This is a genomic window from Streptomyces sp. NPDC002564, from assembly GCF_042889645.1.
Taxonomy (GTDB): Bacteria; Actinomycetota; Actinomycetes; order Streptomycetales; family Streptomycetaceae; genus Streptomyces.
This window is the reverse complement of record NZ_JBIARE010000002.1, coordinates 421,635-475,645: the sequence shown is the minus strand read 5'-3', so window position 1 is coordinate 475,645 and position 54,011 is coordinate 421,635. Positions and strand designations below refer to the sequence as shown.

The window sequence follows — 54,011 nt, the reverse complement described above, 5'->3', positions numbered from 1 at the left end:
ATGGTCAAGGGCGCGGCCGTGGGCTCCATGCCCGTCGGCGGCGTGGAGACCGGGACCGGCTCCACCCAGGGCATCGAGTCACCGGGCCTGATCGCGGGAGGGGCGGCCGCGCTGCTCGCCGCGGGCGGCCTGTTCGCCGTACGCCGCCAGGGCAGCGGCCGCCGCTCGACACCGGCGGACGGCTGACCGGACCACGGGCCGGTCGTCCGGCCTGAAAGGCCGACGGCGTCCCGCACCGGGCGGGCGCGCGGCACACGACACGCGGGGAGGCGAGGCTGATCATGAGGATGCCGGGGCGGGCCGGGAAGACCGGGCGGAGTGCGACGGCGCGCGGGGCCCGGCGGTGGCGGCTCGGCCTGGCCGCGGCGGCCTTCGCCCTGCTCGCCGTCGGCACGGCACTGCTGGTGGCGGGGCTGGGCCGGCAGGAGCCCGCCCCGCCGGGTCCGCCGCGCGGCGACGACACCTCCGGGACGGCATCCGGCCGCCCCGGGACGGCCGGGAAGGAGTCGCCGGCGCGGGGCGGTCCGGACGGACGCGACCTCCCCGCGCCGCTCGCGGCATCGGATCCGGTGCGGGTGGCCATCCCCTCGCTCGACGTGTCGTCCTCGCTGGAACGGCTCGGCCTGGACGCGCGCAAGGAGATGGAGACACCGCGCGACCCGGCCAAGGCGGGCTGGTACCGCCCCGGTCCCGCCCCCGGCGCCAAGGGCCCCGCCGTCATCGCAGGACACGTCACCTGGAACGGCACCCGCGCGGTCTTCTTCGACCTCGCCAAGCTGAAGAAGGGCGACACCGTCGTCGTGGACCGCAAGGACGGGGTCTCCGCGACGTTCACCGTCGACCGGGTGGCGCAGTACCCCAAGGACAAGTTCCCCACGGTCGACGTCTACCGGAACCTCGACCATGCCGGTCTGCGCCTGATCACCTGCGGCGGCGACTACTCGGCGGCGGACCGGCGGTACTCCGACAACGTCGTCGTCTACGCGACCCTCACCAAGACCCGTACCTGAGCACCGGCGCCACCCCCCATACCCCCGCCGACGGATCCCGTTGGCCTTCGGCCCCGTTTGTCCTCTGGTTCCGGCGCGCGGATGCGGGCACCATCTCCTTGCTCCACCCGCATCCGGCATCCCCTGCGGCCCAGCCGTCCCGTCGTCAGCACGGTCACCAGCAGGAAGGAACCACACCATGCGCATCCGCTCTGCGCTCACCGCGTTCGCGCTCGCCTCCGGGGCCCTCGTCGCACCCGGCTTCGGTGTCCTCACCTCGGCCTCCGACGCCTTCGCCGCCACGAAGATCAGTCATGCCACCGCGACCTCGATGTTCCGTACCGCGGGGGTCACCTGGACGTCGTCCGGCGGCTGCTCGAACCGCAACAACCCGACCTGTACGTCCTTCGACCAGCTCAACCTCGCTACCGCGCAGGGCGCCCAGACGCTCAAGCGCGCCAGCGGCTGCGCCCTCAACATCACCGGCGGCACCGAGACCGGGCACGCGAGCGGGACGTACTCGCACTGGAACGGGTACAAGCTCGACTTCGGCAAGACCTCGTGCGTCACCAACTACGTGAAGAACACGTTCACCTACATCGGCCCGCGCGGCGACGGCGCCGCGCAGTACAAGTCCGGCTCCGGCAACATCTACGCCGACGAGGGCAACCACTGGGACGTCCTGTACTACAACTGCGGCGGTTGCTGACCCGGCTGCGGCCGGGGTGCGGGGGCCGGGCCGGGATCGGCCGGCCCGGCCCCCGACGCCTCACGCGTGGACCGGCCGCGACGCCGTGCGCGTGCGGTGGGCCAGCCGGGCCGTGCGCGTGGCGACGTCGACCGTGTAGGCCTCGACGGTCATCGCGCGCTGCGACACCTTCAGCACCATGAAGCCGTGGTCGGAGAAGTTCTGCCAGGTCGACGGATGGTCGAAGTGGGCCTTGCCGTCACCGGACTTGGCGGCCGCGCCGCACACGATCTGGCGGGTGCCGCGGGTGCGCGCCGTGGGCTCCAGGATCTGCAGCGTGTGGTCGTGTCCGGAGAGGATCACGTCGGCGCGCCCGCACACCACCTCCTCGTACAGCTCCTTGAGGTGGATGCCGCTGGTGTAGTTGCCGATCACGAAGCCGTCGTACGAACCGGCGCTGCCATGCTTGCCGTTGTTCAGGTACGGGTGGTGGCCGAGCACGATCTTCCAGCGGGCCCGCGAGGCGGCGAGCGACCGGTCCAGCCAGGCCCGCTGGTCGCGCATGTAGGGGCCGTTCCACCGGTAGTGCGGGTCCGTCTGGACCACGTACGAGGAGACGGGGTTGGTGTCGAGGGCGAAGAACTCCACCAGCGGGTCGGCGCCGGGGGCGTCCGTGGCGGGCAGTGCGACGTTGTAGTAGCGGCTCGGCATGTACCAGCGCGGGGAGCCCTGCGCGTAGCCGACCTCGCGGTCACCGCGCGAGGGGTCGCCGCCGCTGCCCGGGATGAGGCCCGAGCAGTCGTGGTTGCCGAGGACCATCAACCACGGCAGGTCCACACCGGAGTTGGGGTCCTCGAACTTGGTGCGGAACTCCGAGTCGTCGGCGGACTCGGGGCCGTTCTCGTAGATGTTGTCGCCGAGGCCGACCGCGAGGCCGACGCCCTCGGCGCGGCACACCTCGCGGGCCGCGGCGGCCACCGCGTGCTGTGCCTCCTCGCCCGTGCCGGCGTCGCCGGTCAGAAGCACCGCGTACTCCCCCGCCCGGTTCGGGGCGGCCGGCAGCGGGAACTTGCCGGTGCGGGCGGCAGCGGCCGCGGGGGTCTGCGCCCCGCCGAGGGCGGTCAGCGCCGCCGCTCCCGCCACCACGCCGCCGAGCACGGTCCGGCGTCGCGGCGCCCGCATCTGGCTGACCCGCTCCCCCACCGGCCCCTCGGCGAGGGCCGGATCGGCCCGCAGCCACTGATCCTCGGTGAGGTCCGCACGCGGTGGTATCAACTCGTCATCGCACATGGAGGGTTTCTCCCACATGAGCGCGTGTGGATGGTGGGGAACCGATGAACTCCTGGTGGACGAATGGACACGGCTCGCGGGCCGGGAGCGCGTCGGCCCCGCCCCCGCGGCGGGGCCGGCGCAGGTCAGGCCGCCTCCACGACGTCCACCGCATCCGCGGGCTCCGTCCCCTTGGCGAACTGCGTGCGGTAGAGCTCCGCGTACCGCCCGTGCAGGTCGAGCAGTGCGTCGTGCGTGCCGCGCTCCACGATCCGGCCGGCCTCGACGACGAGGATCTGGTCGGCGGAGCGCACCGTGGAGAGCCGGTGGGCGATCACCACGGCGGTGCGGCCTTCGAGTGCCTCGGCGAGGGCCTCCTGGACCGCGGCCTCGGACGTGTTGTCGAGGTGCGCCGTCGCCTCGTCGAGGATGACGACCCGCTGTCCCGCGAGGAGCAGCCGGGCGATGGTCATGCGCTGTCGTTCGCCGCCGGAGAGGCGGTAGCCGCGCTCGCCGACGACGGTGTCGAGGCCGTCGGGCAGGGAGTGGACGAGCTCTTCGAGGCGGGCGCGGCGCAGCACGTCCCACAGCTCGTCCTCGCCCGCCCCGGGCTTGGCGAGGAGCAGGTTGGCGCGGACGGACTCGTGGAAGAGGTGGCCGTCCTGGGTGACCATGCCGAGGGTGGCCCGCAGGGATGCGGCCGACAGGTCCCGGACGTCGACGCCGCCGATCCGCACGGCGCCCCCGTCGGTGTCGTAGAGGCGGGGCAGGAGCTGCGCGATGGTCGACTTGCCCGCGCCGGAGGAGCCGACGAGCGCGATGGTCTGGCCCGGTTCGGCGCGGAAGGACAGGCCGTGCAGGACCTCCTCGCCGCCGCGGGTGTCGAGCGAGGCGACCTCTTCGAGCGAGGCGAGGGAGACCTTGTCGGCGGACGGGTAGCCGAAACGCACGTCGTCGAACTCGATGGCGACGGGCCCCTCGGGCACCGGCACCGGCTCGTCCTTCTCCTCGATGAGCGGCTTGAGGTCGAGGACCTCGAAGACCCGCTCGAAGCTGACGAGTGCGCTCATGACCTCGACCCGCGCGCCGGCCAGCGAGGTCAGGGGCGCATAGAGCCGGGTGAGCAGCAGGGCCAGCGCGACGACGGCGCCCGCCTCCAGGGTGCCCTCGAGGGCGAAGTAGCCGCCGAGGCCGTAGACGAGCGCGAGGGCGAGGGCCGACACGAGGGTGAGCGCGGTGATGAAGGCGGACTGTGCCATGGCGGTACGGACGCCGATGTCCCGCACCCGGTGGGCGCGCGCGGCGAACTCCGCGGACTCGTCGCCGGGCCGGCCGAAGAGCTTGATGAGGGTGGCGCCGGGGGCGGAGAAGCGCTCGGTCATTCGCGTCCCCATGGCCGCGTTGTGGTGTGCCGCCTCGCGCTGGAGCCTGGCCATCCGGGAGCCCATCCGGCGGGCGGGGATGACGAAGACCGGCAGCAGGACGAGGGCGAGCAGGGTGATCTGCCAGGACAGCGTCAGCATGACGACGAGGGTGAGCAGCAGCGTGACCACGTTGCCGACGACGCCGGAGAGGGTGTTGCTGAACGCGCGCTGCGCGCCCACCACGTCGTTGTTGAGCCTGCTGACCAGGGCGCCCGTGCGGGTGCGGGTGAAGAAGGCGACGGGCATCCGCTGGACGTGGTCGAAGACGGCGGTCCGCAGGTCGAGGATGAGTCCTTCGCCGAGGTTCGCCGACAGCCAGCGGGCGACGAGTCCGAGGCCCGCCTCGGCCAGGGCGATGGCGGCGATCAGAAGGGCGTAACGGACGACGGTCGAGGAGTCGGCGCCCGATACGATGGCGCTGACCACCTTGCCCGCGAGGACGGGGGTCGCCACCGCGAGCAGCGCGGTCAGGACGCTCAGCAGCACGAACTGCCAGATGCGTCGGCGGTGGGGCCGCGCGAAGGCGCCGATGCGGCGCAACGTCGCGCGGGCGAATGGTCGCTGGTCCTGCTGGGCGTGCATGACGCTGTACATCTGCGTCCAGGCCGTGGTTTCCATGCTCATACGGGAGACGTTAGAACCTCAACTAAACTTGAGGTCAAGCCTCGGCCGGTTCTTTCACCCGATGCGGGCCGGGGTGCGCCCCTCTTCTCGGGAAAGAGGGCGCGGTGGCCCGCGCGGCTGCTAGCCGAGTTCGAGCGAGGTGACGCCGAAGACCCGGTGCTCGGCGTAGTCCCTGGTGGGGCCGGTGTACATGCGGGCCGTGTCGAAGGTGGGCTTCATGCCGCGGGCCTCGGCCAGGGCGACGGCCTCGCCGTTCGTCTCGGGCACGTCCATCGCGACGGGCGTGCCGTCCGCGTCGGCGGCCAGCGCGTCCAGGAGCGCCTCGGCGTCGGCGCGGGTGTCCGCGAAGAGCGGGCCGACGCGCAGGGCGTCGTGGCCGGGGCGGATCACGCCGTACCCGGTGAGGCGGCCGTCGACGATGCGGGCGAGGGCCCGGTGTCCCGGGGCGGCGAGCCAGGACTCCAGGAAGCGTGGCCGGTCGGCGGGCAGGCAGGCCCCGTCGTACGCCATGAGGGCCCGCAGCCCCGCGGCCTCGACGGGGCGCACGTGCCGGTCGGGCACGTCGAGCGCGGGCAGCACGCCGATGTAGCGCAGGGTGCCGTGCCGCCACGCGAAGCCGGAGCGGCGGTAGTTGTCCTGCTGGGCGGGCACCCCGTCCAGGCCGACGGTCCTGCTCCCGGCGTGGGCGAGGCCGGCCTGCCAGGTGGCGAGGCCGAAGCCCCGGCCCCGCTGGTCGGGGCGGACGAGGTAACAGCCGAGGAAGGCGTACGCGTCCCCGTAGGTGACCACGGAGACCGCGGAGACCGGTTCGCCGTCGAGGCGTCCGAGGAAGAACCCGTCGGGGTCCTGCGCGAAGAAGGCGGGGGCGTCGCCGAGGCCGGGGTTCCAGCCTTCCCGCGCCGCCCAGTCCGTCACCACGCGCCAGTCGTCGGGCGTCGCCCGTGAGACCACGAGCCGCCCGGGGGCCGAATCCGTCATCGATGATGCACCCTTCTCGATCCGACACGGTGCGCCGTGAGGAGCCGCACCGGGTGCATCCTGCCCGACCGGGCGTCAGCCGATGCCCGCCACGTGGCGGTCCCGTGCGGCGCCGAGTCCGGCGACCACCTGCGGGACCAGCAGCACGAGCAGGAGTACGAGCGGCACCGTCCAGCTGTGCGAGAGGTCGTGGACGGCGCCCAGGAGGGTGGGTCCGGTGGCCGCGAGGATGTAGCCGAAACACTGGGACATGCTGGACAGTTGTGCGGCGTGCCGGACGTCGGGCGCGCGCTGCACGACGAACAGGAGCGCGAGGCTGATGGCCGCGCCCTGGCCGAGGCCGAGCAGTGTCATCCACAGGTAGGCGCCGCCGACGGGCGCGAGCAGCATGCCGCCGAAGCCGAGCGCGCAGAGCACCGCGCCGAGCGCGGCGAGGGTGCCGGAGCGCAGCCGCCGGCCGACGATCACCGGGGCGAGGAAGGAGCCCGCGATGCCCAGCAGCGAGGAGAAGGAGAGCATCCAGCCCGCGTCGCCCGGGGCCATGCCCGCGTCCTGGAAGACGGTCGGCAGCCAGGCGGCCGCCGCGTAGTAGTTGAGGGACTGCAGACCCATGTACGCGGTGACCTGCCAGGCGAGCGGGGAGCGCCACAGGCCGCGTACGGGGTGCGCGGCCTGGCGTGCGGCGGCGGCGCCCACCCGGGTGCGGGAGCGGGTCTGCGGCAGCCACACGAGCAGCGCGACGACCGCGAGGGCGCCCCAACAGGCCAGGGTGGTGCGCCAGTTCATGCCGCTGGCCTGCTGGACGGGCAGGGTGACGCCGGCCGCGAGGGCGGCGCCGCCGAACAGCGACATCGAGTACAGGCCGGTCATGAGTCCGGCCTTCGCCGGGAAGTCCCGCTTGATGAGGCCGGGCAGCAGGACGTTGGCGACGGCTATGCCCGCGCCGATGACGACGGTGCCCGCGAACAGGGCGACGACCGAGTCGAGCAGGCGCAGGGCCGTGCCCGCGCAGATCAGCACCATGGTGGCGAGCAGCACGCGCTCCATGCCCAGGCGGCGCCCGAGGCGCGGGGCGACGGGCGCGAGCAGGCCGAAGCAGAGCAGCGGGAGCGCGGTGAGCAGGCTCGTCGCCGCGGCCGACATGCCGCTGTCGTCGCGGATGGTGTCGGCGAGCGGGGAGACGGCGACGAGGGCGGGGCGCAGGTTGAGGGCGAGCAGGACGACGCCGAGGGCGAGGTAGAGCGCGCGGCGCCCGTTCACCGCGGCGGCGCCGGGGGCCGGCGCGCCGGGCGGGGCCGTGGGGGTGCTGTCGTGCGGGGCCCCGGCGGTGACCGGTGCTGCCTCACTCATGTGCTGCTCCTGGGGGGTGGTGCGGTGGGTCGGGTGGCGGGGTGGGCCGGGTGGCGGGGTGGGTCGGGTGGTGCGGTGGGTCAGGTGGTGCGGTGGGTCAGATGGTGCGGTGGGTCAGGTGGTGCGGTGGGTCAGGTGGTGCTGCCGGTGTCGGGCTCGTCCAGCGGCTGTTCGCGCAGGGCGGCCATGCCCTCGGCGAGGTGGGCGAGCACCGCGGCCTCGGCGGCCTCGGCGTCGCGGGCCTCGATGGCGTCGACGATCGCCTCGTGGCCTTCGAGCTGGTGGCGTACGGAGTCCGGGACGGGGGCGCCGATGACGGATTGCACCGTGGTGCGCAGGGCGTCGCTGAGGTGTCCGTACAGCTCGGCGAGCACGCCGTTGTGCGCCGCGTCGGCGACGGTGCGGTGGAAGGCCATGTCGGCGTCGACGAACGCGGCCGTGTTGCCGCTCTCCCAGGCCAGGGTCCGCTCGGCGAGGGCGGCCCGCAGCGTGGCGAGGTCCTCGTCGGTGCGGCGCTCGGCGGCGTACCGGGCCGCGTCGCGCTCCAGGGAGGCGCGGACCTCGTACGCCTCCAGGACGCCCGCCCTGCGGAGCCTGCGCTGGACGGCCGCGCCGAAGTCGCTGCTCGCCCGCACGTAGGTGCCGTCGCCCTGGCGGGGTTCGAGCATGCCGGTGTGGACGAGGGCGCGGACGGCCTCGCGCACGGTGTTGCGGCCGACGGCGAGCTGTTCCACCAGGAGCGGTTCGGCCGGGATCTTCTCGCCGACCCGCCATTCGCCGTCGGTGATGAGGCTCTCCATCTGGGCGATGACGAGGTCGACGAGGTTGGTGCGGGCGGCACTGCGCAGCGGCATGGGACGGGCACCTTCTTCTCTCGGTCGCGTCCGCAGGGGAGCTCCGGGACGCCATACATGGGAACATCCCATGTTTCTCAGGCATGGGAACATCCCATGTTTCTCAGGCATGGGAACATCCCATGTTTCCGGCTGTCAAACGATGCCGCCGTCAGGCGGGCTCCCGGGATTTCGTCGGGGATTTCGCACGGATTCCGTGACGGCGCAAACAGGCCGCAAGACTTGCACTAATCTTGCGTGTATGACGCGACGACTTGCTCAGGTGGCACGGAAGGTCGGGGTCAGCGAGGCCACGGTCAGCCGAGTGCTCAACAACAAACCCGGCGTTTCCGAGGCGACCCGCCAGTCCGTGCTCTCCGCCCTCGACGTGCTGGGATACGAACGGCCGACCCAGCTGCGCGGCGAGCGGGCCCGGCTCGTCGGCCTGGTCCTGCCCGAACTGCAGAACCCGATCTTCCCCGCCTTCGCCGAGGTCATCGGAGGGGCCCTCGCCCAGCAGGGCCTGACCCCGGTCCTGTGCACCCAGACCAAGGGCGGCGTCTCCGAGGCCGACTACGTGGAGCTGCTGCTCCAGCAACAGGTCTCCGGCGTGGTGTTCGCCGGCGGTCTGTACGCGCAGGCGGACGCGGAGCACGAGCACTACAAGCGCCTCGCCGCGCGCAAGATCCCGGTGGTGCTGGTCAACGCGGCGATCGAGCGGCTCGGTTTCCCCGCCGTGTCCTGCGACGACGCGGTCGCGGTCGAGCAGGCCTGGCGGCACCTCTCCTCGCTGGGTCACCGCCGCATCGGCCTGGTGCTCGGCCCCGCCGACCACATGCCCTCGCAGCGCAAGCTCGCCGCGGCCCGCGCGCTGGCCCACCAGTTCGGCGAGGAGCTGCCCGACGCGCACGTGGCGCGGGCGATGTTCTCCCTGGAGGGCGGGCAGGCGGCGGCCTCCCGGCTGCTCGACGACGGTGTCACCGGTGTCGTCTGCGCCAGCGACCCGCTCGCCCTCGGCGCGGTGCGGGCCGCGCGCCGCCGCGGCCTCGCCGTGCCGGACGACGTGTCGGTGGTCGGCTTCGACGACTCGGCGTTCATGAACTGCACCGAGCCGCCCCTGACCACCGTGCGCCAGCCCATCGAGGCGATGGGCCGGGCCGCCGTCGAACTGCTCACGCTGCAGATCGCGGGCAGCGCGGCACCCACCGAGGAGCTGCTGTTCGAGCCGGAGCTGGTGGTGCGCGGGTCGACGGGACAGGCCCCCCGGGAGTGACCGCCGGCTGATCGCCGACCCCTGACCCCCGACTGTCCATTTCTTTCATTTTTCGCGCGACATATTGCGGACTTCTGTGGGCGGTGCTTGAGTAAGCGCCGCCCACCGTGCGTGCCGTCACTCCGTCCGTGAAGGGGTCCCCGATGAGAAGCTCTCGCAGCTCCCGGACCGCAGTCACTCTTGTCTCCACACTCGCTCTCGCCCTGACCACCCTCACGGCCTGCGGCACCAGCAGCAGCGACGGGGGTGGCTCCGACGACAGCGGCGGAACCTCCGCCGACGCCGCCGCGCCGCTGGACCCGAAGACGAAGGTGACGCTCACCATCGACTGCATGCCGCCGGCCGCCGAGAAGGCCGAGCTCAAGCAGTGGAAAGAGGACGTCAAGGCGTTCAACGCGAAGTACCCGAACGTCACGATCCAGGGGAAGCAGACCGACCCCTGCCTGGAGCCGCCCCGCTTCACCGCGATGCTCAAGGCGAAGTCCCAGCCCGACGTCTTCTACACGTACTTCACGGACCTCCAGCAGGTCCTCGACAACAACGGCGCGCAGGACATCAGCGCCTACGTCAACGACAAGAGCGTCCCGGCGCTCGGCGACATGGACCCGAACGTCCTCGGCGTCCTGAAGAAGGACGACAAGCTCTACGGCCTGCCCTACAGCAACTACACGATGGGCCTGCTCATCAACCGCAAGCTGTTCAAGCGCGCGGGCCTCGACCCGAACTCGCCGCCGACCACCTGGAAGGAGGTCCGCGCCGCCGCCAAGAAGATCGCCGCCCTCGGCGACGGGGTCGCGGGCTTCGGCGAGTACAGCGCGGGCAACAACGGCGGCTGGCACTTCACCGCCGCCACCTACGGCCTCGGCGGCGACATCGTCGACGGCGGCGGCACCAAGGCCGCGTTCAACAACGCCACCGGCCGCCAGATCGTCGACAACCTCAAGGCCATGCGCTGGGACGACGACAGCATGGGCAAGACGCAGCTGCTCAAGTGGGGCGACCTGCAGAAGCAGATGGCCGCCGACAAGCTCGGGATGTTCCTCGCCGCGCCCGACGACATCACGTACATGGTGCAGAACCTCGGCGCCAAGTACGGGGACTTCGGGATGGGCCCGATGCCCGGCCAGAAGGCCACGCTCTTCGGCGGCAACGACTACATGATCAAGAAGGGCAGTTCGCCCGACAAGATCAAGGCGGCCATCGCCTGGATCAACTTCAAGTTCCTCACCCCGGGCAAGGGCCAGTTCGACTGGGCCCGCACCAAGCAGGACGGCCTCCCGGTCGGCCTGCCGCAGCCCAACTTCTGGACCGGCGAAACGAAGTCCACCGACGACAAGGCGCGCTCCGCGAGCTCGACGATGCCGGTGGCGAACTTCAAGGCCTTCACCGACCACCCGGTCAGGGGCAAGGCCGAGCCGCCGAAGGCCCAGGAGATCTACAAGGTCCTCGACACCCTGATGTCGGCCGTCCTCACCAACCGTGACGCCGACCCCGACAAGCTCCTGAAGACCGCCGAGCAGCAGGTCGACCAGGTGCTGGCCAACCAGTGAAGGGCGACAGGCAGGCGTCGGTGAAGCGGCAGTTCACCGCGCACGGGTTCCTCATCGGCGCCGTCCTGTGCTTCGCGTTCTTCTCCTGGTACCCGATGGCCAGGGAGTTCGTCCTGGCCTTCCAGAAGACCAAGGACGGCGAGACGGTCTGGGCCGGCTGGTCGAACCTGACGTACATCTTCAACGACCCGGCGTTCTGGCAGGCCTGGCGCAACACCTTCGTCTTCACCGGCCTCGCGCTCGTCCTCGGCTTCCTCGTGCCGTTCGTCGTCGCCCTGGTCCTCAACGAGTTCCGGCACGGCCGGGGCTACCTGCGGCTGCTCGTCTACCTCCCCGTGATGCTGCCGCCGGTCGCCTCGGTGCTCCTCTTCAAGTACTTCTACGACCCGGGTCACGGCCTCTTCAACCGCCTCCTGGGGGCGGTCGGACTGCCCGCGCAGCAGTGGCTGCAGGACACCGACACCGCGATGCTCTCCGTGGTCATCGCCGCCACCTGGATGAACATGGGCGGCGCGACCCTGATCTACCTGGCCGCGCTGCAGGGCATCCCCGGCGAGCTGTACGAGGCGGCCGAGCTGGACGGAGCGGGCGTGTTCCGCAAGATCTGGCACGTCACCGTCCCGCAGACCCGCCTCGTCCTCTCCCTGATGCTGCTCATGCAGATCATCGCCACCATGCAGGTCTTCGTGGAGCCCTTCCTGCTGACCGGCGGCGCGGGCCCCGAGGGCGCGACCCTCACGGTCGTCCAGCTGATCTACCAGTACGCGTTCACCTTCAACAACTACGGCAGCGCGGCGGCGCTCGGCCTGGTCCTGCTCGTACTGCTCGCCGGGTTCTCGGCGGCGTACGCGCGACTGAGCCGGGCCGGCAGCGAGGACTGAGCGGGGCGGCCATGACGACGAGAACCCTGATATCACCGGCCCAACTGGCCCGACCGCGCGGCAAGTTCCTCTACTGGACGGTGTTCGCCGTCGTCCTGGTCGGCTTCACGCTGATCTTCGTGGGGCCGCTCTACTGGATGGTGACCAGCGGCCTGAAGTCCCCGCAGGAGTTCACCCGGACACCGCCCACCCTCGTCCCCGACAGCGTCCACCCGCAGAACTACGCGGACGCCTGGGGCGTGATGGACCTCGCCCGGCTGCTCCTCAACACCCTGTACTACGCGTTCGGCGCCCTCGCCTTCCAGCTGGTACTGGACGTCGCGGCCGCCTACTCGCTCTCCAAGCTCCGTCCCGTGCTCGGCAAGGCGATCCTCGGCGCGATGCTCGTCACGCTGATGATCCCGGCGACCGTGCTCGTCGTACCGCAGTACCTGACGGTGCTCGACGTGCCGATCGTGGAGCGCAACCTCGTCAACTCGCCCTGGGCGATCTGGCTCCCGTCCGTCACCAACGCCTTCAACATCTTCCTGCTGAAGCGGTTCTTCGACTCCATCCCGCGCGAGCTGCTCGACGCCGCCGCCATCGACGGCGCCTCGCCGCTGCGCACGCTGCGGTCGGTGGTCCTGCCGATCTCCCGGCCGATCCTCGGTGTGGTGTCGATCTTCGCGGTGGTCGCGGTCTGGAAGGACTTCCTCTGGCCGATGCTCACCCTGCCGGACCCGACCAAGCAGACCGTCAACGTCGGCATCTACTCACTGGCCGCCAGCGTCTCGGAGAACTGGCTGCTCGCCGCGCTCGCCATCGCCTCGCTGCCCACGCTGGTCATCTTCCTGATCTTCCAGCGGAACATCATGAGCGGCCTCACCGCAGGCAGCCTCAAGGGCTGACCCGCCGCCGCACGCACCGCCCCTCCCAAGAACCCCCTCCTCCCGCACCCGTTCTCCGGAAAGGACCGTCACGTGGCAGTCACCCCTGCGCCCGACGCCGACTGGTGGCGCTCGGCCGTCATCTACCAGGTGTACGTACGCAGCTTCGCGGACGGCGACGGCGACGGCACCGGCGACCTCGCGGGCGTCCGCGCCAGGCTCCCCTACCTCGCCGGCCTCGGCGTCGACGCCCTCTGGTTCACCCCCTGGTACCTCTCCCCGCTGGTCGACGGGGGCTACGACGTCGCCGACTACCGCACGGTCGACCCGGCGTTCGGCACGGTCGCCGAGGCCGAGAAACTGATCGCCGAGGCCAGGGAGCACGGCCTGCGCACGATCATCGACATCGTCCCCAACCACGTGTCCGACCAGCACGCGTGGTTCCGGGCGGCCCTCGCCGCGGGCCCCGGCAGCCCCGAGCGCGAGCTGTTCCACTTCCGCCCCGGGCGCGGCCCGCACGGCGAACTGGCGCCGAACGACTGGCCCTCGCAGTTCTCCCCCACCGCCTCCACCTGGACCCGCGTCCCGGACGGCGAGTGGTACCTCCACCTGTTCGCCCCCGAGCAGCCCGACCTCAACTGGGCGCACCCGGCGGTCCGCCGCGAGCACGAGGACGTGCTGCGCTACTGGTTCGAGCGGGGCGTGGCGGGCGTCCGGATCGACTCGGCCGCACTCCTCGCCAAGGACCCCGCGCTGCCCGACTTCACCGAGGGCGTCGACCCGCACCCGTTCGTCGACCGCGACGAGCTCCACGACATCTACCGCAGCTGGCGGGCGGTCGCCGACGAGTACGACGGGGTGTTCGTCGGCGAGGTCTGGCTCCCCGACGCCGAACGCTTCGCCCGTTACCTGCGCCCTGACGAACTGCACACCGCCTTCAACTTCGCCTTCCTGTCCTGCCCGTGGGAGTCGGCCGCGCTGCGGGCCTCCATCGAGAGCACGCTCGCCGAGCACGCCCCGGTCGGCGCCCCGGCCACCTGGGTGCTGTGCAACCACGACGTGACGCGCACGGTCACCCGCTACGGCCGCGAGGACACCGGCTTCGACTTCGCGACGAAGGAGTTCGGCACCCCCAGCGATCCGGCGCTCGGCACCCGCCGGGCCCGCGCCGCCGCCCTCCTCAGCCTCGCCCTGCCCGGCGCGGCCTACCTCTACCAGGGCGAGGAGCTGGGCCTGCCCGAGGCCGACGTCCCCCGCGACCGCCTCCAGGACCCCATGCACTTCCGCTCCGGAGGCACCGACCCCGGCCGGGACGGCTGCCGCATACCGCTGCCCTGGACCGCGGCCGAACCGTACGCGGGCTTCGGCTCGCACGCCGAGCCGTGGCTGCCGCAGCCCGCGGGCTGGGCCGCGCACGCCGCCGACGTGCAGGCCGCGGACCCGGCGTCGATGCTGACGCTCTACCACACGGCGCTGCGGCTGCGCCGGACCGGACCCGGTTTCGGCGACGGACCGCTCACCTGGCTGCCCGCCGCCGACGGGGTGCTCGCGTTCGTCCGCGAACCGGACCTGGCCTGCGTCGTCAACCTCGCCGCCGAACCCTGTGAACTCCCGTCCCACACACGCCTCCTGCTGGCCAGCGGCCCCTTGGACGACCGGGGCCGTCTCCCGCAGGACACGGCGGTCTGGCTGCGCGTCTGACGACGCGGGCCGACCCCGCCCCCCCCACCCACGAGGAAGGTGCACCAACACCATGGCCTTACACGACAGGAGCACACCAAGACGCACGCGTACGTGGCTCGCGGCCGTCGCCGCCGCGGGCCTGGTCCCCGCCCTGATCGGCGCGACCGGCACCACCGCCCAGGCCGCCCCCGCCGCGGCCCCCCGGCTCGCCGCGGGCGCGACCCTCCCCTTCACCTCCGTCGAGGCGGAGAGCGCCACCGGCAACGGCACGACGATCGGCCCCGACTACACCCAGGGCACCCTCGCCTCGGAGGCCTCGGGCCGCCGGGCGGTACGCCTCTCCGCGGGCCAGAGCGTCGAATTCACCGTCCCCCGGGCGGTGAACGCTCTCAATGTCGCCTACAGCGTCCCGGACGGCCAGTCGGGCTCGATGGCCGTGTACGTCAACGGGCAGAAGCTCGACAGGACGCTGCCCGTCACCTCGAAGTACAGCCATGTCGACACGCCCTGGATCGCGGGCTCCAAGACCCACCACCTCTTCGACAACGCCCGGCTGCGCCTCGGCCGTGACCTCGCCTCCGGCGACAAGGTGAAGCTGGAGGCCACGGGAACCCAGGTCACCGTCGACGTCGCCGACTTCGAGCAGGTGGCGGCGGCCGCGACCAAGCCGGCCGGCGCGGTCTCGGTCACCGACAAGGGCGCCGACCCGACCGGTCAGGGCGATTCGACCCAGGCCTTCCGCGAGGCCATCGCGGCGGCCAGGGGCGGCACGGTCTGGATCCCGCCGGGCGAGTTCAAGCTCGGCCAGTCGCTGAACAACGTCGGCGACGTCACGATCCGCGGAGCGGGCAACTGGCATTCGGTGGTGCGCAGTTCCCGCTTCATCGACCAGTCGTCCGCGCCCGGCGGCAAGGTCGGCCTGCAGGACTTCGCGGTGCTCGGCGAGGTCACCGAGCGGGTCGACGGCAATCCCGACAACTTCGTCAACGGCTCCCTCGGACCGAACTCCAAGGTCTCCGGGATGTGGCTGCAGCACCTCAAGGTCGGCCTCTGGCTGACGGGCAACAACGACAACCTCGTCGTCGAGAACAACCGCATCCTCGACATGACCGCCGACGGCCTCAACCTCAACGGCACGGCCAAGGGAGTCGACGTCCGCAACAACTTCCTGCGCAATACGGGCGACGACGCGCTCGCGATGTGGGCGCTCAACGCCACCAACAGCGACTCGACCTTCGCGGGCAACACCATCTCGCAGCCCAACCTGGCCAACGGCATCGCGATCTACGGCGGCCGGGACATCACCGTCAAGGACAACCTGATCCTCGACACCAACGCGCTGGGCAGCGGAATCGCCATCTCCAACCAGAAGTTCCTCGACCCCTTCTTCCCCTTGGCGGGCACGATCACGGTGTCCGGGAACACGCTCGTGCGCACCGGCGCCATGAACCCCAACTGGCAGCACCCGATGGGCGCCCTGCGGGTCGACGCGTACGACAGCGCCATCGAGGCCACGGTGAACATCACCGGCACGACGATCACCGACAGCCCGTGGAGCGCCTACGAGTTCGTGTCGGGCGGCGGCACCGGCAAGGCGGTGAAGAACGTGACCGTCGACGGCTCCACGGTCGACAAGGTCGGCACCGTCGTCGTCCAGGCGGAGACGCCCGGCGCGGTCAGGATGTCCGGCGTCAAGGCCACCGGCGTCGGCGCGACCGGCGTCTACAACTGCCCCTACCCGGCGGGCTCCGGCACCTTCACGCTCACCGACGGCGGCGGCAACTCCGGCTGGTCCGGCACGTGGGGCGACTGCTCGACGTGGCCGAAGCCCGGCGGCGGCAACCCGGACCCCGACCCGGGCCGCAACCTCGCCCAGGGCCGGCCCGCCACCGCGACCGGTTCGGTCGACGTCTACACGCCCGGCAAGGCGGTCGACGGTGACGCGGGGACGTACTGGGAGTCCACGAACCACGCGTTCCCGCAGTCGATCACGGTCGACCTCGGCAAGGCGGAGGCCGTCCGCAGGCTCGTCCTGAAGCTGCCGCCGTCCGCCGCCTGGGGCGCGCGGAGTCAGACGCTGACCGTGCAGGGCAGCACCGACGGCGGCACCTACCGCACGCTGGCGGACGCGAAGGCGTACCGCTTCGACCCGGCGAGCGGCAACAAGGTGAGCATCGACCTGCCCGCCGCCACCGGCCAGGTCCGTCATCTGCGCCTCCAGGTCACCGCCAACACCGGCTGGCCGGCCGGGCAGTTCAGCGAGATCGAGGCCTACCTCTCCTGAAGTGGCGGGGCCGGCCTCTCCTGACGTGGCGAGGCCGGCCTCTCCCGAGGTGGCGAGACCGGCCTCTCCTCGGACCCGGGGAGCCCGCCGAAGTCCGGGGGGGGTGCCGCGACAGCGGTCCGGATGCTGGACAGCGACCAGGTTTTACCATCCGAACTTGGTCTAGACCTTGACAGGTTCAGACCATTTTCGCTTGAGTCGCGACACCCCCATGGCGGCGTGGCCCCCCTGTCACCGCGCCGCCGCCTAAGGAGAGTTGGCATGATCAGACGCATCACCGGCTTCGCGGCGGCGCTCGCCGCCCTCGGGGCGATGATCGTCCTCGGCCCGGCCGCCACCTCGGCGTCCGCGGCCGAGTGCGCCGCGCCGTGGAACTCCTCGTCCGTCTACACGGGCGGCAAGTCCGCCTCGTACGGCGGCCACAACTGGACCGCCAAGTGGTGGACCCAGAACGAGACCCCGGGCCGCTCGGACGTCTGGGCGGACCAGGGCACCTGCGGCGGCGGGACCGATCCCGGCAACCCCGACCCGTCCGGCTTCGTCGTCAGCGAGGCGCAGTTCAACCAGATGTTCCCGAGCCGGAACTCCTTCTACACGTACAAGGGCCTGACCGACGCCCTCAAGTCCTACCCGGCCTTCGCGAAGACCGGCAGCGACACCGTCAAGCGCCAGGAGGCGGCGGCGTTCCTCGCCAACGTCAGCCACGAGACCGGTGGTCTGGTGCACGTGGTGGAGCAGAACCAGGCGAACTACCCGCACTACTGTGACCGGAACCAGCCCTACGGCTGTCCCGCCGGCCAGGCCGCGTACTACGGCCGCGGGCCGATCCAGCTCAGCTGGAACTTCAACTACAAGGCCGCGGGCGACGCGCTCGGCATCGACCTGCTCAACAACCCCTACCTGGTCGAGCAGAACCCGGCCATCGCCTGGCAGACGGGCCTGTGGTACTGGAACACGCAGAACGGCCCCGGCACCATGACGCCGCACAACGCCATCGTCAACGGCGCCGGGTTCGGCGAGACCATCCGCGCCATCAACGGCACCCTGGAGTGCAACGGCGGCAACCCCGCCCAGGTCCAGAGCCGTATCGACAAGTACAAGGCGTTCACCCAGATCCTGGGCACCACGCCCGGTTCGAACCTGAGCTGCTGACACCCCGGCCGCGCGGCCTTCCCCGCGCGGCCCTGCCCGCCGGGCGGATCCGTGTCCACGGGTCCGCCCGGCTCCACGTCCGGGGATCAGGCCACGGCGAGCAACCGGGCCGCACCGGCCCGGGCCTGCCGGGCCGCTTCCGGGGACCCGGAGATCGCCGCGGTCGTCATGGCTCCCTCGGCGAGCAGGACGAGCGGGCCGACCATCTCCCGGGGCGCCCCCGCGTCCGCCACCAGCGCCGCCAGATAGGCGCCGAAGGCCGCCTTGTGCGCCCGGACGGCGGCGGCGACCCCGGCGTCGACCGCGCCGAGCTCACCGAAGGAGTTGACGAAGGCGCAGCCGCGGAAGTCCGGTTCGGTGAACCACGCGTACAGCCAGTCGTAGACCGCGAGGACGCGCGCCTCGCCGTCGGCCCCGCTGCCGTCCACGAAGGCGGCGAGACGCTCGCGCCAGCGCCGGTCGCGGCGTTCCAGACAGGCCCTGACCAGCTCCGACTTGGACGGGAAGGTGCCGTAGAGCCGCTTGAGCGAGACGCCGGACGCGGCACGGACCTGGTCCATGCCGACGGCCTGGATGCCGCGCTCGTAGAAGAGCGCCTCGGCGGCGTCGAGAAGCCTGGCCTCGGCCTCGGCGTGCTCCATGGTGACTCCTGTCGGGCGCCCGGTCGATCAGGACCGCACACAGCAGAGAACGTACGTTCTCCACACGCTACCGCAGTCCTCGGCCGCCCCGCACCGTTGCGCGAGAACGAGCGTTCTCCTACGGTGGCGTCCGAGCCGAGAACGACCGTTCTCGGGATGGTCGGCACGCCGCGCCCAGGAGACCCCATGACCACCGCACCCCGTCCCCCGCTCCCGCCCTTCACCCGGGAGAGCGCGATCGAGAAGGTCCGCCTGGCCGAGGACGGCTGGAACAGCCGGGACCCCGAGCGGGTGGCCCTCGCCTACAGCGCGGACACCCGCTGGCGCAACCGCGCGGAGTTCGTCACCGGACGTGCGGCCGTCGTCGGCTTCCTGGCCCGCAAGTGGGCCCGCGAGCTCGACTACCGGCTCGTCAAGGAACTGTGGGCCCACGACGGCCACCGCATCGCGGTGCGGTTCGCCTACGAGTGGCACGACGACTCCGGCCACTGGTACCGCTCGTACGGCAACGAGAACTGGGAGTTCGACGACGACGGCCTGATGCGCGTCCGGCACGCCTGCATCAACGACCTGCCCATCGCGGAGTCCGCCCGCCTCCACCACTGGCCGCTCGGCCGCCGCCCCGACGACCACCCCGGCCTCACCGAGCTCGGCCTCTGAGCGCCCCGCATTCCAGGTGTCGCCCCGGCCCGCCCGGGCACCCGGTCGGCGACAGCGGCCGGCTCCCCGCATGCCCCGCGGAGCGGGTCGGCCTACGGTGGAGATCCCGGGGACGCACCGCGCGGGGCCACGGCGCTCCGCGCCCGACCGGAGGCACCACATGACCCTTGCCGCAAGCGGAACCTCGTCACTGTTGCTGATCATCGGCGTGGTGATCGTCGTCGTGCTGCTCTTCCTCTTCTGGTACGGCAGGCGGCAGGTCGCCCGGCGCCCCGCTCCGCCCCAGGAACCCCAGCCGCGCGCCGACTCCTGGGAGGACCCGGACCACCGCCCTCCCGAGTCCCGCTAGGCACGGCATCCGAGGAAGGACACGCATGCCCATCGCCACGGTCGATCCGGCCACCGGTGAGACCATCGAGACCTTCGAGCCGCTCCCGTCCGACCAGGTACGACAGCGCCTCGCGACCGCCGGGGCGGCGCACGAGCGCTACCGCGCCACCGGTTTCGCCGAGCGCGCCCGGCTCCTGAACCGCGCCGCCGACCTGCTGGAGCAGGACACCGCGGACATCGCCCGCACCATGACCACGGAGATGGGCAAGCCCGTGAAGGCGGCCAGGGCCGAGGCCGCGAAGTGCGTCAAGGCCATGCGCTGGTACGCGGAGCGCGCCGAGGGCCTGCTCGCGGACGAGCACCCCGACGCGGCGGACGTCGAGGATTCGGGTGCCTCGCGCGCGGTCGTGCGCTACCGGCCGCTCGGCGTGGTGCTGGCCGTGATGCCGTGGAACTTCCCGCTGTGGCAGGTGATCCGGTTCGCCGCGCCCGCGCTCATGGCGGGCAACGTCGCCCTGCTCAAGCACGCGTCGAACGTCCCGCGGACGGCCCTGTACCTCCAGGACCTCTTCGCCCGCGCGGGCTACCCCGACGGCTGCTTCCAGACGCTCCTGATCGGCTCGGACGCGGTCGAGGACGTCCTGCGCGACCGGCGGGTGGCCGCGGCGACCCTGACCGGCAGCGAGCCCGCCGGGCGCTCGGTCGCCTCCACCGCGGGCGACGAGATCAAGAAGACCGTGCTGGAACTGGGCGGCAGCGACCCCTACCTCGTGCTGGCGAGCGCCGACGTGGAGCGGGCCGCGGCGACCGCGGTGACCGCCCGGGTGCAGAACAACGGCCAGTCCTGCATCGCCGCGAAGCGTTTCCTCGTGCACACCGACGTGTACGACGCCTTCCGGGACCGGTTCGTCGCCGGGATGCGGGAGTTGACGGTCGGCGACCCGATGGACGAGGACACCGACGTAGGCCCCCTCTCGACCGAGCAGGGCCGCGCCGACCTGGAGGAGCTCGTGGAGGACGCGCTGGGCAGGGGCGCCACCGCGCTCTGCGGCGGCACACGCCCCAAGGAGCAGGAACGAGGCTGGTTCTACGCCCCGACCGTCCTCGCGGACATCACCCCGCAGATGCGGATCCACCGCGAGGAGGCCTTCGGCCCGGTGGCCACCCTCTACCGGGTCGCGGACCTCGACGAGGCCCTGGAGATCGCCAACGACACCCCGTTCGGCCTGAGTTCCAACGTGTGGACGCGGGACGACGCCGAGATGACGCGGTGCGTGCGCGACCTGCAGGCGGGCGGCGTGTTCTTCAACGGCATGACCGCCTCGCACCCGGGCCTGCCCTTCGGCGGCGTCAAGCGGTCCGGCTACGGGCGGGAGCTCTCGGGGCACGGCATCCGCGAGTTCTGCAACGCCACGACGGTCTGGTACGGGGCCGGGGGCTGACGGTCCCGCGCCGCGGTCACCGCACCCCGCTGGTCACCCCGCCGGCACCGGGCCCGTCGGTCACGCCGTCAGGACCGAGTCGTCCTCGGTCCTGGCGCCGGGCAGCCGGTAGCCGGCCGCGATGACGGCGGCGTCGATGTCACTGGTGCCGGTGGCCACGCACAGGCCGTACACGACGTTCTCGTACTCCTGCCGGCTCTCCGCGCCGCCCTGGTCGGCGCGGAGCACGGCCAGGGCCTTGTAGCGCTGCAGCAGGTCTTCCAGCACGGCGGGGTGGGCCAGCAGCACGGTGAGCTCCCTCAAGGGTCGGATGCGGTGGTCACTCGCGTCCCGTCTGCCCCCGTGCCGCGCCTCCAATCAGGCGCGTGCGTGGCCTCGCGGCCTGCGCTTGTCGGCCGGCCGCCGCGTGGGCAGACGTGTGCTGTGGACGCATCGAGCCGCAGGTCCGAGGACGTGCCCGCGCCGGCTGCCCGGAACGACGGCCGCCGCGAGACGGAGACCGAGCGCGCCGACCGCCGCTGGAACGAGCTCATCCAGGAAGTCCAGGGTGGCGCAGACCGGCGTGCAGATCCTCTTCGGTTTCCTCCTGACGGTCGTCTTCGCCCGGCCTGCGGCTTGATCCTGCGTCCGGCCACGATGCGGTGGAAGGACACCGGTGCGATCAGGGCGCCGGTCGCCGTCGAGCCGAGGACCACCGTGACGACGTAGATCGTCCGGTCCGTGCCGCCCAGATCCGTGAAGCGCGGGTCGCCTGGTACCTCGTGTGCTGGTTCGCGCTGCCCGCGTGGGCGCGCCACCGGCGCACGACGGCGGACTGAAGCGGTCAGCCGTCCTCGGGCGGCGCCCCGCGGTCGGCTCCGGTCAGGCGCAGGTGCACCTCGACCTCCTGGTCGCCGGACGCGGTGCCCGCGCCCGAGACGACGAACGCCGACTCCAGTACCGCACGCACGTGGTTCACCTGGACCGGGCCGCCCTGCAGGTCCGCGGTGACCGGGCCCGCGAGCAGGACGCCGGGAACGGACTGCGGGCGGTGATCGGCGAGGAAGGCACCGGTCCAGACCGCGGGGCTGTCCTCGTCGGTCTGACGGGGCGCGTCGGATCCGCGGTCGGACGGGAAGTGGGCGCGCAGGACGCCGAAGACGGTGTCCGCGTCGGCGGCCGAGCACTCTCCGAGGACCACGTGCACGAGGTCGGGGGACGAGGGGTGCGGGGCGTGGGAGTCCGGCTCCTGTGTGTCGTTCACGCGCGTGCCGTTCCTTTCATGTTCTTCGCTGATGCGTTCGCTTGTCCGCTTGTTCGCGGTGGCGGCGTTCTGCTTCCCCGTGCGGGCCGCTCTCACGCGGTGGCCGGGTCAGAGATCGCGCAGGGCGGGCAGGAGCTTCTTCTCCGCCCACTCGATGAAGGGGCGCTGCTGCTCGCCGCCCACCTGGACGAGGGCGATCTCCGTGAAGCCCGCCTCGGCATAGGGGCGTACGGCCTCCACGAAGTCGTCGACGTCGTCGCCGCACGGGATCTGCTCGGCCATGTCCTGCGGGGTGACGTACTGGGTGGCTCCGGCGAACGCGGCGGGGCCCGGCAGCTCCGCGTTGACCGGCCAGCCGCCCACCGACCAGCGGAACTGGTCGTGGGCGCGGGCGACCGCCGCGTCCTTGTCCGGGTCGTAGCAGACCGGCAGCTGGCCGACACGGGGCTTGCCGCGGCCGCCGTGCCGTTCGAAGGACGCGATCAGGTCGCTCTTGGGCTCGGTCGCGATGACGAGGTCGGCGAGCCGTCCGGCCACGCCGCAGGACCGCTCGCCGGAGACCGCGATGCCGATGGGCGGCAGTTCGTCGGGCAGGTCCCAGAGCCGGGCGTTCGCCACGTCGAAGTGCGTGCCCTCATGGTTGACGTTCTCGCCGGTGAACAGCGCGCGGATGATCCCCACGGCCTCCTCCAGCATGTCGAGCCGGACCCGCGCGGACGGCCAGCCGCCGCCGACGACGTGCTCGTTGAGGTTCTCCCCCGAGCCGAGCCCCAGCCGGAAGCGCCCTTCGGAGAGCTGCTGCATCGTCGCGGCCTTCTGCGCCACCACAGCCGGGTGGTAGCGGGTCGTCGGGCACGTCACGTACGTCATGAGCGGGATCCGCGACGTGGCCTGCGCCGCCGCGCCGAGCACACTCCAGGCGTACGGGGAATGGCCCTGGGAGTCGAGCCACGGAAAATAGTGGTCGGAGGTGACGGAGAAGTCGAACCCCGCCCGCTCCGCCGCGACGAGGTCGTCGACGAGCGCCCGCGGCCCGGCCTGCTCCGTCATCATCGTGTAGCCGATTTGCACCATAAATCATCGGTTTGCCGAACTGCTGTTCCTGAAACATTCCCGGTACACCGGGGCGCGGCACGGCTGCGGACGGAGCACCGGGGTATCGGGGAACCACCATCGTGCCGGGGGACCCCGGTCACGGACAGAGAGGCGGCTTCTTTGCGCACCGTAGGAGTGGAGGAGGAACTCCTCCTGGTCGACCGCGAGAGCGGCGAGCCACGGGCCCTGTCCTCGGCGGTCCTGGCCCGGGCTGCCAGGGAGACCGCGGAGAACCCGGCGGCCGAGCGGCACGCCGACGACTACCGCGAGCCGGCGGACGAGACCTTCGAGAAGGAACTCCACGGCCAGCAGCTCGAATTCGCCACGCAGCCGCGGGAGAGCATGGACAGCCTCACCGAGGAGGTCGTGCGCTGGCGCGCGGACGCGGCGCGGCACGCCGGTGACGTGGGCGCCGCCGTCGCCGCCCTCGCCACCTCTCCCCTGCCGGTGAGCCCGGCGGTCAACACGGGCAGCCGCTACCAGTGGATGGAGGAGCAGTTCGGACTGACCACGCAGGAGCAGCTGACCTGCGGCTGCCATGTGCACGTGTCGGTGGAGTCGGACGAGGAGGGCGTGGCGGTCCTCGACCGGATGCGGCCGTGGCTGCCGGTCCTGGTCGCGCTGAGCGCCAACTCGCCGTTCTGGCAGGGCAGCGACAGTCTCTACAGCAGCTACCGCAGCCGGGTGTGGGGCCGCTGGCCGATGGCGGGCCCCACCGAGATCTTCGGCTCCGCCGCACGGTACGAGGAGCAGGTCGACGCCCTGGTGGCCACCGGGGTGCTGCGCGACCGGGGGATGATCTACTTCGACGCCCGGCTCTCCCACCGCTACCCGACCGTCGAGATCCGGGTGGCGGACGTCTGCCTGGAGGCCGCGTCGACGGTGCTGGTCGCGGCCCTCGCCCGGGGACTCGTGGAGACGGCCGCGCGCGAGTGGCGGGCGGGCGTGGCGCCGCCGGAGCACGGCATCGGGCTGCTGCGGTTCGCCTCGTGGCGGGCCGCCCGCTCCGGCCTGGAGGACTGCCTGCTGCACCCGGTCACGATGCGCCCGGAGCCCAGCCACGAGGTGCTGGGCGCGCTGCTCGACCACGTGCGGGACGCACTGGAGGACAGCGGCGACCTCGCGTTGGTGCAGGGCGGCGTGAAGGACCTGCTGAAGCACGGCAACGGCGCCGAGGTGCAGCGGGACCTGCTGCGCCGCACCGGGAGCCTGCGCGAGGTCGTCGCGGAGTGCGTGCGCCGCACGCAGGCGGTGTGAGCCCTCCGGGGGATCCGGCGCCCGGGACACCTCATGACGGCGCGGGCACGGCCTCGGGGTGGGGGTAGGGGCTGAGCATGGTGTCGAAGTAGCCCTCGGGAGAGTCCTCCAGGAACGTCGGCAGGTTGTCCAGGAAGGCCCGCAGCGGCGGCGTCGCGTTGTGCCGGTCCAGGTCTTCCTGGGAGCGCCAGACCTCGTACAGGAAGAAGCGGCCGTCCTCGTGTTCGTGGAGGTGGTACTGCAGATTGCCGGGCTCGCGCCGGGTGGGCCCGACCAGGGAGGAGAGGATGCGCCGGACCTCGTCCGCCTGCTCAGGCCTGGGGCGGAGGAATCCGTAGAGGGCGATGGGGTGCACCGTGTTCGTCATGGCCCCACGCTAAGATCTCACATCCATGTGAGGTTCAAGAGGATGTGAGGGGCGCCACATGAAGATCGGCGAGCTCGCCGCCGCGACCGGCACCTCCGTCCGGCTGCTGCGCTACTACGAGGAGCAGGGCCTGATGGTGTCCAGCCGTCTGGAGAGCGGCCACCGCCGGTACGCCGACGACGCCCCGGCCGCCGTACTCCGCATCCGGGCCCTGCTGGACGCCGGTCTCCCCACGCGGGTCATCCGCGACCTGCTGCCGTGCGTCCTGCGGGACGGCACGGTCGCCGCCTGTCGGCTGGAGACCCTCCAGGCGCATCTCCGGGGTCTGGACGACCGGATCTCCGCGCTGTCGGAGACCCGCACGTCCCTGGCCGGGCTGATCTCCGCGACGGAGGCCCACGCACTCGCCTGAGGCCGCGCATCGGCCGGCGCCTGCCGTGCTCCGTCGTGCCCGGTCAGGGGCGCGTCGGCGCGTCCGTGTCGGGAGCGCCTGCCTCGCAGGCCAGGCGCGTGGTGGGGTAGATGCGGAGGATGCGGTCCGCGCCCGTGACCTCGAGCAGGCGCAGCACCTGCGGCTGCGGGGCGGCGATGCGCAGGGTGGTGGCCCGGTGGGCGACGAGGAGCACGTTCAGTGTGGAGGAGTCGGCGAAGGTCACGTCGCCGAGGTCCAGGACGAGAACCGGGTGGACCACGGAGGCCGTCTCCACGACCTGGCGCAGCGGGGGCAGCGACCCCAGGTCGAGTTCGCCCCGCACGACGACGACCCAGCTTCCCCCGCTGGCGTACTGGTCGGCGACGGGCGTAGGACGGTCGGCACTGTCGGGCATGGCGATTCTCCTGGTGTGCGAGGTCTTGGCACGCGCACATTGTCGCGCCCTTCGGCCTCCGGCAGGCTCGAACGGCGAGGTCTCCGTCGTCCGGGCTACGCCGCGCCTTCCGCGCGGCCGCGTGCCAGGAGGAGGACGGCCGGTACGGGGATCAGGAGGGCCAGGGCCGCCCAGGGGAAGGACGTGGGGCCGAAGGCGCCGAGCAGTGCTCCGCCCACGGCGCCGCCACCGGCGATGGCCGAGTTGCAGACGGTGACGAAGAGGGCCTGCCCCCGGTGGCCCCCGGCATCGGTGACGGCGGTCTGCAGGAGGGTGGCGCTGCCGCCCCACCCCAGCCCCCACAGGGTGACCGCCGCGTACACCGCGGCCGGGCTGTCCGCCAGGACGGCCAGCAGACCGGACGCGGCGAGGAACAGCACCGTGGCACCGATGGTCAGGGACCGCAGGTGCCGGTCGACGGCCGCACCGGTGACGACGACGCTCACCACCGACGCCGCGCCGAAGACCAGCAGGACCGTCTGACGGGCCCCGCCCATGGCGTGCGCGTCCAGGAACGTCGCGATGTAGGTGTAGAGGATGTTGTGGGCCAGGACGAAGGCGGCGGTCACCGTCAGGACGGCCAGGACGCCGGGCAGGCGAAGGGCTTGGAGGACGGGCTCCCGACGCCCCGCCGGATGCCCCGGGGCGTCGGGGACGGCGCGCCTGATCCACCCGAGGAGCACCAGCGCCACCACGGTCACCAGGAGGAAGGTGGGACGCCAGCCGAGGGCGGACCCCGCCAGCGTGCCCAGGGGGATGCCGAGGGACAGGGCGAGGGGGATACCGGCCAGCGCGATCGCGATCGCCCTGCCCCGCAGGCGCGGCGGGGCGAGCCGTCGCGCGCAGCCGACCAGTTCGCCCCAGACGGCGGCGGCCGCGACGCCGGCGATCAGCCGGACCGTGAGCGTCAGCGGGTAGCTGGCCGACAGGGCCGTGACCGTGTTGGCGGCGGCGAACACCGCCACGGCCGTCAGCAGCAGCGGCTTGCGCCGCCAGGCGGCGGTCGCCTTGGCCAGGGGGACCGCCGCGATGCCGGTGGCGATCGCGTAGACGGTCAGGGCCTGGCCCATCGCGGGTTGGCCGACGGAGAGGTCGTGCGCCATCTCGGGCAGCACACCGGCGGGCAGCGCCTCGGTGAGCAGCGTGAGGAAGGCGGCCATGGCGAGGGCCAGCAAGGGCGAGAGGGGCAGCTTCGCGAGGGGGGCCGGGGCCACCCCGTCGACGGCCGGCCGCGGGGAGCGGGTGGGCATGCGTGCGCGTCCGATATCTGTGAGCAGGGCTGTTCCCGGTCGGCCGCAGGGCCCGGCCGGGCTGTTCGCAGGTGCGTCGCGGCGGACCCGAGAGCCGTGGCCCCGGTCCGCGGGGCGGAGGGAAGCGTCAGGTGCTCAGTGCCGCGCGCGGGACGGCAGCCATCGCATCCCGTTCACCTGGCCGCGCTCGGCGCCGATCGCGTAGCGCACCCGGCGCCCGTGCACACGTCGCGCGGGTGCCCGGCAGCCGCGGGGGCGGCACCCTCGGGCGAGGCGGACGTCGATCGGCATGGCACCAGCGTAGCCCGCTCGCGCGCGACGGGACGACGAGCGCCGGTCCGAGACGAACGAGGGGCGCCGGTCCGAGGCGTCAGCAGGCGTACTGGTTGCGCGTCACGCGGTGAGCGGCCTCGCGGCCCTGGAGATACGCGTCGACGAGCTCGGCGGGCACCGGGGTCGCGCGGGTGTAGCAGTACTCGACGACGCCCAGGGCGAAAGCCTCCTTGGGGGTACGGGGAGCGTGGATGTCCTCCCAGTCCCCCCAGTCCGCCCAGGGCCAGAGGCCTCCGATCCGGTACCGACCGTGCGCATCAGGCGCAAAGCGCGCCGGCGCGTATTGCATCTGGTCCTCAGCGGAACGCGTGACGCAGAGAATGTCGTCCTGCCAGGTGGCGGTGAAACCGTGCAGGTCATTGTTCAGGTCCTCCGCGAGTTGGAGGACGGTGGCGTGATCCAGCGCCACGGAGTCGAATGCCCCGATCTCCGTCGTGGCCGCTCCGGGATAAGGCCCATGGCCCGTTCCGGCGATGGTGTACAGGCCGACGACTTCTTGGGCGTTCATCGCCTCACCCCTTGAAGAAACGGACATCGTTGCTGGTGGCCAGCTCTTCTTGCCCCACTTCGGCCCCCGCCGGGAGCCAGGGGTGTGAACGAATTGTGCCCTGCCGTGGTCGTCTGCGGTACCGCCGGGTTTCGGCAGGGCGACGTATCAGCCAGGTGCGCCCATTCACCGAAAACACCGAAAACGCCACCCCTGCAAAGTGCGAACGCGCGTACGGAAACATTCCGCACATGTCGCACCTGCGGTTCCGCGCCGGTAATTGTCAAGGGTTTCGGGACCATGCGTTTTGCACGGTCGGGACGTGACATCTGCTACTGCCCTGCCGTGACCGTGCCGTGACAGGGTCGTCTCGCCACCGACCGAGGGAGCGGGATGAACGAGGGGTACGCGGTCTTCTGCGATGCCGACCGTCAGTTCTACGACGCGCCCTACCGGGTCGCCGAGGACGGACACGGCGGCAGGGGCCTCTATGCGCCGCTGCGGCAGCCGCTCCCCGAAGGATGGCAGCAGCGTCGCGTCGGGGACTGGATGGCGTTCACGCCGGCCTACGTCGCCCTCCCCTCACAGGGGTGGAAGATCCACATATCCGCCACGCTCGACAACGCGGAGAGCATCCTGGCCCGCGTGTGGGACTACTGCGTACCCCGCTCGATCGCCTTCAAGTGCATGCCGAACCGGTATCTGCTGCACACCCGCAACGCCAAGTACGGCGACCGGGGCAGCAGCGGGAAGTTCATCACGATCTACCCGGCCGACGACGAGCAGTGCCGGACCGTCAGCGAGTCCCTCGACCGGCTGCTCGGCGGGGAGCCGGGCCCGTACATCCTCACCGACCTGCGCTACGGGTCGGGACCGGTGTACCTGCGCTACGGGAGCTTCACGGTCCGCAACTGCTACGACGAAGAGGGGCAGTTGCGTCCCGCGATCGAGGACGCGAACGGCCGGCTGGTGCCCGACCGGCGCGACCCGACCTTCTACATACCGCCGTGGCTGACCCTGCCGGACTTCCTCGAACCGCACCTGGCGGCACGGTCCGACCAGACCGTGGCCGAGATACCGTACCGGTTCGACCGGGCCCTGCACTTCTCCAACGGGGGCGGGGTCTACCTGGCCACCGACACCCGGACCGACGAGAAGGTCGTGATCAAGGAGGGCCGCCCGCACGCCGGGCTGGCCGCCGACGGGGCGGACGCGGTCACCCGCCTGGAGCGGGAGCGGGACGCGCTGGTGCGCCTGTCCGGGCTGAGCTGTACGCCCGAGGTGCACGACTGGTTCGCGGTCGACGACCACCGGTTCCTGGTCCTCGAATTCGTCGAGGGGCGGCCCCTGAACCGCTTCTTCGCCCACCGCCACCCCCTGATCGAGCCCGACCCGACCCCGCAGGTCCTCGCCGACTACACCGACTGGGCGATACGGGTGCACGGGCTGGTGGCCGAGGCGGTCGCCGACATCCACGCACGCGGCGTCGTCTTCAACGACCTGCACCTCTTCAACATCATGCTGTCCGAGGACGAGGCGTCGGTCGTCCTCCTCGACTTCGAAGCCGCCTCCGTCGACGACGCCACGAGCCGCCAGGTGGTCGCCAACCCCGGGTTCGTCGCCCCGCCCGAACGCCGCGGCCCCGACGTCGACACCTATGCGCTCGCCTGCTTACGCATCGCGCTGTTCCTCCCGCTCACCAGCCTCTTCACCGTCGACCGGGCCAAGGCGGCGCACCTGGCGGAGATCGCCGCCGCGCAGTTCCCGGTACCCCGCGCCTTCCTCGACGAGGCGGTCGAGGAGATCACCCGCGGGTACACCGCACCGCACCGTCCGACGACGCCCGGCTCCTTCGCGACCGGGGACGACGGCTACCTCCCGGTCCGGCTCGGCGACTGGCCGCGCAGCCGCGATTCGATGGCCGCCGCCCTCCTGGCCTCCGCCACCCCGCACCGCGAGGACCGCTGTTTCCCCGGCGACATAGCCCAGTTCACCGTCGAAGGCGGCGGCTCCTGCTTCGCCTACGGGGCGGCGGGCGTGCTGTACAGCCTGGCCGAGACGGGGGCGGCCCCGGTTCCCGAGGCCGAGGAATGGCTGCTGCGGGCCACCAAGACACCGGCGTCCGGCACCCCGTTGGGCTTCTACGACGGGCTGAGCGGCATCGCCTGGGTCCTGGAACGCCTCGGGCACCGCGCACGCGCCCTGGACCTCGTCGACCTCCTCGTCCGGCAGGACTGGGACACCATCGGCCCCGACCTGCACGGCGGGCTCGCCGGGATCGGCCTCGCCCTGGACTCCCTCGCCACCTCGACGGGCGAGAGGGACCTGCACGAGCGGGCCCTGCGCTGCGCGCAACTCGCCGCCGACGCAGGCAAACCCGCACCGTCGGGAGCCCCCCGGGCGACCGCCCGCGCCGGCCTCCTGCACGGAGCCAGCGGCACCGCCCTGCTCTACATCCGCCTGTACGAGAGCACCAAGGACGCCACGCTGCTCGACCTGGCGGCGGACGCGCTGCGCCGCGACCTCGCCCGCTGCAAGCGTGCCGTGGGCGGAGCCCTGCAGGTCGACGAGGGCCGCCGCACGCTGCCCTACCTCGGCGCGGGCAGCGTGGGGATCGGCATGGTCCTCGACGACTACCTGGCGCTGCGCGACGACGAGCAGTTCGAGCAGGCCAGGGTCGGGATCGTGGAGGCCGCACAGGCGAAGTTCTACGCCCAGCCCAATCTCTTCCGCGGCGCCGCGGGCATGGTCATGCACCTGGCCCGCACCACGACCGGCGGCCCCGGAACCCACACCGCTGACCTCGACCGCCAGATCGAGTCCCTCTCCTGGGGCGCCGTCCCCTACCAGGGACACCTCGCCTTCGCGGGCGAGCAGATGATGCGGTTGTCGATGGACCTGAGCTCCGGCACCGCCGGATGTCTCCTCGCACTGGGCAGCGCCCTGCACGGCACCCCCGTGCACCTGCCCTTCCTGCCGCCCTTGGCGCGGCCCCAGAACCGGCCTCCATTCTCGGAGACCGAAGCAAAACCCCGTTCCCACAAGTGAAAGGAAATCACATGGTTCTCCTGGACCTGCAGCTGCTCGAGACCCCCGAGGCCGAGGACATGGGCGAGCTGGGTACCGGTGGCGGCGGTGGCGGCGGCAGCCGCGCCAGCCTCCTTCTCTGCGGTGACAGCAGCCTGAGCGTCACCACCTGTAACTGACCCCACCAGGTCGGACAGGAACTCGCTGCGTCACTGACGCGGCTGCGGCGCCCCGGGCGAGCACCATGCCCGGGGCGCCGCACCATCCGGCAACGCAGGCCAGACGGCGAGGAATTCACCTTTCATGGCAGACACCACCGTCCTCGACACCCCCACCGCGCCGCCGGAGCCACCCGGGGTCAGGAACACGCTCGGCGGTGCGCTGCGCCACAGCCCCGGCCGCGCCTTGACGGTCCTTGTCTTCAGCATCGCCTCCGCGGTCGCCGCCGTCGCCCTGCCCGCGGTCCTCGGCCGCACCGTCGACCGCCTCCTCGCCCGGTCCCCCGAAGCCCCTCAGCAGGTCACCCTGTGCATCGTGCTGATCTGCGTCGAGGTGGGCGGTGACAGCGTCGTCGCCCTCGCCGGTGGCGGCCTGACCAGCCGCAGCACCGCCTGGCTGCGCCGCCTCGGCACCATCCGCCTCGTCTCCGCCTTCCCCCACCAGGTCGCCGAGCGCTTCGCGCCGGGCGACACCACCACCCGGCTCACGGCCAACGCCGCCGGTGCCGCCGCCGCGCCCACCACCGTCGTCGGCGCCTTCGCCGCGCTGCTGACCCCCGTGGGCGCGCTCGTCGCGCTGGCCCTCCTGGACTGGCCCCTGGCCCTGGTCTTCGCCGCGGGACTGCCCCTGCTCGCGCTGTTCCTGCGGGGCTTCACCCGGACCTCCTCCGACAGCGTCGGCCGCTACCAAGGGGTCCAGGCCGACATGGCCCAGCGGCTGATGGAGAGCCTCGCCGGGGCCCGTACCATCGCCGCCGCGGGCACCACCCGGCGCGAACGCGACCGCGTCCTGGCGCCGCTGCCCGAACTCGACGCGCAGGGACGGCGCATGTGGCGCGTCTACGGGCAGGCGATGGCCTCCAGCAGCATCCTGGTCCCCCTGCTGATCACCGCCGTGCTCGCGGTCGCCGGCCTGCGCCTGGCGGCGGGGGCGATCACCGTCGGCGCGCTGCTCGCCGCCGCCCGCTACGCCTCGCTCGCGGCAGGCCTCGGCGCGATCACCGGACAGATCAACAGCCTGGTCAACAGCCGTACCGCCGCCACCCGCGTCATCGACCTGCTCACTCTGCCCGCGGCCCGCTCCGGGCAGCGCGCCCTGCCCGAGGGCGGGCCGGGGCACCTCGAACTCCGCCAGGTCACCGTCCTGCGCTCGGGCACGCCCGTCCTGCGCACGGTGGACCTCGACGTGCCCGGCGGCGCCACGATGGCCCTGGTCGGACGGTCCGGTTCGGGCAAGTCCGCCCTGGCCGCCGTCGCGGGACGGCTGCGTGACCCCGACGGCGGACACGTCCTGCTGGACGGCGTCCCGCTGACCGAGGCCGATCCCGCGGACCTGCGCCGCGAGATCGGGTACGCCTTCGAACGGCCCCACCTGTTCGGCACCACCATCGGCGACGCCCTGGCCTTCGGCCCCCGCACACCGCGGGCCGAGGACATCGAGGACGCCGCCCGCGCGGCAGCCGCGGACCAGTTCATCGAGCGCCTGCCGCACTCCTACGCCGCCCCGCTGGCGCACACCCCGCTGTCCGGCGGCGAGCTGCAACGCCTGGGGCTGGCCCGCGCGTTCAGCCACGCGGGCCGCCTCCTCATCCTCGACGACGCCACGTCCAGCCTCGACAGCGTCACCGAACACCGCGTCGGCCGGGCGCTGGTCCACCACGTCTCGCCCGGCACCCGCCTGCTGGTCGCCCACCGCGTCTCGTCCGCGGCCCGCGCCGACCTGGTGGCCTGGCTCGACGACGGCCGCGTCCGCGCCGTCGCACCGCACCACGCCCTCTGGGACGACCCCGACTACCGCGCGGTCTTCGCCGCCCCGGACACCGACGTCGAGGCGGCAGGATGAAGCCGGGGCCACGCCGACTGCGCCACCGGGCCCGCGACTTCCTGCGCGCACGGCCCCGCACCCTGCTCGCCCTGGGCGGCTGGTCACTCGTCGAGTCGGCACAGACCTTCATCGGCGGCTACGCCGTGTCCAAGGCCCTGGACCGCGGGTTCCTGGCCGGACACACCACCACCGGGCTGCTCTGGCTCGCCGCGTCGGCCGTCGCCATCGTCACCGCGGGGCTGGCCACCCGCCGCGTCTTCACCGGGCTCGCCGACCTCGTGGAACCCCTGCGCGACGGCCTCGTCCGTACCGTCGTGACCCGCGCCCTGGCCCGCTCGGCCGACGAGCCCGCCCTCACCGCCAAGAGCGCCGCCATCTCGCAGCTGACCAACCAGACGGAGATGGCCCGCGACAGCTTCGCCGGACTCGTCCTGGTCACCCGCTCCTTCGTCTTCACCGCAGCGGGAGCCCTGGTGGGCCTGGCCTCGCTCGACCCCCGGCTGCTCCTGGTCGTCCTGCCGCCCCTGGCGGGCGGACTCGCCCTCTTCCTCGCCACCCTCGCCCCCATGGCGTCCCGGCAGAGCGCGTTCCTGGAAGCAGACGAAGCCCTCTCCGCCCACTTCGGAGCCGTCGCGGAGGGACTTCGCGACGTCACGGCCTGCGGCGCGCAGGCCGCCACCGCCCGGCACACCCACACCCTCATCGAGGACGAGGCCCGAGCCGCCCGGTCCCTGGCCCGCTGGGCCGCGGTGCGCACCCTGGCCCTCGGCATCACCGGGCAACTGCCCGTCGTACTGCTCCTGATCGCCATCCCCCACCTCCTGGACCAGGGGCTCAGCGCCGGCGCCCTGCTGGGGGCCCTCACCTACCTCACCCAGGCCCTGCTCCCCGCCCTGCACACCCTCATGACCGCCCTGGGCGCCGCGGGCACCCGCCTTGCGGTCGTGCTGCGCCGCCTGACCGACGACACCCGCCCCATCGCCGACACGGCCGCGCTCGCCGTGCGCCCGCACCAGTCCCCCGGGGCACCACCGCGGCTGCCCCGGCCCCTCGGACACGCGGCCCCGCACGTCGAACTGCACGAGGTGACCTTCGCGTACGGACCGGCGGCGCAGCCCGTCCTGAAGGACCTCACGCTCGCGATCGGGCACGGCGAGCACTGGGCGGTCGTCGGTCCCAGCGGCATCGGCAAGTCCACCCTGACGGCCCTGATCTCCGGACTCCTGGCCCCCGGTCACGGGCACGTGCGCGTCGCCGGACACCGTGCGCGGCGGCCCGCCGACCTCGACGAGTCCCTGCAGCGCGTCCTGATCCCCCAACAGGCCTACGTCTTCTCCGGAACCCTCCGCGAGAACCTCCTCTACCTCCGCCCCGCCGGAGCCGAGGCCGGGGAACTGGACGCCGCCGTCCAAGCGCTCGGTCTGAGCCCGTTGCTCGAACGGATCGGCGGACTCGACGCCCCGGTCGACCCGAGCGCCCTGACCGAGGGGGAATCACAACTGGTCGCCCTGACCCGGGCCTACCTCTCCCCGGCCCCGCTGGCCATCCTCGACGAGGCCACCTGCCACCTCGACCCGGCCACCGAAGCCCGCGCCGAGGAAGCCTTCGCCCGGCGCCCGGGAACCCTGATCGTCGTGGCCCACCGCATCAGCTCGGCCCGCCGCGCGGACCACATCCTCGTACTGGACGGCGCCCACGCCGCGCACGGCACACACGCCGAACTCCTCGAACGCTCACCGCTCTACCGCGATCTGGTCGGCCGCTGGCACGCCGAGAAGCTGTGAGCGCGTGAGCGGCTCCGAGGCGAGCCCTCGCACCGGAGAGGGCTGCCCTCACGTCACAGGCGGCTCATGGAGGACACCGCGTGCAGCAACTCGACGATGGCCGTCCGGTCGCCCTGCTGCCCGGCGGCCACCTGGAGCGGCGAGAGCCGTCCCGCGGCAAGACGGCAGAAGTCCACCTCGGGGAGCACCAGATGGCTGACGCAGTTGTCGGGGCCGGCCCGGCCGCCGGGAGTGTCCAGCGGCAGGTACCAGGCTCCGCCGCTCTCGCCCTCGATCTCGAGGCGCAGGCTGCGCTCCGCGGCGCCGGGCTCCAGGACGGGCAGCGGCGGCGAGGCGAGACCCGCCTGCCTCCTGGCCGCGAGGATGGACGGCAGCATCTCCACGGCGACGCTGATCAGGGACCGCAGATGCTCGGGGACCGGAGGCGGGTAGGGGTAGTCCACCGCCTCGGCGATGTCGGTGGCGTGGATCCAGGTCTCGAAGGCGCGGTCGAGCAGGGCGAGCCGCAGGGGCAGGACGACGCCGTCGCCGTACGGCACGGCGATGTCCGCCACGCCACCGCCGCCGAACGCGCAGAGGCGGATCAGTTCGTAGGCCTGCTCCCGCCATGCGTCGCGGACCGATTCCGGCCCGTCCTCCTCCTCCGGCGCCTCGGCCGCACCGTCGGGGGACAGCATCTGCTGCCAGAGCGCCTCGGTCCGCTGCCGCGGTCCCGTCACCTGCTTCCCGGTCCGCGTGACCGGGTCCGGCAGCCCGAGAGTGGTGGAGACCATGCCGTCCACGGCCATCAGATGCCCGAGCACACCCCGTACCGACGTGTCGCGCGTGACGGACTCCTGGTCCTCGAACCACGCCAGGGTGACCGGGGCCGACCACTCGTCCTCCGCGAGGTCCGCCAACAGGCCGTCGAGCCTGGCGGTCTCGGAGTCGTAGGGCTGGGCGTAGTCGGGCACGGCGACGTCCGGCGCGCGGGCACCGAGGCAGGCGCCGAGCACTTGGGCGCGCAGGGTGGGCGGGAGTTCCGGTTCCGTGCGCGCGTGCAGGAGCTCTGCCGCCGCGCGCAGCCTGAGCGCTTCCGCGGCACACTGCTCGCACTCCCGCAGATGCTCGTCGATCCGCTCCGCTTCCTGCGGCGAGCACGAGTGGAGCGCCCAGGCTCCGAGCAGCTTCCGCAGCCGGGAGTGTTCATCGGTCTCGGTACTGCCGCTCATACCCCTTCCTCCCTCAGCCCGTCGGACAGCATCTGCAGGCCTGTCCTGAGCCTGTGCAGAACTTCGTGCTCGGTGATCCCGAGCCGGGCGGCCGCCCGGCGATAGTCCAGATTCCCCGTGTAGACGAGGTGAAGCGCGACACGGGTCCTGGTGGTCATCGAACTGAATGCCGCATCGGCGGATCGGACCCCCTCCGCGCGGCCGGCCGCATCAGGGGCGCGGCCGGGCGCCTCGGCGAGTGCCCCGGAGCCTTCCTGCGTACCGGCCTCGTGGGCCGTGTCCCTGGCCCGCTGGTCGGCCTGGCGGCACACGCCGGTGACGAGCCACGTGCCGAGCCGGTACCGGGCGGGATCGTAGGACTCCGGATGCCGCCAGAGCTGGGTGAACACCTCGGTCACCACGTCCGTCACGGCCTTCTCGTCGTCCAGCACGCGGGCGGCGACCGCGTGCACCAGGCGGGCGTAGCGGTCGTACAGCTCGCCGAGTGCGGCCGCCTCTCCGGCCTTCAGACGCACGTGAACGCGCCGTTCCCACTCCGCCGAACCCCCGCGCTCCGCGCCCATTCCCCTCCCCTTCACGCCCCTTCACGCCTCTCCTCGACACCGTAGCGACTCACGGCTGCGCCGGGGGCCGCATGGCAAGTCTTCGGGCGGCGAGGCCGGTTCGGATGCAGCGGACCGCCCGTGTCCGCGGCGGCCCGGTAGGACGGCCGGTCAGCGGGCGATCGAGATCGCGAAGGGCGCGAATCCGTCGGACCTGATCACGTGCGGCACGAAAAGGATCGCGGCCTCCGTGGCACGGGCGGTCCGGACACCGCCGAGATCGGTGATCCACTCCGCCCGCCAGCCGAGGTCGAGGAGCAGTCCCCGGACGGTCCGCTTGGCCCGCGGGTCCTCGCCGGAGAGGAACGCGGTCGGTGCCTGGGCGAGCGCGGCCGGATCGGTCATCACCGGGAAGAGCATGGTGTTGAGCGTCTTGACGACGGGCGTCTCGGGGAGCGCTTCCTGGAGCAGCTCGGCGAGGCTGGAGCCGGGGTGGATGAGGTCGGCGGGGAGCCCGTCCGGCCCGTCGACGGTGGCGTTGGAGACGTCGACGAGTATCTTGCCGCGCAGTTCCTCGCGAAGGGCGACGAGGCGTTCCAGCGAGCCTGCGCCCGGAGTGGCGTTGATGACGATCCGGGCCGTCCGGGCGGCGTCGGCGGCGGCGCCCGGTGCGCGGCCCGCCACGGCCACCTGATGCCCTGCCCGGGTGAGGGCGTCGGCCAGGTTGCCGCCGACGCGGCCGTTTCCGAGTACGGCGATCGTGGTCATGGTGATGCGGTCCTTCCGTAGGTGCGGTGAGAAGTGCGGGTGGAGGTACGGGCAGTGGTGTGCGGTCGGCTCAGCGGGAGAGCGTGGCGACGGCCTCGGCGTGGATGCCGGGCGCGGTGGCCAGGAAGCTCCGGCTCTGCGGGGTCCAGGGGCGGCCCTCGGCGTCGGAGATCTCGCCGCCCGCCTCGGTGACGAGCAGCGCCCCGGGCAGCAGGTCGGCGCGGGCGCCGGCGAACTGCCAGAAGGCGTCGGTCCGGCCGGCGGCCACGTCGACCAGGTGCAGGGTCGCGGGGACGGAGGTGCGGACGACGAGCGCGTCGAAGAGCATCGCGGTGATCGAGGAGCCCACGCGCCGTACGACGTCCCCGTCCTCGTCCGGCCGGGCCTGGCTGGTGGCCACGATGCTCAGGCCGAGGTCCGTGGTCGGGGCGACGCGCAGGGGCCGGCCGTCGAGGTGGGCGCCCGCGCCGGTGAGCGCGGTGTAGGTCTCGCCGGTCAACGGCAGGTGCACCACGGTGAGTACGGGCCGGTTCTCCCGTACGAGGGTGGCGGTCACCGCCCAGTCCGGCAGGGCGTGCAGGTGGTTGACGTTGCCTTCGGCCGGATCCACGACCCACCATTCGCCGGCCGGCAGTGCCCCGCCGTCCAGCTCGTCCTCCACCCAACGGGCGTCCGGGCGAAGGGCGGTGAGGCGGGGGCGCAGGATGTCGAGGGCGGCGTCGTCGTTGACGGCGAGGGCGCGCATCAGGTCTTCGCGGGTCTCGTGGCGGACCACCTCGCCGAAGCGCTCGCGCAGCGCCGCGCCGGCCTCCTGTACGGCGCTCGCGGTCCGGGCGAGCAGCTCGGTGTCGGATGCGGGGACGTCGGTGGTCTCCAGCGTTTCGGACATGGCGGTACTCCCGTGTGAGGAGGGGTGAGGGGGCCGGCCGAGGGCCGAACTGCGGGTGGTGCCCCGCGCTTTCGTCTCGAAGGTATAGAGCCCCATGGTTAACTTCAAATGCATGTCATGAAGGGTTGGGATTACTCGGATGCAATTGGATTTGAACCTGCTGGCGGCGCTCGACGCGCTGCTGGAAGAGGGAAGCGTGGCCGGTGCGGCGGCGCGGCTGCATGTCACCGCCCCCGCGATGAGCCGGAGCCTGGGCCGCATCCGGCGCACGACCGGGGACCAGATCCTGGTGCGCACCGGCCGCACGATGACGCCGACGCCGTACGCGATCGCGGTACGGGAGCAGGTGCACGAGTTGCTGCACCAGGTCCACGGTGTGCTGGCGCCGAGCCGTGCACTCGACCTGGAGACCCTGGAGCGCACCTTCACCCTCCGCTGGCACGATTCGCTGGTCGCCATGAGCGGCCCCGCCCTGCTCGCGGCGGTGCGCGGTCAGGCGCCGGGCGTGCGGCTCCGCTTCCTCGCGGAGTCCAGCGGCGATACGCCGGAGCTGCGGCGCGGCGAGGTCGACCTGGAGGCGAACGCCAACCGCCCCGACGCACCGGACATCCGTGCCGAGCGCGTGGGTGCGTCCCGTCTCGTCGTCGTGGTGAGGCAGGGGCACCCGCTGACCCGCGTCGGAACCGTCACCGCGGAGCAGTACGCCGCCGCCGAACACGTCACCGTCTCGCGCCGCGGAAACCTCGGCAATGCCCTCGACGACGCCCTCGTGCCGCTCGGCCTGACCCGGCGCGTGGTGGCGACCGCGCCCACGGAGGCGGGCGCGCTGGAGTTCGCGCGCGGCTCCGATCTCCTGGTCACCACCCCCGAGGCGACCACCCGCTCCGCGGTCGCCGACCTGGGCCTGACGGCCCTCCCCCTCCCCCTCGAACTGCCCGCGGCACCGATCCACCTGTCCTGGCACCAGCGCTACGACACGGACCCGGCACACACCTGGCTACGCGACCTGGCACGAACGGCACTGGCCACGCGCGGGGTGGCGTAGCCCGTGGAGTCCGGCCTGCGGGGCGGGTGCCGTCAGGCGAGGATCACGGAGCGTGTGAGGTGTGCCGGTCGGTCCGGGTTCCGGCCCGCGTCCTCGGCGAGCCGTACGGCGACCCGTTGTGCCAGCACCAGTTCGGCGAGCGGATCGAGCCGTGGCTGCCGCAGATACGCCCCGGTGGCCTCGACGCGGTCGGCGAGTTCGGCGGGCAGCGGGGAGAGGCTCCACACGGCCCGGCCGGGGCCGGCCACCGCGATCGGCCCGTGGCGGTACTCCATGACGAGGTAGGACTCGGTCCACCGCGCCGCCGCCTCCCGCACTTTGAGCGCGGCTTCGTGCGCGAGCCCCGCGTGCCAGCCCTCCCCGAGGAAGGTGAGCTGTTCCGCCTGGAGCAGGACCGGGTCCAGGGGCGCGCCGAGAGCGGTGACCGCGTCCCGGAGCGCCCGCTCGACCGGCTGGCCCAAGTGCGCCAGGAGCAGCACGAGTTGAGTGGTGGGGTACCGGGTCTGCACGACGGACCGTTCGTCCGCGCCGGCGAGCACGATGACGTCGTGGGCCGCGCGGGCCGCGGGAGAGCCGGCGACCGCGGTGATCGTCGTGACGCGCGTCGCGGGATCCGCGGCGGCGAGCGCGGCGAGGACCTCGGTGGTCGTGCCGGACCGGGTCAGGGCGAGGATCCGGTCGTAGCGGCGGTGCAGAGGGGCCACGGAGGCGGGGTAGGCGTCGGTCGGGCCGTGTCCTCTGTCCTCGCGGAGCCGGGCGTAGGCCTGGGCCATGAACAGCGAGGTCCCGCAGCCGATCACGGCGACGTGCTCGCCCTGCGCGGGCAATGCCGCCCGGTGGGCGGGCAGTTGGCTCAGCGCGCTCTCCCAGCACTGCGGCTGGCTGACGATCTCCTGGCTTGTGAGCGACGTGCGTGGCATGAGGGGGTGGCTTCCGTTCCGGGGAAGGTGGCTGTCCGCGTCGGCGGTGCGAGTGGACGCGACTCACGGTGCGAAGGGACGCGACGTGCCTTGCGAGTGGACGTGCCGCGTGGAGGAGGGCCCCGCGTCGGCGGGCCTGCCGTGGGAGTGGCGGCTCAGGACTCCGTCACCTCGGCCAGGGTGGCGCGCAGGGAGGGCGGGAGGAGTTCCCCGTGCGCCCGCACCATGGCGTCGCACAGCCGCCAGATCTCCTGCACGGTGAGGGTCGCCGCGGTGGCGGGGTCGACCATGGCCGCGTGCCGGATGTGCCGGGGTTCGTCGTCGAGGGCGGCCCGTACGACCAGGTCGTTCATGCTGAGGTAGGTGCGGTTGAGCGCGGCGAGCTGCGGAGGCAGGGCTCCGGCGCGGGTGGGCTGTACGCCGTTCGCGTCGACCAGGCAGGGCACCTCGACCACGCCGTGCGCCGGGAGGTTGTCGATCAGGCCCCGGTTGGGGACGTTGCCGTAGACGGTGCGCGGGGTGCCGGTGACGATGCTGTGGATGATCTGGGGCGCGTACTCCATGGTGCCCTCGACGGTGAGCGGCGCCCCCTGGGCCAGTGCGTCGCGGGTCCTGTGGTACTCGGCGACGTTGTCGTCGACGATGCCGAGGTAGGCGCCGACGGGCAGCCGCAGGCGGTCGATCTCGCTGTCGTGGTGCAGGTACCAGGGGACGTACTCGGCGGAGTGCTCGCTGGTCTCGGTGGGGTAGTACCCGAGCCGCCGGTACATGTCGACGCGGACCCTGCGGCGCAACTGCTCGTCCCGGGCGATCAGTTCGTCGAGCCGGGGATAGAGGTCGGTGCCGCGGTGCTCGAACCGGAGCACCCAGGCCTGGTGGTTGACGCCGGCCGCCCGGTAGGTGATCTCCTCGTACGGCACGTCGACGAGCTTGGCCAGGTCCTGCATGGTCCAGTACACGGAGTGGCACAGGCCGACGACCCGGTCCAGGCCGGTGGCCCGGGTGAGGTACTGGACGTTCATGGCCATCGGGTTGGTGTAGTTGAGCAGCCAGGCGTCGGGGCAGACCTCGGTGATGTCGTCGCCGAGCTGCTTGAGGAACGGGAAGGTGCGCAGGGCGCGGAAGATCCCGCCGACGCCGAGGGTGTCCCCGATGGTCTGGCGCAGTCCGTGGCGGGCGGGGACGTCGAAGTCGGTGCGGGTGGCCTCGCCCATGCCGATCTGCACGATGTTGATCACGAAGTCGGCGCCGGTCAGGGCGGCGCGGCGGTCGGCGTGGGCGGTGATGCGGGCGTCGGCGCCGAGTTCGCGGGCGATGTAATGGGCCGCGGCCTCGGCGGTGGCGAGCCGGTCGGCGTCGATGTCGTGCAGCGCTATGCGGGCGTGCCGGAGCTCGGGGAAGCCGAAGAGGTCGGCGAGCAGGCCCTGGGTGAAGACGACGCTGCCTGCGCCGACGAAGGCGATCTTGGGGTGGGTCATGAGGTGGGTGCTCCGCTGAGGGTGGTGTGGGCGAGTGCTTCGTCCCAGGTCGGCTGGGCTCGGGTGCCGCCGTGCGCCCGCGTGGAGAGGGCGCCGCACACGGCCGCGAAGGTCAGGGCGCGGTGCGCGGGGTGGCCGTGCAGGGTGGCGGCGACGAAGCCGGCGTCGAAGCTGTCTCCGGCGCCGACGGTGTCGACGGTGTCGAGGGGGGTGAGGGTGAGCGCGGGCGTGGTGGACAGGCCTCGGCCGTCGTGGCACAGGGCGCCGTCGGCACCGTTCTTGACGACCACCAGGGGGACGCGGGCGGCGAGGATCGTGGCGGCCAGTTCGGGGGTGTCGCCTCCCGGTCCGGCCAGGTGGCGGGCCTCCCTGGCGTTGGGCAGCAGGATGTCGGTCCCGGCCAGGACGGTGTGGAGGGCGGCCGGATCCCAGGCGCCGGACGGGTCGTCCTGGGTGTCCAGGGAGGTCGTCGCACCGTGGGCGCGGGCGGTGGCGAAGAGTCCGGGCAGGTCCTCGGCCAGGCGCGGCTGGAGGAAGAAGGAGGCGGCGTGGACGTGTCGGCTGCGGGTGAGCAGGTCGTGGGGCACGTCGCGGCCGGAGGTCGCGGTGAGGGTGCCGGGCGAGGTGAGAATGGCGCGGTCCTCGCCGCGGGTCAGGACGACGGTCAGCGGGGTGGGCCGGGCCGGGTCCAGGGTCAGGGCGCGGGTGTCGACGCCGTGCGCGGTCAGCTCGTCGCGGACGTAGCGCCCGGCGTCGTCGTCCCCGACGCGGCCGGCGAACGCCACCGTCAGGCCGAGCCGGGCGGCTCCGCACGCCATGATCGCGGCGGAGCCGCCGAGGGTGAGCGTGCCGGAGTCGGCGAGTTGCTCGCGCTGGCCGAAGGCGAGGGGCTCGGCGAGCGGGCCGACGATCACGTCGGGATTGGCGTCCCCGATGACGAGGAGGTCGTACGCGGGCGGCATCGTGGTCCTTCGGGTCGTACGGAGAACGGAAGGGGGCGTGACGTAAAGCGGGCCGGTGCCGGAAGGGCTGCGGGTGGGCGGTGGACGCTGGGCAGTGGGCAGTGGGCAGTGGGCCGTGAGCGGTGGGGGCCGTCGTGCTGACGGAGCCGCCGTGTCAGCCCTTGAGTCCGCTGGAGGTGACCGACCTGACGAACGCCTTCTGCGCGAACAGGAACGCGACAAGGACCGGCAGGACCGTGATGACGTTGCCCGCCATCACGGCGGACCAGCGGGTGTGGTGCTGCCCCTGGAAGGTGGTCAGGCCCAGTTGCAGCGTGTACTGGGTGTCGTGGTTGATGGCGATCAGTGGCCAGGTCAGGTCGTTCCAGGTGGTGAGGAAGGTCAGCACGGCCACGGTCGCCAGGGCGGGACGGGCCAGGGGCAGGACGATGGACCGGAGCACCCGCAGCCGTGAGCAGCCGTCGATCCAGGCGGCCTCCTCCAACTCCCTGGGCAGGGAGAGGAAGAACTGCCGCAGCAGGAACACCGCGAACGGCGTGACCAGCGAGGGAACGATCAGCGCGCCGAGGGTGTCGATGAGGCCGAGCTTCTTCATCACCAGGAAGGTGGGGATCATCGTCAGCTGGAACGGGACCGCCATCGTCGACAGCATGAGCACGAGCAGTACCCGGGATCCGGCGAACCGCATCCGGGCGAACGCGTAGCCCCCGAGCGCGCCGAAGACGAGGTTCGAGGTCACCGCCACCGCGGAGACGATGACGGAATTCAGCAGCCACCGCGGGAACATGGCGTTGCCGAGGACGTAGCGGTACCCGCCCGGATCGATGGTCGAGGGCCACAGCGCGGGCGGGAAGCGGTTGATCTCCGCGTTGGACATCACCGAGCTGAGCAGCAGCCACACCAGCGGCAACGCGAACAGCGCGGCCAGCGGCACGAGCAGCAGATGCCAGGCGCTGAACGGCAGCCGCATGCGCCGGCGCCGGGCGGCCGGCACGGCGGGACGGGTGGTGACGCGGGGGGTCCCGGTCGTGGTGACGGTCATCAGGTCGCTGCTTTCGTACGAGGGGTGCGCTCGCGGCCGCGCAGCGCGCGCAGCAGGACGGACACGACGAGGAGGGCCACCGCGAGGACATAGGCGGCCGCGGCTCCGTACCCTGCGGTGAACTCCTTGAAGGCCTGCTCCCAGATGAAGTAGACGATCACGGTGGTGGAGCCCAACGGGCCGCCCTTGGTGGTGACATAGACCAGGTCGAAGACCTGGAGGGCCTGGATGGTCTGCCACAGCAGCAGGAACACGCTCACCGGTGCGAGCGAGGGAAGCGTCACGTGGCGCAGCACCTGGAACGGCCCCGCGCCGTCCAGCCGGGCCGCTTCGAGCAGGGATTGCTGTACGTCCTGGAGTGCGGCCAGGTAGATGACGGTGCACAGCCCGGTGCCGCTCCACAAGGTGATGGCGACCAGGACGAGCAGGGCCTGCGAGGGGTCGGTGAGGAAGCCCTGCGGTGCGATGCCCAGGTGGTGCAGGACCGAGTTGGCCGCTCCGAACTCGGGGTCGAGGATGAAGGAGAACAGCACGCCCTGTGCCGTGGCGGAGATGACGAACGGCACGAAGAACAGCGTCCGGTAGAGACCGACGAAGCGGATGCGCTGGTTCAGCACGAGGGCCAGGGCGAGCCCGAGGGCGATGCCGAGCGGCACGTAGAGGGCGGTGTAGAGGACGGTGTTCTTCACCGCCTGGTGGAAGTCGGGGTCCTGGCGCAGGGCCCGGTAGTTGTCCAGGCCCACCCAGCGGCTGGGGGTGACGAGGTCGTTGGCCTGGAAGGAGAGCAGCAGGGACCAGATCACGGGCAGGACGCTCAGGCCGAGGATGACGAGCACCGCGGGCGAGATGAACGCCCAGGCGGTGGCGGACTCGCTGCGGCGCCGACGGCGCAGGGCCCGCGACGCGGCGCGTTCCCGGGGCAGGGTCAGCGGGGTGGGCAGTGGGGGCATGTCAGGTCCTCAACGCGGTATCAGCAGGGCGGCGTTGGACTCCTGGGCGCAGGAGCGCACGGCGTCGGCGGGGCTCGCGCGGCCGAGCAGCACCGCGACGACGGCCCGGCCCAGGGAGCGGGAGATGCGGGGGTAGGCCGGGTGCACGGGGCGTACCCGCGCGGAGGAGACCGCTTCGGTGAAGACGGACAGGCCCGGGGTGCGGTCGGCGTGCTCGCGCCAGGCCCGGCGGTCCTCGCTGCGACGGCTCAGCGGCAGGCTGCCCGCCCGTACGTCCCAACGGCTGTCCTGGGCGGGCTGGATCAGCCAGGTGACGAACGTCCTGGCCGCCGCCGCGCGGGCCCCGCCGTTGTCGAACAGGGTCCAGGTGTCGGGGCCCGAGATGGTGAGGGGGCGGCGGCTGAAGCTGGGCAGCGGGACGACGTGGTAGTCCAGGCCGGCCTGCTCGATGTCCGGCAGTTGCCACGGCGCGGTGGGCACCATGCCCATCCGTCCGGACAGGAAGACCTGGTACATCTGCTCGCTGCCCGGCTTGGGGTCGACGTAGACGCTCCTGTCGCGGGCAAGGTCGCGCACGACCTCCAGAGCGCGTACGCCCTCCTCGGCGAATCCGATGCTCCGGCCGTCGTCGGCGATGACGTCGCCGCCCAGGTCCCACACCAGCGGCCACAGCCGCCACACCGTGTCCTCGTCCCCGGTGCCCGGCCAGCCGGTGCCGAACCGGCCCTTGTCCGCGTCGGTGAGGCGGCGCGCGGTGTCGGTGAACTCCCCCCAGGTCCAGCCCGCTTCCGGCAGGTCGAGCCCGGCCTCGGCGAAGAGCTTCTTGTTGCAGACCACGGCCAGGCAGTCCAGGAGGGCGGGCACGGCACGCACCCGGCCGTTGACGGTGACGGCCTCGCGGGCCGGCGCCCAGTAGGTGCGCCACGGCGTCGCGCCGCCGCGCACGTGGTCGGTGAGGTCGACGACCTGGGGGCTGCGGGCCACGCTCGCCAGATCGGAGCCGAAGACGTAGGCGATGTCGGGGTAGGAGCCGGACGCGAGCGCGGCGGTGACCTTCTGGAGCATGGCATCGGCGAGGACACCGCCGCCCAGGTCCACGCGGATCTCCGGGTGCGTACGCTCGAATTCGGCGACGAGCCCCTTGATGACCCGTGCGGCGATGTCCGTCTGCCCGTGCCACATCTGGATCGTGACGCGGCCGTCGGAGCCGGCCCCGCCGTCCCCGTCCCGGCCGCAGCCGGTCAGCGCGCCGCCGGCCGCGAGGAGCGCCCCGGCACCACCGGCGCGCAGCACGCCGCGCCGCGACGGCACACCGGGTACTGCAGTCATCACTACCTCCACGAAGCATGAAGATCGGGCGCGCCCAGCGGCGAAGGGGGTCGGGCGCACCCACCGGAGAAGGGGGGCCTGGCGCGGCAGGCAGCCGGGTTCCGGGCGACCGGAACCCGGCCGTCCGTCAGCAGGTCCGGCGGAGGTACCCGTCGGCACCGGCGGGCGCCACACCGACGTCACGGCGGACGATGCTCAGCCGGTCCCCCCAGCCCGCGCAGGCCTTGCGCAGACCGGCGGCCGAGTACTCGACGACCAGGACGTGATCGCCGTACGCGGCCGTGTACCGGTCGCACTCGTCCCACTGCCCGCACTCCTCGGCGACGGCGAAGTCGAGGCCGGTCTCCTCGTGCGCGGCGGCCAGGTCCGGGGTGTTCTTCTGCGCGACGGCCAGGCCCTTGGCGTGGGCGTGCGCGGACAGCAGCGAGACGAAGGCCTTGGCGTGGCTCGCCTTCAGGTGGGCGGGGAAGCGGGTGTACGTGTCGTAGTTGTCCGGCTCGACCGCCTGGAATCCCTTGGCCGCGCAGCCGTCGATCCACCCGTTGACCTTGGCGGCGATCCGGCGGCGCTTGTCGGCGGTGCGGATGTCGAGGACGGCCTCGCCCCATGCGCCGTCGTAGACGACGTCGCCGTTCCCGTCGCGCAGGAGCAGGTCGCGGTCCCACTCCCCCTCCGCCCCGGGCTGTGCCTGGAAGGCGTTGACGTAGCAGAGGTTGTACAGGCCGGGTGCGGGGGCGGCCTTGTGGTCCCGGCTGACGATGCCGACGCCGGCGGGCGGGGTGTAGGCGCCGCCGATCTGGTAGTCGAAGCCGGCGCGGGACGGCGGCGGGGCGGGGGCGACGGCGCCGGCCGACGCCGTGGACGGTGCGAGCAGACCGGCCGCGGCAGCGGCCACGCAGGCCACGGCCGCGGCCGTACACCTGCGCACAACGTGATTGAGGCTCATCGGTGAGCTCCAGCCGTGGGAGGGCACGTCCCCGCCTCGGACCGGAAACGGTCCTGGCGACTCAGTCCGGGCTCATGGCCGAGGCCAACTACCGGCTGGGCGTACCTCTGCGCCGAGTGCTCGACGTCGGCGTTGCCAGGGAGTTAAGCGAGCGTCTCCAGCCATGTCAAGGGAGGGGAATTGACGGAAGTTCGGCCAACTCGCGCAGAAGCGCGCATAGATGACGGCAATCCGTGAGCGTTCGTGTGCGCCGAAGCTATGCTCGGCCCGTGCTCAGAAGCGACCGCCATGTGCGGATACTCGACCACGTAGCCGCGCAGGGCAGCGCTGATGTCACCCAGCTGTCCACGCTCCTGGGAGTCTCGCAGGCCACCGTGCGACGCGATCTGCGGCACCTGAGCGAGCGACGGCTGCTCGAACGCACCCATGGCGGCGCCGTGGTCGGCGGCCTGAGCATCGAGTTGCCGCTCAAGCACCGCGCGGACCAGCGCTCCCCGCAGAAACAGGCGATCGCCCGGGCCGCCGCGGACCTCGTTCCCGACGGCGCGGTCGTGGGCCTGACGGGTGGCTCCACGACCACGGAGGTGGCCAGACTGCTCGCCGACCGGGGCCCGGTCACCGTCGTGACCAACGCCGTGAACATCGCCGCGGCCCTGGTCCTGCGCCCGGCCGTCACCCTGATCGTGATCGGCGGCACGGCCCGCGGCGAGAGCTACGAACTCATCGGCCCCATCGCCGAGAAGACGCTCGCCGACCACCACACCGACATCGCGTTCCTCGGCGTCGACGGCATCAGCGCCGGGCACGGCTGCACGACGCACGACCAGCTGGAGGCCGCGACGGACCGCGCCTTCGCCTTGCACAGCGGTCGTTCCGTCGTGGTCGCCGACCACTCCAAGATCGGCCGGACCACGTTCGCGAAGATCTGCCCGGCGGCCGACGTGGACACCCTGATCACCGACGGGGCCGCGCCACCGGCCGAGCTGTCGGCGATCCGGGCGCTCGGCGTACGCGTCGGGGTCGTCTGAGGTCGGGCTTTCCCGTCCGCCCCAGCACTGGCTCCACGGGGCCCGGTTCACTCTTTCGAGGAACGGACGGGGAAGGGACCAATCCGCGGGCCGAGCGGCACCGGATCAGCAGTGACGAGGGCAGACAGCTCTCGTGCACTCGATCGCTGAGGAATCTTCATGCAGACTCCAGTCCGCCGTATCGCCGTCGCCGTCGCCGCCGCCGCTCTCCTTCCGCTGGCGCTGACCGCCTGTTCCGACAGCGACTCCAAGGACAAGGCCTCCGACAGCAAGTCGGCCGGTGACTCCAGCGCGTCGGACAAGAGCACTCCGTCCGACGAGATGGCCGGCATGGACAAGCCGTTCGGCCCGGGCTGCGCCTCGGTGCCGAAGGACGGCAAGGGCAGCTTCGACGGCATGGCCAAGGACCCGGTCGCCACCGCCGCCTCGAACAACCCCGACCTGTCCACCCTGGTGACGGCCGTGAAGAAGGCCGGGCTCGTGGACACCCTGAACAGCGCCAAGAACATCACCGTCTTCGCACCCACCAACGACGCCTTCGCGAAGATCCCGAAGGCCGACCTGGACAAGGTCCTCGCCGACAAGGCCCAGCTCACCAAGATCCTGACCTACCACGTCGTGGGCCAGAAGCTCGAGCCCAAGGACCTGGTGAAGGGCTCGTACACCACGCTGGAGAAGTCCAAGCTCACCACGGCGGGCTCCGGCGAGTCCTACAAGGTCAACGACAGCGCGAAGGTCGTCTGCGGTGGCGTCAAGACCGCCAACGCCAACGTGCACATCATCGACACGGTCCTCATGCCCAAGAGCTGACCGTGTTCCCGCCGACGGCGGGCGAGCACACCCTGAGGGTGGGATGCGCAGACCGCGCACCCCACCCTCCGTGCTGCCCGGCCCCGGGCGGAGTCACTCGCCCCGGCTGTGGGCCGTCGCCTCCAGCAGCGTCGGGAAGATCTCGAACAGCCTGAGGGTCCCCGATATCTCCAGGCGCCGAGTCGTCGGCGGGCTGAGCGGGCCGACGAGCCAGGGCAGATGCCCCGTCCGCTGCCGGTGCCGCAGCAGCGTGGTGAGTACCTCGGCGCTCATGAACGGGATGCGGGAGGCGTCGACCGCGACGTGCTTGCCGGTCAGGCGGCCGATCTCCAGTGCCATGTCGAGCCGTTCGAGATCGATCAGGTCCTCGAAATCGGCGTTGATCAGCACCACGAACAGATGCTGCCACTCCGTGACGAACAACGGCCGCCGCGCGGGAACCGGCGAAACCATGACGTGCCTCCTGCTTCGTCGTGCTCGGTCGCGTACCGCGAGAACCCGCTCAGTCGACGGTGACGACGACGGAGTGCCGGCCGGAGGCTCCGTCCGGGATGGTGCGGGTGCGCTTCTCGGTCTGGGTGGCGCCGGACTTGTCGGTGGCCCGGACCGTCAACGTGGCCTGGCCCTTGGTCGCCTGCCAGGCGTAGGACCACTGGCGCCAGGTGTCCGAGGTGTCCTCGGTGGCCAGGCGCGCCTCCTCCCAGGGGCCGTCGTTCACCCGCACCTCGACCTTCTCGATCCCCCGGTGCTGCGCCCAGGCGACCCCCGCGACCATCACGGCTCCCGCCTTCGGCCGGGCGAACGGCTTGGGGGTGTCGATACGGGACTGGGTCTTGATCGGCGCCTTGCGGGCCCAGTCCCGCTTGACCCAGTAGGTGTCGTAGGCGTCGAAGGTGGTCAGCTCGATGTCCTCGATCCACTTGCAGGCCGACACATAGCCGTACAGACCCGGCACCAGCATGCGGACCGGGAAGCCGTGCGCGAACGGCAGCGGCTCGCCGTTCATGCCGAGCGCGAGCATCGCGTCCCGGCCGTCCATCACGTCCTCGACGGGAGTGCCGATCGTCATGCCGTCCACGGACCTGGCCACCAACTGGTCGGCCGGGCCGCCCCGGGAGGGCGGGCGCACACCGCAGCGTTCGAGCAGGTCGGCGAGGCGTACGCCGATCCAGCGGGCGTTGCCGACATAGGGGCCGCCCACCTCGTTGGAGACGCAGGTCAGCGTGATGTCACGCTCGATCAGGGGCATCCGCAGCAGGTCGTCGAAGGACACGTTCAGCTCGCGGTCGACGCCGTCGCCATGGATGCGCAGCCGCCAGGAGGTGGCGTCGACCTTGGGGACGACGAGCGCGGTGTCCACGCGGTAGAAGTCGCCGTTGGAGGTCATGAACGGGCTGATCCCCTCGATCCGCAGCGCGGCGCCCTTCGGCACGGGCGCCGCCCTCGACTCCGGAACGGGCAGGACGACCTTCTTCCGGGAGGCGACGGCGTTCTGCCCCTGCGAGCCGTTGAGCGCCCGGCCCGCGAATCCCGCGCCCGCCGAGGCGGCGGCCGCCGCAGTGGCCGCGAGGACGAATCCGCGCCGGTCCCAGCCTGTTGCACCGGTTCCTGTTGCACCGGTTCCTGCTTCATCGGTCACCGGCGTCGGCGCCGACTGCTCCGCGTCGCGCGGGGGCGCCGGATGCCCCGGGTGGCCGAGACGGCCGGTCAGCCAGTACAGCAGCGCGGCCCCGGCCACGGCGCCGGTGAGCGAGGGCAGGGCGTCGGTGAAGCTCGTCGAGTCCGGCCTGCCGAGCGCGGCGAGCGCGCCGACCGCTCCGAAGACCAGCACACCGAGCGAACCCACCAGATGCCACCGGGTGGCGAGCATGCCCAGTGCGAGCGCGAGCACGGCCAGGACCGCGAGGATGCCGAGCTGCAGGACGAGCTTGTCGTTCGTGCCGAACTCCCGGATCGCCCAGTCCTTGACGGACGGCGGCGTACGGTCGATGGCCGCGCCGCCCACCGCGACGACGGGCCCGGATTCGGGCCGGACGGCGGCGGACACGAGTTCGGCGACGGCGATCGCCGCGCATCCCGCCAGCAGGCCGCTCAGCGCTCCCAGGGACAGCCGTGTGAAACCGCGGGGCGGACGCGGTGATGTGTGGTCCATGGTCAGGATCCGTTCCTGCGGAGGGTTCGGATGGGTCGCTCACGCGGATCGCTCACGCAGATGGCCTATCCGGGGCCACGGCGGCGCGCCGGTTCCGGCCGCGATTCACCCCCGTGCGCGGGCGGGTTCAGCGTTCGTCGCGTGCCGGGATGCCTGGCGACCGGTCACCCGGTCACTCGGTTAGGGCACTTGCCGAAGAATCGTGTGCACGGGTCGTTCCGGTGCTGTTGCCGCAGCTCACCGGCCATGTCCGTACCGACTCGACCGCTCCGCCCGTCACCCGTGCGCCTCCCTTCGAAAGGCAGGCTCGCCGAGTCGTGGTCACGGTATGTGAGGCGAGGCCATCGAGCAGGCCCCGCCGCGGCTTCCGGGAGACCGAGTGAGCCGCTCTGCCGCTCACCCGTGAATCGAAGGGATTGCGTCTCATGCGCAACATTGCCAAGGCGATCGCCGCCGGAGCCATCGTCGTGCCCGTCATCCTCGGAAGCGCCACCGTCGCGGCGGCCGACTCCGGTCCGGGCTACACGAAGTCGCAGAACTCCGCGACGTCGTCGGGCGGCACGTCCACCAAGACGCAGAGCGGCTTCGCGGAGGACGGCACCGCCTACTTCCACAAGTGCTCGAAGACGGCCAACTCGAGCGGCGCGACGGGCAACTCGACCGGCTCGCACTCCTGACGCCCATCCAGGCGTGACGCCGCGCGGCCACGCCCCGGTGAGCACGTGCTCACCGGGGCGTGGCCGCAGTCGGCTCAGGCACCGCCCGGGCGGCACGACGGCCGATCAGGCCGTTCATGCCGGTCCGGCCGATCATGCCGGTCCGGCCGGTCGAGCGAGAGCGCCGTCACGCGCGAACGCGGTCATGCGAGTACGCGGTCGTGCGGGTACTCGGCACTCGGTCATGCAGATACGCGCTCACGCGGGGAAGTCGACCAGACCGACCGGCGGAAGCGTCGGCGTCCTGGATCCTCCGGCCGGCTCGACCGTGATGCCGATCCCGGTGGCCTTGTCGATCGTGCCGTCCATGAGGGTGACCTGGTTGCTCTTGCCGCGCTCGAGAAGTCCCGCGGGCCGCATCGCGCCGTCGTCGTTGAACCAGAGTTCGTAGACCTTGCCCTTGGGCAGGCCGTCGAGGCCGGACGCCGTGAAGACCGCCCGGTTCCGGCTCGCCGAGGTGACCACGGCGCCGCGGGCACCGCCGGACAGGGTGACGGAATGGGTGCGCGCGTCACCGGCGGCGAGCACGGCCGCCACCTGATCGGCCTCGGTGCGGGCCGCACCGGCCTCCACCCGCGCCTCGCGGGCCTCCTGATGCTGCCAGGTCGCGACACCGCCGAGGGCCGCCGCGACCAGACAGGCGGCGAGCGCGAGGTTGCGGAGCCACGGTGCCCCCTTGGGCGACGGCGTCACATCTGCCCGACGCGGAGTACGCGGGGGCTCCTGGCGGACGTCGCCGATCTCGGCGAGCACCGCCCGCTTGAGCGCGGGAGGCGGCGGCACGTGGGCGGCGAGAGCCAGGCGGCCGGCCGTCGCGGCGAATTCGGCCACCTCCTGGCGGCAGTCCGCGCACCCGTCCAGATGCTCCTCGAACGCCGCCCGCTCATCGGACTCCAGCGCGTCGAGGGCGTACGCACCGGCCAGGGTGTGCGCGTCGTTCGAGCTCATGTCACCGCGCCCGGAGGTCATGCCGCCACCCCCAGGCAGTCACGGAGCCGGATCAGTCCGTCCCGCATACGGGTCTTGACGGTGCCCAGGGACGTGGACAGGCGCTCGGCGACCTCGCGGTAGGTCAGCCCCTGGTAGTAGGCCAAGGTGATCGACTCCCGCTGGAGCACGGTGAGCGCCTCCAGGCAGCGCAGTACGTCTTCGCGCTCCTGCCGCGCCTCGACCTCCGCCTCCGTCACGTCGAATTCGGGCAACCGGTCGCGCAGCGCCACCCGCTCCTCGCGCGCGGCGGCGGCCGCCACCGAGCGGACGCGGTCCACCGCCCGCCGGTGTGCCAGCGTGAGTACCCAGTTCATGACCGACCCCCGTTCCGGCCGGTAGTCCGCAGCGTGCCGCCACATTTCCACCAGCACCTCTTGCGTCACTTCTTCCGACTGCGCGACATCGCGGACCACGGCTCTCACCACACCGAAGGCCGGGCCCGCGACCGATTCGTAGAGCTGCCCGAAAGCCTGCTCGTCGCCCTTCGTCACCTGCTCCATCAGCGCGACGAGATCTGGCCTGTCGGCCGGGTTGCCGCCGATGAACACCGATTGCCTCATGCGGACATCATCGCCCGCCGTGGACCACGCCCGTGAGACTCCCGCTCACGGTCACGCTATTGATTCGTTGCCCGGGGCTCGTCGGATTGGTGCGGATACGACGTCCGCCGATCCGCCCGGCGCCACGATCCAAGGCGGCGGCCGGTGTCCGGGTCAGGCCTCGGGGCCGTCGCGCCGGTCGGGCGTGAGGAGGTAGGTGGTCGCCATGTCACCGAGCTCGTCCGCGTACCTGCGCCTGGCCGCCTCGTCCGCGGCCGGGTCGGGGCGTACGGAATTGTGGAAGCAGGCGCCGAGGAGGGCACGGGCCGCGGTGTCGAGCGCCCGGTCCGGCTCGGAGCGCCGGATCTGGTCGGCGTACGGGGCCGCCGCTGCCAGCAGGAGGCGGTGGAGTTCCGTGATGGTGCGGGCCCCGCGGTCCAGTGACCTGGTCCCCCGCATCCGCAGCAGCTCGGGGAAGAGGCCGCTGCTGTCGGCGAAGGACTGCAGCAGGGCGTGCGCATAGGCGTCCATGACACCGGGGAGCGACGGCTCGGCCTGCCGCAGCCGCTCGGCCACGAACTCCTCGCGGCGTTCCAGCATGCGCTCGGACAGGGCGGTGATCAGCTGCTCCTTGTCCTCGAACCGGCGGTAGATGGTGCCGACCGAGACCCCGGCGCGTTGCGCGACGCCGGAGACCGTCATCTCCTCCAGTCCGGCCGAGGACGCGATCTCCTCGGCCGCCCGCAGGACGCGTGCAAGTGTCGCGGCGCTGCGTGCCTGCCGGGGCTCCCGGTAGGCCGCTGGACGCTCCGGCTCCTCGGTCATGTCCCGCATCGTATCCGCGGCGCTCTCAGCAGGGCCTTTTGACAAGCGCGGCACTGCTCCGCGTACCCTCGCGACGCGAACGCGAATTCACGTTCGCATTCTTCCAGGAGGTACGGCATGACCCACGACCACACGCTCCCGCCCCTCACCGTGACGCTCGAGGCAGGTCCCACCGGGGCGGGGGACATCGACGACTTCGA

Annotated in this window: 54 protein-coding genes and 2 pseudogenes (2 of these 56 cut by a window edge); 25 read left to right on the top strand and 31 right to left on the bottom strand. The window is 72.2% G+C overall.

Annotated elements, in window-relative coordinates:
* From ACFYXE_RS08630 to ACFYXE_RS08620, 3 genes are all read left to right on the top strand, one after another.
* Nucleotides 1-186 carry the end of a hypothetical protein gene (locus ACFYXE_RS08630; protein WP_361167241.1) on the top strand. The gene continues 645 nt to the left of window position 1, outside the view, so only the last 186 of its 831 coding nucleotides appear in the window; its start codon lies beyond the left edge, outside the window; its stop codon occupies nt 184-186.
* 101 nt (nt 187-287) lie between these two features.
* Entirely contained in the window at nt 288-1,010 is a 723-nt protein-coding gene (locus ACFYXE_RS08625) for a class F sortase (RefSeq protein WP_389311381.1), read from the top strand.
* A 178-nt stretch (nt 1,011-1,188) separates the two neighbouring features.
* Nucleotides 1,189-1,698 carry a hypothetical protein gene (locus ACFYXE_RS08620; protein ID WP_389310361.1) on the top strand — a complete coding sequence of 170 codons (510 nt, stop codon included), beginning with the start codon at nt 1,189-1,191 and terminating at the stop codon, nt 1,696-1,698.
* Between the two features lie 60 nt (nt 1,699-1,758).
* On the opposite strand, the gene ACFYXE_RS08615 is transcribed toward ACFYXE_RS08620, so the two are convergent.
* The 5 genes from ACFYXE_RS08615 to ACFYXE_RS08595 all read right to left on the bottom strand — a co-directional run bounded on the left by ACFYXE_RS08615 (nt 1,759) and on the right by ACFYXE_RS08595 (nt 8,176).
* Nucleotides 1,759-2,967, bottom strand: a complete 1,209-nt coding sequence (locus tag ACFYXE_RS08615) for a metallophosphoesterase (RefSeq protein ID WP_389310359.1) — start codon at nt 2,965-2,967, stop codon at nt 1,759-1,761.
* Nucleotides 2,968-3,092: 125 nt separating this feature from the next.
* Nucleotides 3,093-4,994, bottom strand: a complete 1,902-nt coding sequence (locus ACFYXE_RS08610) for an ABC transporter ATP-binding protein (protein WP_389310357.1) — start codon at nt 4,992-4,994, stop codon at nt 3,093-3,095.
* A 120-nt stretch (nt 4,995-5,114) separates the two neighbouring features.
* Nucleotides 5,115-5,972 carry a GNAT family N-acetyltransferase gene (locus ACFYXE_RS08605; protein WP_361167226.1) on the bottom strand — a complete coding sequence of 286 codons (858 nt, stop codon included), beginning with the start codon at nt 5,970-5,972 and terminating at the stop codon, nt 5,115-5,117.
* Nucleotides 5,973-6,047: 75 nt separating this feature from the next.
* Complete coding sequence (locus ACFYXE_RS08600) at nt 6,048-7,322, bottom strand: CynX/NimT family MFS transporter (protein ID WP_389310355.1); 1,275 nt, start codon at nt 7,320-7,322, stop codon at nt 6,048-6,050.
* Between the two features lie 131 nt (nt 7,323-7,453).
* The gene (locus tag ACFYXE_RS08595) at nt 7,454-8,176 is read right to left on the bottom strand and encodes a FadR/GntR family transcriptional regulator (RefSeq protein WP_389310353.1); all 723 of its coding nucleotides are present in this window, start codon (nt 8,174-8,176) and stop codon (nt 7,454-7,456) included.
* A gap of 241 nt (nt 8,177-8,417) precedes the next feature.
* Between ACFYXE_RS08595 and ACFYXE_RS08590 the strand changes: the two genes are divergently transcribed.
* From ACFYXE_RS08590 to ACFYXE_RS08560, 7 genes are all read left to right on the top strand, one after another.
* Nucleotides 8,418-9,428, top strand: coding sequence for a LacI family DNA-binding transcriptional regulator (locus ACFYXE_RS08590; RefSeq protein ID WP_361167218.1), 1,011 nt, complete (start codon nt 8,418-8,420; stop codon nt 9,426-9,428).
* A 143-nt stretch (nt 9,429-9,571) separates the two neighbouring features.
* Complete coding sequence (locus tag ACFYXE_RS08585) at nt 9,572-10,978, top strand: extracellular solute-binding protein (RefSeq protein WP_389310350.1); 1,407 nt, start codon at nt 9,572-9,574, stop codon at nt 10,976-10,978.
* Nucleotides 10,975-11,859: a sugar ABC transporter permease gene (locus ACFYXE_RS08580; protein ID WP_361167213.1), complete on the top strand. Its 885-nt coding sequence runs from the start codon at nt 10,975-10,977 to the stop codon at nt 11,857-11,859. The genes ACFYXE_RS08585 and ACFYXE_RS08580 overlap by 4 nt, the downstream gene beginning before the upstream one ends.
* Before the next feature lie 11 nt (nt 11,860-11,870).
* Entirely contained in the window at nt 11,871-12,746 is an 876-nt protein-coding gene (locus ACFYXE_RS08575; RefSeq protein WP_389310347.1) for a carbohydrate ABC transporter permease, read from the top strand.
* Between the two features lie 72 nt (nt 12,747-12,818).
* On the top strand, nt 12,819-14,426 hold the full coding sequence (locus ACFYXE_RS08570; protein WP_389310345.1) for a glycoside hydrolase family 13 protein: 1,608 nt from the start codon (nt 12,819-12,821) through the stop codon (nt 14,424-14,426).
* 52 nt (nt 14,427-14,478) lie between these two features.
* The gene (locus ACFYXE_RS08565) at nt 14,479-16,692 is read left to right on the top strand and encodes a discoidin domain-containing protein (protein WP_389310343.1); all 2,214 of its coding nucleotides are present in this window, start codon (nt 14,479-14,481) and stop codon (nt 16,690-16,692) included.
* 261 nt (nt 16,693-16,953) lie between these two features.
* A complete protein-coding gene (locus ACFYXE_RS08560; protein WP_361167201.1) occupies nt 16,954-17,844 on the top strand; it encodes a glycoside hydrolase family 19 protein in 891 nt (296 codons plus the stop codon).
* A gap of 86 nt (nt 17,845-17,930) precedes the next feature.
* On the opposite strand, the gene ACFYXE_RS08555 is transcribed toward ACFYXE_RS08560, so the two are convergent.
* Nucleotides 17,931-18,485: a TetR/AcrR family transcriptional regulator gene (locus tag ACFYXE_RS08555; RefSeq protein ID WP_389310341.1), complete on the bottom strand. Its 555-nt coding sequence runs from the start codon at nt 18,483-18,485 to the stop codon at nt 17,931-17,933.
* Nucleotides 18,486-18,671: 186 nt separating this feature from the next.
* Between ACFYXE_RS08555 and ACFYXE_RS08550 the strand changes: the two genes are divergently transcribed.
* The 3 genes from ACFYXE_RS08550 (at nt 18,672) to ACFYXE_RS08540 (ending at nt 20,917) form a co-directional block, all read left to right on the top strand.
* A complete protein-coding gene (locus ACFYXE_RS08550; protein ID WP_361167195.1) occupies nt 18,672-19,145 on the top strand; it encodes a nuclear transport factor 2 family protein in 474 nt (157 codons plus the stop codon).
* A gap of 160 nt (nt 19,146-19,305) precedes the next feature.
* Entirely contained in the window at nt 19,306-19,494 is a 189-nt protein-coding gene (locus ACFYXE_RS08545; RefSeq protein WP_361167192.1) for a DUF6479 family protein, read from the top strand.
* A 25-nt stretch (nt 19,495-19,519) separates the two neighbouring features.
* Complete coding sequence (locus ACFYXE_RS08540; protein WP_389310338.1) at nt 19,520-20,917, top strand: NADP-dependent succinic semialdehyde dehydrogenase; 1,398 nt, start codon at nt 19,520-19,522, stop codon at nt 20,915-20,917.
* A 60-nt stretch (nt 20,918-20,977) separates the two neighbouring features.
* On the opposite strand, the gene ACFYXE_RS08535 is transcribed toward ACFYXE_RS08540, so the two are convergent.
* Nucleotides 20,978-21,205 (bottom strand): DUF5133 domain-containing protein, encoded by a 228-nt coding sequence (locus ACFYXE_RS08535; protein WP_389310336.1) that lies wholly within the window; start codon nt 21,203-21,205, stop codon nt 20,978-20,980.
* Between the two features lie 165 nt (nt 21,206-21,370).
* Between ACFYXE_RS08535 and ACFYXE_RS08530 the strand changes: the two are divergent.
* Nucleotides 21,371-21,522 (top strand): annotated as a pseudogene (locus tag ACFYXE_RS08530) (DUF6328 family protein); the annotation flags it as partial.
* Here the strand turns inward: ACFYXE_RS08530 and ACFYXE_RS08525 are convergent.
* From ACFYXE_RS08525 to ACFYXE_RS08515, 3 genes and pseudogenes are all read right to left on the bottom strand, one after another.
* Nucleotides 21,523-21,657: pseudogene (locus ACFYXE_RS08525) on the bottom strand (DUF6328 family protein); the annotation flags it as partial. It abuts the pseudogene before it with no gap.
* 83 nt (nt 21,658-21,740) lie between these two features.
* Entirely contained in the window at nt 21,741-22,160 is a 420-nt protein-coding gene (locus ACFYXE_RS08520; RefSeq protein WP_361167179.1) for a hypothetical protein, read from the bottom strand.
* 108 nt (nt 22,161-22,268) lie between these two features.
* Nucleotides 22,269-23,234 carry an LLM class F420-dependent oxidoreductase gene (locus ACFYXE_RS08515; protein ID WP_361167176.1) on the bottom strand — a complete coding sequence of 322 codons (966 nt, stop codon included), beginning with the start codon at nt 23,232-23,234 and terminating at the stop codon, nt 22,269-22,271.
* Between the two features lie 141 nt (nt 23,235-23,375).
* Between ACFYXE_RS08515 and ACFYXE_RS08510 the strand changes: the two genes are divergently transcribed.
* On the top strand, nt 23,376-24,512 hold the full coding sequence (locus ACFYXE_RS08510) for a glutamate--cysteine ligase (RefSeq protein ID WP_389310333.1): 1,137 nt from the start codon (nt 23,376-23,378) through the stop codon (nt 24,510-24,512).
* A 31-nt stretch (nt 24,513-24,543) separates the two neighbouring features.
* Here ACFYXE_RS08510 and ACFYXE_RS08505 read toward each other — a convergent pair whose 3' ends face one another.
* On the bottom strand, nt 24,544-24,879 hold the full coding sequence (locus ACFYXE_RS08505; RefSeq protein WP_389310331.1) for a putative quinol monooxygenase: 336 nt from the start codon (nt 24,877-24,879) through the stop codon (nt 24,544-24,546).
* A 58-nt stretch (nt 24,880-24,937) separates the two neighbouring features.
* Here ACFYXE_RS08505 and ACFYXE_RS08500 point away from each other — a divergent pair, with 58 nt between their 5' ends.
* Nucleotides 24,938-25,291 (top strand): MerR family transcriptional regulator, encoded by a 354-nt coding sequence (locus tag ACFYXE_RS08500; protein ID WP_389310329.1) that lies wholly within the window; start codon nt 24,938-24,940, stop codon nt 25,289-25,291.
* A gap of 43 nt (nt 25,292-25,334) precedes the next feature.
* Here the strand turns inward: ACFYXE_RS08500 and ACFYXE_RS08495 are convergent, their stop codons facing one another.
* The 4 genes from ACFYXE_RS08495 to ACFYXE_RS08480 all read right to left on the bottom strand — a co-directional run bounded on the left by ACFYXE_RS08495 (nt 25,335) and on the right by ACFYXE_RS08480 (nt 27,836).
* A complete protein-coding gene (locus tag ACFYXE_RS08495) occupies nt 25,335-25,706 on the bottom strand; it encodes an STAS domain-containing protein (RefSeq protein WP_389310327.1) in 372 nt (123 codons plus the stop codon).
* Nucleotides 25,707-25,801: 95 nt separating this feature from the next.
* Nucleotides 25,802-26,995 (bottom strand): MFS transporter, encoded by a 1,194-nt coding sequence (locus ACFYXE_RS08490; RefSeq protein WP_389310325.1) that lies wholly within the window; start codon nt 26,993-26,995, stop codon nt 25,802-25,804.
* Between the two features lie 135 nt (nt 26,996-27,130).
* Entirely contained in the window at nt 27,131-27,286 is a 156-nt protein-coding gene (gene trpM, locus ACFYXE_RS08485; protein ID WP_389310323.1) for a tryptophan biosynthesis modulator TrpM, read from the bottom strand.
* Between the two features lie 79 nt (nt 27,287-27,365).
* Nucleotides 27,366-27,836, bottom strand: a complete 471-nt coding sequence (locus tag ACFYXE_RS08480; RefSeq protein ID WP_361167167.1) for a hypothetical protein — start codon at nt 27,834-27,836, stop codon at nt 27,366-27,368.
* A 372-nt stretch (nt 27,837-28,208) separates the two neighbouring features.
* Here ACFYXE_RS08480 and lanKC point away from each other — a divergent pair, with 372 nt between their 5' ends.
* The 4 genes from lanKC (at nt 28,209) to ACFYXE_RS08460 (ending at nt 34,669) form a co-directional block, all read left to right on the top strand.
* Nucleotides 28,209-30,863 carry a class III lanthionine synthetase LanKC gene (gene lanKC / locus ACFYXE_RS08475; protein ID WP_389310320.1) on the top strand — a complete coding sequence of 885 codons (2,655 nt, stop codon included), beginning with the start codon at nt 28,209-28,211 and terminating at the stop codon, nt 30,861-30,863.
* A gap of 11 nt (nt 30,864-30,874) precedes the next feature.
* Nucleotides 30,875-31,021, top strand: a complete 147-nt coding sequence (locus tag ACFYXE_RS08470; RefSeq protein ID WP_361167161.1) for a SapB/AmfS family lanthipeptide — start codon at nt 30,875-30,877, stop codon at nt 31,019-31,021.
* 124 nt (nt 31,022-31,145) lie between these two features.
* On the top strand, nt 31,146-32,903 hold the full coding sequence (locus ACFYXE_RS08465) for an ABC transporter ATP-binding protein (RefSeq protein WP_389310317.1): 1,758 nt from the start codon (nt 31,146-31,148) through the stop codon (nt 32,901-32,903).
* Nucleotides 32,900-34,669, top strand: a complete 1,770-nt coding sequence (locus ACFYXE_RS08460; protein WP_389310315.1) for an ATP-binding cassette domain-containing protein — start codon at nt 32,900-32,902, stop codon at nt 34,667-34,669. The genes ACFYXE_RS08465 and ACFYXE_RS08460 overlap by 4 nt, the downstream gene beginning before the upstream one ends.
* Nucleotides 34,670-34,722: 53 nt before the next feature.
* Here the strand turns inward: ACFYXE_RS08460 and ACFYXE_RS08455 are convergent, their stop codons facing one another.
* From ACFYXE_RS08455 to ACFYXE_RS08440, 4 genes are all read right to left on the bottom strand, one after another.
* Nucleotides 34,723-35,880 (bottom strand): maleylpyruvate isomerase N-terminal domain-containing protein, encoded by a 1,158-nt coding sequence (locus ACFYXE_RS08455; RefSeq protein ID WP_389310314.1) that lies wholly within the window; start codon nt 35,878-35,880, stop codon nt 34,723-34,725.
* Nucleotides 35,877-36,443 (bottom strand): RNA polymerase sigma factor, encoded by a 567-nt coding sequence (locus ACFYXE_RS08450; protein WP_389310313.1) that lies wholly within the window; start codon nt 36,441-36,443, stop codon nt 35,877-35,879. The genes ACFYXE_RS08455 and ACFYXE_RS08450 overlap by 4 nt, the downstream gene beginning before the upstream one ends.
* A 150-nt stretch (nt 36,444-36,593) precedes the next feature.
* On the bottom strand, nt 36,594-37,190 hold the full coding sequence (locus ACFYXE_RS08445; protein ID WP_389310311.1) for an NADPH-dependent F420 reductase: 597 nt from the start codon (nt 37,188-37,190) through the stop codon (nt 36,594-36,596).
* 70 nt (nt 37,191-37,260) lie between these two features.
* Nucleotides 37,261-38,079, bottom strand: coding sequence for an inositol monophosphatase family protein (locus tag ACFYXE_RS08440; protein ID WP_389310309.1), 819 nt, complete (start codon nt 38,077-38,079; stop codon nt 37,261-37,263).
* 139 nt (nt 38,080-38,218) lie between these two features.
* On the opposite strand from ACFYXE_RS08440, the gene ACFYXE_RS08435 reads away from it, so the two are divergent.
* Nucleotides 38,219-39,124: a LysR family transcriptional regulator gene (locus ACFYXE_RS08435; protein WP_389310307.1), complete on the top strand. Its 906-nt coding sequence runs from the start codon at nt 38,219-38,221 to the stop codon at nt 39,122-39,124.
* A 32-nt stretch (nt 39,125-39,156) separates the two neighbouring features.
* Here the strand turns inward: ACFYXE_RS08435 and ACFYXE_RS08430 are convergent, their stop codons facing one another.
* The 7 genes from ACFYXE_RS08430 to ACFYXE_RS08400 all read right to left on the bottom strand — a co-directional run bounded on the left by ACFYXE_RS08430 (nt 39,157) and on the right by ACFYXE_RS08400 (nt 46,751).
* Nucleotides 39,157-40,044 carry an SIS domain-containing protein gene (locus ACFYXE_RS08430; protein WP_389310305.1) on the bottom strand — a complete coding sequence of 296 codons (888 nt, stop codon included), beginning with the start codon at nt 40,042-40,044 and terminating at the stop codon, nt 39,157-39,159.
* Nucleotides 40,045-40,199: 155 nt separating this feature from the next.
* Complete coding sequence (locus ACFYXE_RS08425; RefSeq protein WP_389310303.1) at nt 40,200-41,522, bottom strand: alpha-glucosidase/alpha-galactosidase; 1,323 nt, start codon at nt 41,520-41,522, stop codon at nt 40,200-40,202.
* Nucleotides 41,519-42,484 (bottom strand): carbohydrate kinase family protein, encoded by a 966-nt coding sequence (locus ACFYXE_RS08420; protein WP_389310301.1) that lies wholly within the window; start codon nt 42,482-42,484, stop codon nt 41,519-41,521. The genes ACFYXE_RS08425 and ACFYXE_RS08420 overlap by 4 nt, the downstream gene beginning before the upstream one ends.
* Before the next feature lie 154 nt (nt 42,485-42,638).
* Nucleotides 42,639-43,526 carry a carbohydrate ABC transporter permease gene (locus ACFYXE_RS08415; RefSeq protein WP_389310299.1) on the bottom strand — a complete coding sequence of 296 codons (888 nt, stop codon included), beginning with the start codon at nt 43,524-43,526 and terminating at the stop codon, nt 42,639-42,641.
* Entirely contained in the window at nt 43,526-44,476 is a 951-nt protein-coding gene (locus ACFYXE_RS08410; protein WP_389310297.1) for a carbohydrate ABC transporter permease, read from the bottom strand. Before ACFYXE_RS08410 ends, ACFYXE_RS08415 begins: the two co-directional genes overlap by 1 nt.
* 9 nt (nt 44,477-44,485) lie before the next feature.
* Nucleotides 44,486-45,805, bottom strand: a complete 1,320-nt coding sequence (locus ACFYXE_RS08405) for an ABC transporter substrate-binding protein (RefSeq protein WP_389310295.1) — start codon at nt 45,803-45,805, stop codon at nt 44,486-44,488.
* 127 nt (nt 45,806-45,932) lie between these two features.
* On the bottom strand, nt 45,933-46,751 hold the full coding sequence (locus ACFYXE_RS08400; protein WP_389310293.1) for an endo alpha-1,4 polygalactosaminidase: 819 nt from the start codon (nt 46,749-46,751) through the stop codon (nt 45,933-45,935).
* Nucleotides 46,752-47,020: 269 nt separating this feature from the next.
* On the opposite strand from ACFYXE_RS08400, the gene ACFYXE_RS08395 reads away from it, so the two are divergent.
* Together ACFYXE_RS08395 and ACFYXE_RS08390 are read left to right on the top strand one after the other, a co-directional pair.
* Nucleotides 47,021-47,779, top strand: a complete 759-nt coding sequence (locus ACFYXE_RS08395) for a DeoR/GlpR family DNA-binding transcription regulator (RefSeq protein WP_389310291.1) — start codon at nt 47,021-47,023, stop codon at nt 47,777-47,779.
* A 159-nt stretch (nt 47,780-47,938) separates the two neighbouring features.
* Nucleotides 47,939-48,589 carry a fasciclin domain-containing protein gene (locus tag ACFYXE_RS08390; protein WP_361167113.1) on the top strand — a complete coding sequence of 217 codons (651 nt, stop codon included), beginning with the start codon at nt 47,939-47,941 and terminating at the stop codon, nt 48,587-48,589.
* A 93-nt stretch (nt 48,590-48,682) separates the two neighbouring features.
* Here the strand turns inward: ACFYXE_RS08390 and ACFYXE_RS08385 are convergent, their stop codons facing one another.
* Together ACFYXE_RS08385 and ACFYXE_RS08380 are read right to left on the bottom strand one after the other, a co-directional pair.
* Nucleotides 48,683-49,042, bottom strand: coding sequence for a hypothetical protein (locus ACFYXE_RS08385; protein ID WP_389310289.1), 360 nt, complete (start codon nt 49,040-49,042; stop codon nt 48,683-48,685).
* A 49-nt stretch (nt 49,043-49,091) separates the two neighbouring features.
* Entirely contained in the window at nt 49,092-50,741 is a 1,650-nt protein-coding gene (locus ACFYXE_RS08380; protein WP_389310287.1) for a molybdopterin-dependent oxidoreductase, read from the bottom strand.
* A gap of 425 nt (nt 50,742-51,166) precedes the next feature.
* Between ACFYXE_RS08380 and ACFYXE_RS08375 the strand changes: the two genes are divergently transcribed.
* Nucleotides 51,167-51,418, top strand: a complete 252-nt coding sequence (locus ACFYXE_RS08375) for a hypothetical protein (protein ID WP_361167104.1) — start codon at nt 51,167-51,169, stop codon at nt 51,416-51,418.
* A 237-nt stretch (nt 51,419-51,655) separates the two neighbouring features.
* Here the strand turns inward: ACFYXE_RS08375 and ACFYXE_RS08370 are convergent, their stop codons facing one another.
* The 3 genes from ACFYXE_RS08370 to ACFYXE_RS08360 form a co-directional block, all read right to left on the bottom strand.
* Nucleotides 51,656-52,405 (bottom strand): anti-sigma factor domain-containing protein, encoded by a 750-nt coding sequence (locus ACFYXE_RS08370; RefSeq protein ID WP_389310285.1) that lies wholly within the window; start codon nt 52,403-52,405, stop codon nt 51,656-51,658.
* A 17-nt stretch (nt 52,406-52,422) separates the two neighbouring features.
* Complete coding sequence (gene sigK / locus ACFYXE_RS08365; RefSeq protein WP_389310283.1) at nt 52,423-53,007, bottom strand: ECF RNA polymerase sigma factor SigK; 585 nt, start codon at nt 53,005-53,007, stop codon at nt 52,423-52,425.
* A gap of 153 nt (nt 53,008-53,160) precedes the next feature.
* Nucleotides 53,161-53,811 (bottom strand): TetR/AcrR family transcriptional regulator, encoded by a 651-nt coding sequence (locus ACFYXE_RS08360; RefSeq protein WP_389310281.1) that lies wholly within the window; start codon nt 53,809-53,811, stop codon nt 53,161-53,163.
* A 117-nt stretch (nt 53,812-53,928) separates the two neighbouring features.
* Here ACFYXE_RS08360 and ACFYXE_RS08355 point away from each other — a divergent pair, with 117 nt between their 5' ends.
* Nucleotides 53,929-54,011, top strand: partial view of a hypothetical protein gene (locus tag ACFYXE_RS08355; protein ID WP_389310279.1) — the 5' portion only. It continues 613 nt past the right edge of the window; 83 of the gene's 696 nt are visible here — the first part of the coding sequence; its start codon is at nt 53,929-53,931; its stop codon lies beyond the right edge, outside the window.

What these genes read in the sequence shown, in the direction of transcription:
- ACFYXE_RS08625 (WP_389311381.1), top strand. Translation starts at nt 288, where the DNA reads ATGCCGGGGCGGGCCGGGAAGACCGGGCGGAGTGCGACGGCGCGCGGG.
- ACFYXE_RS08620 (WP_389310361.1), top strand. Translation starts at nt 1,189, where the DNA reads ATGCGCATCCGCTCTGCGCTCACCGCGTTCGCGCTCGCCTCCGGGGCC.
- ACFYXE_RS08615 (WP_389310359.1), bottom strand. Translation starts at nt 2,967, where the DNA reads ATGTGCGATGACGAGTTGATACCACCGCGTGCGGACCTCACCGAGGAT.
- ACFYXE_RS08610 (WP_389310357.1), bottom strand. Translation starts at nt 4,994, where the DNA reads ATGAGCATGGAAACCACGGCCTGGACGCAGATGTACAGCGTCATGCAC.
- ACFYXE_RS08605 (WP_361167226.1), bottom strand. Translation starts at nt 5,972, where the DNA reads ATGACGGATTCGGCCCCCGGGCGGCTCGTGGTCTCACGGGCGACGCCC.
- ACFYXE_RS08600 (WP_389310355.1), bottom strand. Translation starts at nt 7,322, where the DNA reads ATGAGTGAGGCAGCACCGGTCACCGCCGGGGCCCCGCACGACAGCACC.
- ACFYXE_RS08595 (WP_389310353.1), bottom strand. Translation starts at nt 8,176, where the DNA reads ATGCCGCTGCGCAGTGCCGCCCGCACCAACCTCGTCGACCTCGTCATC.
- ACFYXE_RS08590 (WP_361167218.1), top strand. Translation starts at nt 8,418, where the DNA reads ATGACGCGACGACTTGCTCAGGTGGCACGGAAGGTCGGGGTCAGCGAG.
- ACFYXE_RS08585 (WP_389310350.1), top strand. Translation starts at nt 9,572, where the DNA reads ATGAGAAGCTCTCGCAGCTCCCGGACCGCAGTCACTCTTGTCTCCACA.
- ACFYXE_RS08575 (WP_389310347.1), top strand. Translation starts at nt 11,871, where the DNA reads ATGACGACGAGAACCCTGATATCACCGGCCCAACTGGCCCGACCGCGC.
- ACFYXE_RS08565 (WP_389310343.1), top strand. Translation starts at nt 14,479, where the DNA reads ATGGCCTTACACGACAGGAGCACACCAAGACGCACGCGTACGTGGCTC.
- ACFYXE_RS08560 (WP_361167201.1), top strand. Translation starts at nt 16,954, where the DNA reads ATGATCAGACGCATCACCGGCTTCGCGGCGGCGCTCGCCGCCCTCGGG.
- ACFYXE_RS08555 (WP_389310341.1), bottom strand. Translation starts at nt 18,485, where the DNA reads ATGGAGCACGCCGAGGCCGAGGCCAGGCTTCTCGACGCCGCCGAGGCG.
- ACFYXE_RS08550 (WP_361167195.1), top strand. Translation starts at nt 18,672, where the DNA reads ATGACCACCGCACCCCGTCCCCCGCTCCCGCCCTTCACCCGGGAGAGC.
- ACFYXE_RS08545 (WP_361167192.1), top strand. Translation starts at nt 19,306, where the DNA reads ATGACCCTTGCCGCAAGCGGAACCTCGTCACTGTTGCTGATCATCGGC.
- ACFYXE_RS08540 (WP_389310338.1), top strand. Translation starts at nt 19,520, where the DNA reads ATGCCCATCGCCACGGTCGATCCGGCCACCGGTGAGACCATCGAGACC.
- ACFYXE_RS08515 (WP_361167176.1), bottom strand. Translation starts at nt 23,234, where the DNA reads ATGGTGCAAATCGGCTACACGATGATGACGGAGCAGGCCGGGCCGCGG.
- ACFYXE_RS08505 (WP_389310331.1), bottom strand. Translation starts at nt 24,879, where the DNA reads ATGACGAACACGGTGCACCCCATCGCCCTCTACGGATTCCTCCGCCCC.
- ACFYXE_RS08500 (WP_389310329.1), top strand. Translation starts at nt 24,938, where the DNA reads ATGAAGATCGGCGAGCTCGCCGCCGCGACCGGCACCTCCGTCCGGCTG.
- ACFYXE_RS08495 (WP_389310327.1), bottom strand. Translation starts at nt 25,706, where the DNA reads ATGCCCGACAGTGCCGACCGTCCTACGCCCGTCGCCGACCAGTACGCC.
- ACFYXE_RS08490 (WP_389310325.1), bottom strand. Translation starts at nt 26,995, where the DNA reads ATGCCCACCCGCTCCCCGCGGCCGGCCGTCGACGGGGTGGCCCCGGCC.
- trpM (WP_389310323.1), bottom strand. Translation starts at nt 27,286, where the DNA reads ATGCCGATCGACGTCCGCCTCGCCCGAGGGTGCCGCCCCCGCGGCTGC.
- ACFYXE_RS08480 (WP_361167167.1), bottom strand. Translation starts at nt 27,836, where the DNA reads ATGAACGCCCAAGAAGTCGTCGGCCTGTACACCATCGCCGGAACGGGC.
- lanKC (WP_389310320.1), top strand. Translation starts at nt 28,209, where the DNA reads ATGAACGAGGGGTACGCGGTCTTCTGCGATGCCGACCGTCAGTTCTAC.
- ACFYXE_RS08470 (WP_361167161.1), top strand. Translation starts at nt 30,875, where the DNA reads ATGGTTCTCCTGGACCTGCAGCTGCTCGAGACCCCCGAGGCCGAGGAC.
- ACFYXE_RS08465 (WP_389310317.1), top strand. Translation starts at nt 31,146, where the DNA reads ATGGCAGACACCACCGTCCTCGACACCCCCACCGCGCCGCCGGAGCCA.
- ACFYXE_RS08460 (WP_389310315.1), top strand. Translation starts at nt 32,900, where the DNA reads ATGAAGCCGGGGCCACGCCGACTGCGCCACCGGGCCCGCGACTTCCTG.
- ACFYXE_RS08455 (WP_389310314.1), bottom strand. Translation starts at nt 35,880, where the DNA reads ATGAGCGGCAGTACCGAGACCGATGAACACTCCCGGCTGCGGAAGCTG.
- ACFYXE_RS08450 (WP_389310313.1), bottom strand. Translation starts at nt 36,443, where the DNA reads ATGGGCGCGGAGCGCGGGGGTTCGGCGGAGTGGGAACGGCGCGTTCAC.
- ACFYXE_RS08445 (WP_389310311.1), bottom strand. Translation starts at nt 37,190, where the DNA reads ATGACCACGATCGCCGTACTCGGAAACGGCCGCGTCGGCGGCAACCTG.
- ACFYXE_RS08440 (WP_389310309.1), bottom strand. Translation starts at nt 38,079, where the DNA reads ATGTCCGAAACGCTGGAGACCACCGACGTCCCCGCATCCGACACCGAG.
- ACFYXE_RS08435 (WP_389310307.1), top strand. Translation starts at nt 38,219, where the DNA reads ATGCAATTGGATTTGAACCTGCTGGCGGCGCTCGACGCGCTGCTGGAA.
- ACFYXE_RS08430 (WP_389310305.1), bottom strand. Translation starts at nt 40,044, where the DNA reads ATGCCACGCACGTCGCTCACAAGCCAGGAGATCGTCAGCCAGCCGCAG.
- ACFYXE_RS08425 (WP_389310303.1), bottom strand. Translation starts at nt 41,522, where the DNA reads ATGACCCACCCCAAGATCGCCTTCGTCGGCGCAGGCAGCGTCGTCTTC.
- ACFYXE_RS08420 (WP_389310301.1), bottom strand. Translation starts at nt 42,484, where the DNA reads ATGCCGCCCGCGTACGACCTCCTCGTCATCGGGGACGCCAATCCCGAC.
- ACFYXE_RS08415 (WP_389310299.1), bottom strand. Translation starts at nt 43,526, where the DNA reads ATGACCGTCACCACGACCGGGACCCCCCGCGTCACCACCCGTCCCGCC.
- ACFYXE_RS08410 (WP_389310297.1), bottom strand. Translation starts at nt 44,476, where the DNA reads ATGCCCCCACTGCCCACCCCGCTGACCCTGCCCCGGGAACGCGCCGCG.
- ACFYXE_RS08405 (WP_389310295.1), bottom strand. Translation starts at nt 45,805, where the DNA reads ATGACTGCAGTACCCGGTGTGCCGTCGCGGCGCGGCGTGCTGCGCGCC.
- ACFYXE_RS08400 (WP_389310293.1), bottom strand. Translation starts at nt 46,751, where the DNA reads ATGAGCCTCAATCACGTTGTGCGCAGGTGTACGGCCGCGGCCGTGGCC.
- ACFYXE_RS08390 (WP_361167113.1), top strand. Translation starts at nt 47,939, where the DNA reads ATGCAGACTCCAGTCCGCCGTATCGCCGTCGCCGTCGCCGCCGCCGCT.
- ACFYXE_RS08385 (WP_389310289.1), bottom strand. Translation starts at nt 49,042, where the DNA reads ATGGTTTCGCCGGTTCCCGCGCGGCGGCCGTTGTTCGTCACGGAGTGG.
- ACFYXE_RS08380 (WP_389310287.1), bottom strand. Translation starts at nt 50,741, where the DNA reads ATGGACCACACATCACCGCGTCCGCCCCGCGGTTTCACACGGCTGTCC.
- ACFYXE_RS08375 (WP_361167104.1), top strand. Translation starts at nt 51,167, where the DNA reads ATGCGCAACATTGCCAAGGCGATCGCCGCCGGAGCCATCGTCGTGCCC.
- ACFYXE_RS08370 (WP_389310285.1), bottom strand. Translation starts at nt 52,405, where the DNA reads ATGAGCTCGAACGACGCGCACACCCTGGCCGGTGCGTACGCCCTCGAC.
- sigK (WP_389310283.1), bottom strand. Translation starts at nt 53,007, where the DNA reads ATGAGGCAATCGGTGTTCATCGGCGGCAACCCGGCCGACAGGCCAGAT.
- ACFYXE_RS08360 (WP_389310281.1), bottom strand. Translation starts at nt 53,811, where the DNA reads ATGACCGAGGAGCCGGAGCGTCCAGCGGCCTACCGGGAGCCCCGGCAG.